Consider the following 40,444-nt stretch of genomic DNA (forward strand, 5'->3'; position numbering starts at 1 on the left):
CGAACGTCGCGCACCTCGAGATGGCGACCGTGCACTCGCTCGAGCACCTGTTCGCGGAGCACTCGCGCAACCATTCGGACCGCGTGGTCGACTTCTCGCCGATGGGCTGCCAGACCGGCTTCTACCTGATCCTGCAGGGCGTGTGGACGTACGACGAGGTCCTCGACCTCGTGCAGTCGACGCTCGAGGACATCCTGACGGCCACCGAGGTGCCCGCAGCCAACGAGGTCCAGTGCGGCTGGGGCGCCAACCACACGCTCGAAGGCGCCCAGGACGCCGCGCGGACGTTCCTCGCCGCACGGGACGAGTGGGCGCACGTGGAAGGCCCTGTGACGGCATGATCGCCGTCGACGCGGTCGTCATCACCGCGATGGCCGACGAGTCCGCACCGTTCATGGCGCGGGCCGACGTGGTCGGCGACCCCACGCAGATGGGCCACGCCGAGCACCGGCTCCTCACCATCGGCGGACGCCAGGTCCTGCTGGTGCAGTGCGGGATCGGGCTGGTCAACTCCGCCACCGCCGCCGCCGTCGCCATCCAGGGCACGCACCCGCGAGCCGTGATCAGCGCCGGCAGCGCGGGAGGGGTCGGTCTCGAGGTCCGGGTGGGCGATGTCGTCGTCGGCTCCGAGTACCTGTACTCCGGCGCCGACGCGCGCGCCTTCGGGTACGAGCTCGGCCAGGTGCCGGGCATGCCCGAGGTGTACGAGGCGGAGAAGGTGCTGCACGACGCCGCGGTCGGCGCCGCGGTCGACCTTCGCGTGCTCACCGGCACCGTCCTGTCGGGCGACGCGTTCATCGACGCCACTCGCGTCGAGCGGATCCGCGCCGCGTTCCCGACGGCCGTCGCGATCGACATGGAGTCTGCCGCGCTCGCCCACACGGCCCACCTGTACGGGGTGCCGTTCCTGTCCGTGCGCGGGATCTCGGACCTGTGCGGCCCCGTGGCCGGCAACGACTTCCTCACGCACGTGGACGACGCCGCCGACCGCTCGGCCGCCGTGGTCCTGGAGGTCCTCCGGCGGCTCGCGGTCGGCGACATGGCCCACGCGCGCTGAGGTCAGAGGGTCGTCGTGACGCCGTTGGTGACCGGGACGACCACGTGGGTCTCCGGCTCCTTGGTGGTGAGCTGGCTGATGATCTGGGTCAGGTCGAGGCCGGTGGTCGACTTGACCAGCTCCTGGAGCTGGACGAAGTTGCCCGCGACGGCCTTGGGCAGCGCTGACGCACCGTCGGTCGAGACGACCGTCAGCGTGTCGATGCTCGCCATCGGTGCGGCGAGCTGCCGCGCGATCTCCGGCAGCGTGTCCAGCAGCCGGTCGAACACGGCCGCCTGGTTGAACTCCTTGTACGCCTCGGCACGCTTCTGGAGCGCCTCGGCCTCCGCCTTGCCGCGCGCGAGCACTGCGGCAGCCTGAGCCTCGCCCTCGAGCGTGGTCGCCGTCGCCTGCGCCGACCGCAGCGCCAGCTCACCGGCGCCACGCAGCTCGTTCTCGGCCCGCGCCGCCTCGGCCGCCTTGACCGCGGTGACGCGCTGCGCCTCGGCCTGCTGCTCGAGCCGGTAGCGCTCGGCGTCGGCGGGGCGTCGCACCGTGGTGTCGAGCTGACGCTCGGTGAGGGCGGCCTGCCGCTGGGCGACGAGCTCCTCCTGCGCCAGGATCTCCTGCTGCCTGGCCGCCGCCTCGAGGGGGCCGGCCGACGCCGACAGCGCCTTGGCGCGGTCGGTCTCCGCGAGGATCTCCGCCTGGCGCAGGTCGAGCGCACGCTGGTAGTTGGCCACCTGCGTCTCGGAGTCGATCCGCTTCTCCTCGGACAGGCGACGCGCCTCGGCCTCGGCGATCTCCGCCTCGCGACGGATCGCGGCGGCGGAGGCACGGCCCATGTCCAGGATGTACGTGCCGCCACCGTGGTCGGTGACCTCCTGGATCGTGAACGCGTCGAGGCTCAGGCCCTGGGCGCTCAGCGAACCGGTGACGGACTCGAGCACCTGCTGGCTGAACGACTCCCGGTCCCGGATCACCTGCTCCACGGTGAGGTTGCCGACGATGGCGCGAAGGGCACCGGAGAGCTGGTTCGTCGTGAAGTTGTCCACCTCTTCCTGCTGGCTGCCGAAGCGCTGCGCGGCCGCCCGGATCGAGACGTCCTCGTTGTGCACCTTGACGATCGCGACGCCCGAGACGTTCAGTGCGATGCCCTGCGAGGACGGCGCACCGTTGACTTCGACCGTGATACGCCGCGACGACATGTCCAGCACCGAGAGCTGCTGGACGAACGGCAGGACGAACACGCCGCCACCCGTGACGACCTTCTGCCCGGACAGGTCGCCCGATCCCCTGCCCTTGCGTCCCGTGACGATGAACGCCTCGTTCGGCTTGGCGACGCGGTACCTGTTCGCGATGCCGATCCCGACCATGATCAAGACCACGACGAGCGCGACCACCCCGAGGATGGCCATCCAGTCAGCGTTCTCCAGCACGTGCACTCTCCTGTGTTCGATGTAGCGGTGGTGGACGAGGTGGTCGACTACTCGGGTGCGGCGACCTTCACCACGCCCGGTCCGACGTTGGAGACGATGGTGACCACGGACCCGGTCGGTACCGGGACGTCCGCCCGAGCCGCCAGGGCGGCGCTCTGGCCGGCGACGGTCAGCGCGACCTGACCGAGCCCGCCGGCCGGGATGGAGGTGGTCACGGTCGCCGCGAGCCCGACGTAGTCGCTGCTCGTGATCTGGTGCGCCGTCGGCCCGTGGGTCAGCGCCCGCGTGGCGTAGCCGGCCACGACCGCGACCACGAGACCGGCAACGAGCCCGAGTCCCGCAGCTGCGAGCGCACCAACGTCGGTCACGGTGGTGACGATGCCGCCGACGATGCCGAACGTGGCGACGAACGCGAGCACGACGGCGGACGACAGGTACCCGCCGGTGAAGTCGACCGCATCGACCACGCCGTCGAGGAGGTCGCCGGACACGACGGTGAGCACGAGCAGGAGCAGGGCGACAGCGGCGATCACCCAGAAGATCAGCATGCGGTGGGTCGTCCTTCAGTCGTGGGAGCCGAACATTCGGTTATACAGGTTCGGCACACCCTGGCGGGCCCGGTTGCGCACACGAGTTCTGGCTCGGCGAGCCGCTGACCTGGGACCACGCGCAATGTCAGTGGTGCGTGGCAGCGTGGACACCGTGGAGATCACCCGTTTGCAACCGGCCGGTCTCGTCGTGAGCCCGGCGTTCAGCCATGTCGCCGTCGTGCCCGCGGGCGCGACGACCCTCTACGTCGGCGGCCAGAACGGCGTCGACGACACGGGCGCGGTCGTGTCGCAGGACGCCGCCGCGCAGTCGGTGCGGGCCGTCGAGAACGTCCGGACCGCACTGGAGGCCGCCGGCGCGACGCTGGCGGACGTCGTGCAGTGGACCGTCTTCATCCACCAGGACGCAGATCTGCGCGCGGCCTACGGCGCGATCGCTCCGCTGCTCTCCGGACCGGGGGCGCCACCTCTGGTCACCGCCGCGGTGGTCGCCGGGCTCGGCGTGCCGGGCGCACTGATCGAGGTGAGCGTCATCGCCGCCGTCGCGGCGGACTGAGCACCGTGCGCGAGTCGATCCGCTACCGGCCGACCGCCGACGACCGTGCGCTGGAGCTGGTCGCTCGCCGCGAAAGACGCCAGCTGGTCGAGGATCTCGCCGGGCATCAGGGCGAGCCTGAGCCCGGCGCTCGCAACGATGAGCGCGTCATGGTCGGCGAGCAGAGTACGGAGCCCGGCCCAGCACCCGACGGCAGCCGCGTGCACCGGCTCGTCCCGGCCGCGCCGGCACGTGGTCCAGCGGCCCCTCCTTCGCAGGCATCTTCCGCGCGAGATCAGGCTCTAGCGTCAACCGCAGGTTGACGCTAGGTGCGGGGACTGATCACCCGGAGGCGTTGGAGTGCTCTGTGGTGGCGTGCTCTGCGGGCGCGAACACCACGACGATGTGCAGCTCCTCGACAACGTCGACGAAACGGTGCTCCTCCAGCGCGGGTACGAACGCAACCGACCCAGGTCCCACGTCGACCGTGAGGCCTGGCGTCCACAACGACGCCCGGCCTCGCAGCACGACGTAGATCTCGTCCTCGGTGTGCGGTTGCTGACCGTCGACGGCGCCGACACCGAGCACGGCGGTTCCGACGCTCATCGACGGAACACGCAGGACCTCGGCGTACGACCTCGAGCCGTCGGTGGCGGCGGTGTTCAGCAGATGCACGGACTCATCATCACCGAACCCGTCACACGTCGCGTGGCGTCCTTGCGAGCGTCGTGCGGACGGCTGGCTGCCCGACCGGGGATGATGTCGGGGTGAGCACATCGAGCACGACCTCCGCCGACCGCACCGAGACCGGTCGCCGGTTCCGCACCGCCCTGTTCGTCGACTTCGACAACGTCTACATCGGCCTGCAGCGGCTCGACCCGGTGGCGGCCGAGGCGTTCGCCACGGACCCGGCGCACTGGCTGAGTGAGCTCGAGACCGGCACCGACTCCGAGGGCGACTTCACGCGGAAGTTCCTGGTCCGCGCGTGCTACCTCAACCCGTCCCGGTTCGCGCAGTTCCGACCCAACTTCACGCGTGCCGGGTTCCAGGTGGTCGACTGCCCGTCGCTGACCCAGCAGGGCAAGAGCAGCGCCGACATCAACCTCGTGCTGGATGCCGTGGACGCGCTCGCCGCGCCGACGCGGTACGAAGAGTTCGTCATCGTGTCTGCCGACGCGGACTTCACTCCCCTGGCTCAGCGCTGCCGCGCCGCCGACCGTCGCGTGACCATCATGACTGCGAGCCCGGCCGCGGCCGCCTACCGGGCCGTCGCCGACCACGTGATCACCGCCGACGACCTGGCCGAGCTGGTGACCAGCACCGCGTCAACCCTCAACGTCGAGGCGCCGCGCGCTGCCGTGGTCGTTCCGCCGGCGAGAGGTCGCACCAAGACTGCGGGGAAGGCCGAGCAGCCCGAGAAGGCCATCGAGACGCCTCCTGCGACCCCCGTGGTCCCCGCGAGCGAGGCCGCCCGCAAGGCGATCCTGCAGCGGGTTCGCACCGCGGACCGGCCGGTCACGCTCGGCGCAGTCGCTGGCGCCGCCCAGAAGGCCGACCCCGCGTTGACCGGTTCCAGCTGGGGAGGCGCCGGCGGTTTCCTCCAGTGGCTCGCCCGGAACGTGCCCGAGGTCGCCTCGTCGCCGCGCCCGCCTGGCTACGTCTGGGACCCGAAGCGGTTCGGCGAGGCCGACCTGCCGGGAGCAGTCGCCGAGGCCGACACCGACCCGAGCGCGCTGCAGCGCCAGGTCACGGCCGTCACGGACACTCCCGGTCTGAGCAGGTCGAACTACCGGGTCCTGCTGACCGCGCTCGCTGCCGACATCGCCGCGCACCCGTTCGACCGGGCGGAGACCTCCCGACGCGTGCGCAACGCGTGCCAGGAGGCGGGCGCTGCGGTCGGCCGGTCGACCGTCAACTTCGTCATCTCCGGTGCGCTGTACGGGGGCGAGCAGCTGACGTCCAAGACCACGGCAAAGGACGTCGCGGCCGCGTGGGCCGACAACGTGGTGGGCCTGTGCCGGGGCGCCCGGATGGAGCTGAGCAACGGCGATGTCGCGGCCATCCGCGACTGGGTCGGCGGAGGCCTGCTGAAGTAGCAGCCTCGCGACGAGGCAGGTGCGCCGCTGACGCCGTGGCCCTTCCTCCCCTCGGCGGGAGGGTCACCCTTCCGGGTGGGAAGGGCCGCGGGCGACGTTTCCCTTACCGGTACACCTTGCGCGCCGATGTCCGGTTCGCCATGCTCGTGGAGACGCGTGGGAGCGCTCCCCGCGTCAGTCACGAGAACGGTCATCCGACAACGACGTAGGAGACTTCCGTGCCCCATCCCCCGGTAAGAACACGCCCGAGAGCACTAGCGGCCGGCGCCGTGGTAGCGCTCTCACTCGGTCTCGCACTCGGCACTGCCGCCCCCGCCAGCGCCCACGACCACCACCAGCCCGGCCCCGCGACCCGCCTGTTCACCCCGCCACCCGACTCGGGCGCGGTCCAGCAGATCGCCGAGCTGGCCAAGAGCCACCAGTGGTCCGACGCGCTCGCGATCACCAAGATGGTGGCGACACCTCAGGCGGTGTGGTTCACGCAGGGCACGCCCGCCGAGGTCAAGAAGTCGGTCCAGAAGACCATGCGCCAGGCCCGGCTCACGCACACGATCCCCGTGCTCGTCGCGTACAACCTGCCGTTCCGGGACTGCGCCCAGTACTCCGCGGGCGGTGCTGCGGACACCGCGAGCTACCTCGCCTGGATTGACGGGTTCACGGCCGGGATCGGCGACGGTCAGGCGATCGTCCTGGTCGAGCCCGACGGCCTCGGCATCATCCCCTGGAACATCCCGATCACGGACCCCGAACGGAAGTTCGAGTGGTGCCAACCGGCCGAGCTCGACCCGGCAACGGCTGCCCCCGACCGGTTCACGCAGCTCAACGGCGCGGTGGACCGCCTCACCGCTCTGCCGAACACGACGGTCTACCTCGACGGCACGCACAGCGGCTGGCTCGGCGCGGGTGACATCGCCGACCGCCTGCACCAGGCCGGCGTCGATAAGGCCGACGGGTTCTTCCTCAACGTGTCCAACTACGAGCTCACGGAACGCCAGGCCAAGTACGCGTCGTGGATCTCGCAGTGCCTCTGGTACGGCACCAACCCGGCCGAGGGCGGCTGGCGCGTCGGGCACTTCGACTACTGCGGGAGCCAGTACTACCCGGCGTCGCCCGGCGACTTCAGCACCTGGGGACTGACCGACCAGTGGTACGTCGACAACGTCACCAACGCCGCCAACCCGCCCAGCGGACCGGACGTGCTGGCGCACGCGGTGATCGACACGAGCCGTAACGGCCAGGGTCCCTGGACCGCCCCGGCGGGCAGCCCGTCCGGCGACCCGCAGGTGTGGTGCAACCCGCCTGACCGCCGGCTCGGTCCGAAGCCGACGCTCACCACCGGCAACCCGTACGTGGACGCGTACCTGTGGGTCAAGATCCCCGGCGAGTCCGACGGCGAGTGCACGCGGTGGGCGCCCGCCGGGGGCATCGACCCGGTCCGCGGGTACGCCGACCCGGCGGCGGGTGCCTGGTTCCCGCAGATGGCGCTCGAGCTCGTGCACAACGCGAACCCTGCTCAGTAGCAGGCCTCCGGACCGGGGCGGCACATCGGCCGCCCCGGTCCGCGCACCCCGGCCTCACGCCTCGGCGGTCTGGGCGGTCTCGAGCTTCGCGCTCGAAGCGGTCGCCTGCCTGGCCAGTGAACGCGTCGCGAGGGCGAAGGCCCACACCACCGGGAGCACAGCCGCACCGAGCGCGACGACCGTACTGAGCACGACGAGGCTCACCAGCCAGGTCGCGAGCAGCAGGCCCGTCGCGATCGGCCGGAACCGGCGGTACAGGAGGACGATCCCCAGCCAGGTCGAGCCGACGAGACCGATGACGATTCCGGGGAACGAGAGCAGGTTCGCCGAGGCATCGACGGCGGTCGGGGTGACCAGGGAGACGTAGTACGACCCGAACCCGCCGAGGGTCCCCAGAACGAGGCCGATGAGGAAGACGCGCCAGGCCCATCGCTCTGCCCGACCCGGAGTGCGAGCAGCGCGGACCACGAGTGCTGCGAGCACAGCGATGGCCATGATCGGGAACCACAGCTTGCCGTAGGTGACGTAGACCGTCTCCGGCGACGCCCAGTCGAGCAGCGGCGCCAGCACATCGGCTGCCGGGACGGCCCACGCACGGGTGATAGCGGTCTCGAGATCCGCCGCGCCGTCGACCGTCGCGAAACGGGCCAGCGCATGCAGGGGTGCAAGGACGACACCGGACCACGCCGCGACCCAGGAGGCGAATGCGGTCCGGCGGACCGTTGACGGGCTGGTGAACATGGCAGCTCCCGAGGTGAGGCACACGTGTAGCGGACCCTTCGGACGCTAGGGAGCGCCCCTCGCCGCGTCATCAACCGAAGGCTGGAACGTCCATCTCAACCCTCGGGTGGACGCGTCGCGCGAAAAGCAAGGCCTACGTTCTTTCCATGGGTCGCCACGCCCCGCCCCGGCCTCCACGGTGGGACATCGCTCTCGCCGGCGGGATCACGGTTCTCGCGGTCGGCGAGGTCGTGTTCAACCCGGCCATGGCTCCTTGGCCGGCCGCACTGGTCTGCGGGGTCGGGATGGCCGCCACCGTGGCCTACCGACGGATCGCACCGCTCGCCGCGGCCGTCGTCGCCACACTGCTCGGGATCCTGGTGGTGGCGGCGGGCGTGCCGCTCGACGAGCCGATCGTCGAGCTCCTCGTGGTGGTCGTGCTCGCATACTCCCTCGCGTCGTACGCGCCGCCTCGGCACGCCGTGGCCGGCCTGGTCACACTGGCCTGCGGCGGCGTGCTGCAGACCGTGGTGAGCGGAGAGGAGCTCGGGAACTTCCTGTTCGGGTTCATCTTCTTTGCGGCGATGGGCCTCATGGGCAACCAAGTGCGGCGCCGCACGGCCCGTGCCGTGGGGCTCGAGCGGCAGGCGATGCTCGCCGCACAGGAGCTCGACGAGTCCGACCGCCGGAGCCGGGCCGACGAACGCCTCCGGATCGCGCGCGAGGTCCACGACGTCGTCTCACACTCGATCAGCGTCATGGTCGTCCAGGCCGGTGCGGCCGAGCAGGTCGCCCCCACTGATCCGGAGCGCTCGGTCGAGGCGATGCGCACGATCCAGCGCACAGGACGCGAGGCGATGGCGGAGATGAGTCGGATGCTCGGCGTCCTGCGCGGGGGTGGTGAGGACCTGGGACTCGCGCCGCAGCCCGGCATCCGCGACCTGCCTGCCCTCCTCGACACCGGTCGCACCGTCGGCCTCGACGTCGCGCTCGAGGTCGGCGGCGAGCCTCGGACCATGGCTGCCGGGGTCGAGCTCGCGGTCTACCGGATCGTCCAGGAAGCTCTCACCAACACGCTCAAGCACAGCGGACCGGTGCACGTGACCGTCCGTCTGATCTACACCGCGACCGACCTGGAGGTCACCGTCGTCGACGACGGCACAGGTGGGCTCGCCGACGAGCTCTCGGGTGGACACGGACTGGTCGGCCTCTCCGAGCGGGTTGCCCTGTACACCGGAAGCCTGACCGCTGGCGCCTCCCCCGGCGGCGGCTACGGACTGCGTGCGACGTTCCCGCTGGTAGACCCGTGATTCGCGTGCTCCTCGCGGACGACCAGGACCTCGTCCGGGCGGGGCTGCGGATGATCCTCGAGAGCCAGGACGACCTCGAGGTGGTCGGTGAGGCGGGTACAGGCGAGGACGCGGTCCGACTCAGCGCGTCGGAACGACCCGATGTGGTCGTGATGGACATCCGGATGCCGGGGCTCGACGGCCTCGAAGCAACCCGGCGCATCCTGGCCGCCCCTGGGCCGTGGCCGCACGTCCTGATGCTCACGACCTTCGACAGCGACGAGTACCTGCGCGCTGCCCTGAGCGCCGGCGCTGCAGGCTTCCTGCTCAAGACAGCTCCGCCGAACCGCCTCATCGACGGCGTCCGGGTGGTAGCCGCAGGTGAGGCTCTGCTCGCTCCGGCCCTCACGCGTCGACTGATCGCTGACTACCTGGGCTACCCTGCGACGAACCACGCGGGTCGCCTCGCCGCACTGACGCCGCGGGAGGTCGAGGTCCTCGAGCTCATGGCCCGAGGGCTGTCCAACACGCAGATCGCGGCAGCGCTGCACGTCGGGGACGCGACCGTGAAGACGCACGTCAACCGGCTGTTCCAGAAGCTCGCGGTGCGCGACCGCGTGCAGGCGGTGATCGTCGCTTACGAATGCGGGCTAGCCGTTCGTCCGACCGCCTGAGATCCGGTCGACGACGAGCTCGGGGACCCCACCCGTGAGCAGGTCCGCGACCTGGGCGATGGCACTCGGGATCGCGGACGTCCGCACTTTCGCGAAACCGAGCACCAGCTGCGTCCATCGTCGCCCGATCGGCTGCGGTAGGAGTCGAGTTCGTGCAGCCCGATCCCTCGCCGAGCGGCGGCGATCGACCAGGCGCGGGGCCGCCGGAGACCGGGACGTCCCGGTGATGGGGGGCGCCTCGGTCCAGCAGCAGTACCTCGCCGCGGGTCTGGTGGACGAGGTCGTGCTCAACCTGGTCCCGGTGCTCCTGCACCGTGGGGTCCGCCTGTTCGACCACACGGATCCCGGCACGACCGAGCTGGTGCGCACGGGCCTCGTCGCCACCGACGAGGCCACGCACCTCACCTTCCAGGTCAGGAACGGCGCCTCGTGATGGCGCGCGCGATCTTGCGGGCGTCCAGACGAAGCTCGCGGAACATGCCGCTGATCGGGTTGGTGAACCCTGTGAAGTAGAGGCCGGGCAGCGAGCGCTCAGGGACGCCGCGGTCGTCGAGCACGCCCAGGTCCCCCACCAGCGGCTCGAGACCGCGCCGGTAGCCGGTTGCCAGCAGGACGACGTCGGGGGCCACGCGGGAGCCGTCGGCAAGCACGACGTCCTTGCCGTCGAACGACGTCACGGCCGCGACCGGCTCGATGCGCCCGGACTGCACGCCCGCGATGAGTCCCACGTCCTGGAGCGGCACCGAGCCCTCGCTGACGCGCGAGAGGAGACCCGTGGTGGGCCGGGGCAGCCCGTACGACGACAGGTCGGGAACCTCGACACGCGCGATCAGTGTGGCGACGGCGTCGATCGTCCGCACGGGCATCCGGCGGATCAGGATCCCGGTCGCCTGCGCGGGCCAGCCGAAGTTGGACCGACGGACGATGTGCGGCGCCGTCCGCACCGCGAGCCGCACGCGCGAGGCGCCACCCTCGGTCAGGTCGACCGCGATCTCGGCACCGGTGTTCCCGACACCGACCACCAGCACGTCCCGGCCCTCGTACGGCTCGGCGTTGCGGTAGGTCGACGCGTGCACCACCTCGCCGTCGAACCGGCCCGGCCAGGCGGGCGGGACGGGAGTGTGGTTGTACCCGGTGGCGACGACGACCTGGGGCGCGCTCATGGGGCCTGCACTCGTGTCGAGGTGCCACCGGCCGTCGTCGCCCTGGGAGATCCGGGTGACCTCGACGCCCGTCTGCACGCGCAGGTGGTGGTGCTCGGCGTACTGCTCGAGGTACTCCACCACGTCGGCACGCGCGACCCAGCGGCCGTAGCGCCGCGGGAACGGCATGCCACCGAGCCGCGAGAGGTGGCGCGTGGTGTGCAGGTGGAGCCGGTCGTAGTGCCGGCGCCACGAGGCGCCCACGGCGTCGGACTTCTCGAGCACCAGCGCAGGAACGCCACGGCGGTGCAGTGCGGCGGCGGCGGCCAGACCAGCCGGGCCGCCACCGACGACGAGGACAGGGTCGATGGCCATGCGCATTGATACCGCACGGGGCCACGGCGATCGAGGACGCCGCGCTCGCTACACCCGTTCGAGCAACGTGAGCACCTCGTAGTGCGTGGTCTGCGGGAACATGTCGAGCAGCTGCGCGTGGACAGGTCGCAGCGACGGCATGGCGTCGAGGTCCCGGGCGAGCGACTCGGCGTTGCAGCTGGAGTAGACGACGTGGTTCGCCGGGGACGCGTCGAGGTACCCCGCGAGCCGCGCACCGATCCCACGACGCGGCGGGTTCACGATGACGAGGTCGGGTGCGCCGTGCGCGAGCGCGAACGCGGTGGCGTCCCCCGCCTCGAAGCGGACGTGGTCCGCGTGGCGTTCCGCAGCACTGAGCTGCGCGCTCGCGATCGCCTCGACGCTGGTCTCGATCCCGACGACGTCGCGGTCGGGAGCGGCGACGTGCAGGGCGAACCCCCCGACCCCGCAGTACAGGTCCCACACGCTCGACGGCGCGACCCCGGACACCCACTGCGTCGCCTGCCGGTACAGCGCGGCGGCGACCGGCGTGTTCGTCTGGAAGAAGCTCTGCGGCCGCAGGTGCAGGTCGATGTCGTTGACCCGCATGCGCAGGGTCTCTGCGGGGGTCAGGAGGATCTCGCGCTCGCCCTCGAGCACGGCCTTGTGGTCGGGCAGCAGGTTCACCGACACCACGCGCAGCGACGGGAGCGCGTCGAGCAGGGCCGGCAGGTGCTTGCGGATCCGGGTCACCGGCTCCTGCGACCGCAGCACGAACCGCACCATGAGCTCGCCGTCCGGCGACTGCGTGACCAGCAGGTTCTTGAGCTCACCCGTGCGTGCGGCGATGTCGTAGGGCGCGATGTTCGCGTGAGCCACGAACGCCGCGAGCACCGGGAACGCGGCCTGGAGCGACGGCGGGTACAGCCCGCACTCACGCAGGTCCACCCCGTGCCCGGCGGCGTCGAGGATGCCCAGCATCGGCTCGGCGGCGGTCCCGGTGACCACCATCTTGGCCTTGTTCCGGTATCCCGACTCGGGACTCTCGAACGGCTCCAGCCACTGGGGTCCGGCACCGAGCAGCGCCTCGACGTGCGCCTGCTTGTCCGCCAGCTGGTCGCCGTACGGCCGCCCCATCCACGTGCACGAGCGGCACCGCTCGGCATCGAAGTAGGCGCAGCGCATGCGGCCGAGCCTACGTCGCGCGCTCCATCAGCCCTCGCACGTAGGACGCCTGCCCGGCGTGCTGGAGGCTGTCGTCGATGATGCTCACGAGCCGGACGCCGAGCGTGACGGGCGGGTCCCAGCCCTCGTCCACGACACGGTCGAGGTCGTCTGCGCGCAGCCCGCCGAGGAAGGCCTTGGTGGCCTCCGCGGTGGCGTCGTAGTAGCCGAGCAGCAGCTCCGCGGACACCCGGACCTGCCCCACCTCGTCGGAGCTCTGCCCGTACCCCGAGGCATGGTCGTCGAACGGCAGCGCGAACCGACCGGCCCAGCCGAGCGTCGTCCAGACCTGCTCCCGACCGGCGACGTCGGCGACCTGGGCGTCCTCGCCCCGCGCCGCATGCCACGCCAGCCACGCGATCGTGTTCGCGTCCGGGTCCGCACGCCACGTCAGCTGGGCGACGTCCAGGCCGCCGACGGCTCGGTGCAGCACGCCGCCGACGCGGCCGTGCGACTCGATCAGGAGCTCCGCGATGTCCACCTTCCGTTTTTACAGGAGGTCGGCCAGCATCGCTCCCGCTCGCGCCGCCCCGTCGGTCGCCACCGGGCGGTACCGCACGTCGCGGCCGGCCTCCTTGACGATCGCCTCCGCGAGGGCGTCCCGGTCGAGGGCCTCCTCGTACGCCAGGTGCCGGCCCGCCTCGTAGCGGTCGAGCCGATGCCGCACGTGGACGTTCTGCTCGAAGTGGTGCCGCAGCGGGACGTACACGAACGGCTTGTTCAGCGCGGTGAGCTCCATGGTCGTCGTGAGCCCGCCCTGCACGACCGCCACGTCGCACGCCGCGAGGTGACGGAACAGGTCGGGGACGTACCCGAGCACGGTGGAGCCGTCGTGGGCGGGCAGCGAGGACGGGTCGATCCGGGGCCCCGTGACGAACGCGAAGCGCAGCTCGGGCGCGACACGGCGGACCAGTGGCACGACGTCCATGACCCTCCGCAGGAGCGACGTCCCTACACCGGAACCGCCCACCGTGACCAGGCAGAGCTTCTCGTCCGGCCCGACACCGAGCGACGTGCGCACCCGCTCGGTGTCGTCGACCGCGGCAGGGTCGAAGCCCGTCACGTAACCGGCGAAGTCGAAGTTCTGCTCGGTCCAGCTGCGGACGCTCGGGAGCCCCGGACCGAAGTCGTCCTCGACCACGTCGTCCGGGTCGCCGACGAACACCGACCGGTCCCGGACGCGCGCGAACCGGGCGCGGTGCTCGATCATCTCCGCGTTGTAGTCCGCGGTCAGCGCGGCCTCGCGCGGGCCGCCATCCGGCATGGGGAGCCACCCGACGAAGTCGGTCATCCAGGCGAACGCGAACCGTTTGAGCTCAGGGTTCTCGTGCAGGAAGTAGTCGACGTCCCACGCCTCGTCGCCGACCACCAGGTCGTAGTCGCCGTCGGCCACCACCTCGTCGAAGACCATGAAGTTGTGCACCAGGATCTCGTCCATCCGGCGGATCGTCTGGAAGGCGTGCAGGTCGTGCTCGCCCGCCTCGTGCTCGATGTGGCCCGACTCGTTGCGCAGCCACGCGGACGCGGGATGCACCCGCTCACCGTGCTGGTCGAGCACGCGCGTCACCGGGTGCTGCGCGAGCCAGTCGATCTGCAGGTCGGGCCGTCGGGCTCTCAGCTCAGCCGCGATCGCGACGTCCCGCTGGGCGTGCCCCAGCCCGATCGGGGACGAGAGGTACAGCGCCCGCTTCGGGCGGGCCGCGGCACGTGCCCACGCTGTGCGCGGCGGTCGGGGATGGATCCTGTCGACGAACTGAGCGATCAGGTGGTTGACCTTCACGGGATCGCGCGCAGACGGCGCGTGGCCGGCGTCCCGCAGGAGAACGAGGTCACCACCCGTGAGCTCGGCCAGGCGCTCGCCGAACGCCTGGGGGCGGATCCGGTCGTCGGTGCCGTGCACGACGAGCACCGGGCAGGTCACCCGGCGGGCCAGCGGGACGAGCGGCTCGCACACGGCTCCGTCGCAGCCGAGCCGGCCGGACGTGCTGTCCGCGAGCGTCTGCGGGCTGAGCTGGTGCGCCCAGCCGATGCAGTCCTCGACCTGCTTGGTCGAGTGCGGCTCGGGGAACATGCGCCCGAAGAAGAAGTCGACGAAGTCGTCGTACCCACCGCCGAGCCAGTAGTGCTTGTTGTACTTGGCCCAGCCACGGGTCGAGTCCACCGCCTCGTCGAACGGGACGTGGTCCCGGCCGGGCGTCGGCACGTCCAGACCGCACGACGGTGCGATCGCGAGGAGGCCCGCGACGCGCTCCGGGTGCTTGACCGCGACGTGCAGCGCCCACGACGCCCCGCACGACTCGGTGACGAGCACGGCCCTGTCGGTACCCGTCGCGTCGAGCACCGCCACGATGTCGTCTCCGTACTCGACGTCCGTGTAGGCGGCCGCGCCAAGAGGCCGCCCGGACAGGCCGCTGCCGCGGCCGTCGAAGGTGACCACGCGGTAGTGGCGGGCCAGGAAGCCGATCTGCGCCTTCCAGAACCGCGAGGGGACGATCGCCCAGGTCGGCACGAGCATGACCGTCGGCGCGCCCGGCGCGGCGTCGTAGACCTCGTACGCGAGCTCCACCCCGCCGCGCACCGTGACACCGGCGACGGTGGGATCCGCGGACCTGCTCGGGTGCGTACGCACCCGAGCAGTGTCCGCCTGCACGCCGCTCACAGTCACGGACGGATCTCGAACACGTTGTTGAACGGGGTCGTGGCTGCCGTGCGGAAGGCGGTGAACCCGGCGGCGGTGGAGACGTCACGGATCTTGGCCGGTCCCGCCTGCGTCCCGAGCGCGAGGCCCACGTCCTGACTCAAGGACGCCGGCGTGCACAGGAGCGTCGAGAACCCGTAGAAGGCGCGTCCGACCGTGTTGAGGTTGTCCTCGACGTGGTCACCGGCCATCGGCTCGACCACCATCCACGTGCCGTCGTCCGCGATCGCGCCGCGCACCTGGCGTGCAGCACCCACGGGGTCCCCCATGTCGTGCAGGCAGTCGAACATCGCGACCAGGTCGTAGTCCGTACCCGAGAAGTCGCTCGCGGCGGCGACCTCGAACGTCACGCGGTCGTCCACGCCCGCAGCCGCGGCCCGCTCGCGCGCCACCTCGATCGACTCGGCGTGGTAGTCCGAGCCGACGAACGTCGCGTTCGGGAACGCCTGCGCGAGCAGGATCGTCGACGCACCGTGCCCGCAGCCCACGTCGGCCACGCGGCCGCCGGCCTGCAGCTTGGCGGCGACGCCCTCGAGCGCCGGGATCCACTCGGTGAGCAGGTGGGCGTTGTACATCGTCCGGAAGAACCGCTCCGTGCCGTGGTGCACGTCGCCGTTGTGGGCGTGCCACCCGATCCCGTCGCCGTCGCGAGCCGCGGCGAAGATCTCCGGGGCGTCGCGGACGGTGCCCAGCGCGATCTGGAAGAAGCCCGGCAGGTAGGCGGGACTCGTGGGGTCGGTGAGCGCAGCCGCCTGCTCGGCGGGCAGCGTGTACCGGCGCGTCTGCGGGTCGTAGGTGACGTAGCCGCCTGCGGCCTGGTTGTTCAGCCACTCACGGGCGTAGTGCTCGCTGGTCCGGGTCTGCTCGGCCAGCTCCGCCGGTGTGGTCGGCCGCCCGTCCGCCATCGCCGTGTAGTAGCCCAGCTTGTCGCCCATCACGACGAGTGCGGTGTTCAGGGTCGCGCCCACCTCGTCGACCGCCCTGAACACGAACGACATGAGCGCGTCGGGGTCGATGGTCCGCTGGGGAAGGGTCTCGGTCATGATCGTGCAGCTCCTTGTGTCGGGGTTGTCGTCTTCGACCTTCGTGGAGCAGGTGCACGCCTCACATCAGGGGACCCCCCTGGTCCGCTCCCTAGACTCGGGAGGTGCTGGTCGGCCGCGAGCGCGAGCGCCAGGTCATCGCGACGCTGGTGGCTGCCGCACGTGTGGGCGAGAGCGGCACGCTGGTGCTCGCGGGCGAGGCGGGGATCGGCAAGAGCGCGCTGCTCGAGGACGCGGCGGCGGCGGTTGCCGGCGCCGGGATGCGCGTTCTGCGCGCCACCGGCGTCGAGGCCGAGCAGGAGGTGCCGTTCGGCGGTCTGCTGCAGCTGCTGCGCCCCGTGCTCGAGCACCTCGACGCGATCCCCGCTCCTCAGGCCGACGCGCTCGGGTCGGCGCTCGCCCTGACGCCCGGGTCCGCCGGTGAGCGGTTCGCCGTGGGCGCCGCGGTGCTCAGCCTGCTGAGCCGGGCGGCCGAGGACGGCCCGGTGGCGGTGCTCGTCGACGACGCCCACCTCCTCGACCCGCCGTCCGCCCAGGCGCTGTGCTTCGCCGCGCGCCGGCTCACGGCCGACCCCGTGGTCGTCCTGCTGGCGGTCCGCGACGAGGCACCGTCGGTCGTCGGCTCCGCCGGCCTGCCGACGCTCGTGATCGCAGGACTGGGTGCCGCCGACGCGGCCGCGCTCGCGGCGCCGCGCAGCAGCCGGCTCTCCGACGACGCGCGGGCACGCCTGCTCGCGGCCACGGGGGGCAACCCGCTCGCACTGCTCGAGCTCACCGACGAGGGGGTCGAGGCCCTGCCGCCCGACGCGCCGGTGCCCGTGCCGGCGTCGCTCGCCCGCACCTTCGCCCGCCGCGCCGACGTGCTCTCCCCGCGGGCGCGGACCGCGGTGGTGGTCGCCGCAGCGGCCGGAGGTGACCTCGCGGTGATCGACCGGGCCTGCGCCTTGCTGGAGGTCAGCGTGGCCGACCTCGACGAGGCGGTGCAGGCCCAGCTGCTGACCATCGACGCGACGCAGGTGCGGTTCCGGCACGACCTGGTGCGGTCGGGCATCTACGCGGAGACGTGGCCCGCCACCAGACGGGCGGTCCACGCGGCGCTCGCGGCGGCCGTGCCGGAGCAGGACGTGGATCGGCGCGCCTGGCACCTCGGCGAGGCCACCGCGACACCCGATGCGGCGGTCGCGGCGGTGCTGGACGAGGCCGCGACGCGAGCTCGGGCCCGTGGAGCGCACGCCGTCGCGGCCGCACGGTTCGAGCGCGCCGCGCGCCTGTCGCCCGATCCGGCCGACCAGGCCGCACGGCTGGTGTCGGCCGCGGAGAGCTCGTGGCGCGCCGGCGCCCCCGACTCGACGACCGACCTGCTGCGCCGAGCCAGGGGACTATCGCAGGCGGCCGACCTGCGGGTCCGGTCCGCGGCGCTGGACGGTGCGGTCACGCTGCGCACCGGGTCCGTCGAGCGGGCGCGCGACGTGCTGGTGGCCGCGGGCACCGCCGTCGCCCACGAGGACCCCGATGCAGCAGTCCGGCTCCTCGCCGACAGCGTGCAGGCCAGCCTGTTCGCCGGGGACATCGCCACGACGGTCCGGGCGGCCGACCTGATCGAGCGGCTCGACCCGCAGACCGCGCGTGCACGGTGGGTGGGAACGATGGCGGTCGCCGTCGCCAGGATCCTCGCCGGCCGCAGCGGTGGGCCCGACCTCCTGCGCACGGCGATGACGGAGGCTGACGCCTACCTCACCGACCCGCAGCTGGCTCCCTGGCTGGTCTTCGGTCCCCTGTTCCTTCGCGAGAGCACGGCAGGGCGCGACGTCATTCCCGCGGTCGTCGCCCACACCCGAAGCAGGGCAGACATCGGCGGTCTGCCGCTGCTGCTGTTCTACGTGTCCCGCGACCAGTCCACCACCGACGCCCGGTGGGACGACGCCGTCGCCGGCTACACCGAGGGGGTCGCCCTCGCGCGCGAGGTGGGCCAGTCCACGGACGTCGCCGCCTGCCTCGCCGGGCTGGCCTGGGTCGAGGCTCGGCAGGGAGCCGCCGACGCGTGCGTCACGCACGCCACGGAGTGCCTCCAGATCGCCCGTGCCCACCACCTCGGCTTCTTCCAGGCGTGGGCGACGACCGCGCTCGCCGAGCTCGATCTCGGTCTCGGGCGCACCGAGAAGGCGCTGGAACGGCTACGGGAGCTCGACGCGCTCCTGGTCGATCTCGGGCTCCAGGACGTCGACGTGTCCGCGGCGCCGGAGACGGTGGAGGCGCTCGTCCAGCTGGGTCAGGTCGACGAGGCGGCGGAGCTGGCGGCGGCCGCGATGCAGCGTGCGGAGGTGAAGGGTCAGCCGTGGTCGCTCGCCCGGGCCGCCCGGGCCGCCGGCCTGACCTGCCCGGACGCCGACGTCGACGTCTGCTTCTCGGTCGCGCTCGCCTACCACGAGCACACCCCGGACCTGTTCGAGACGGCACGGACCCAGCTCGCGTACGGCTCCCGGCTGCGGCGGCTCAAGAAGCGGACCGACGCCCGTGCGCCCTTGCGCTCGGCGTTCACCACGTTCGAACGCCTCGGTGCCGTGCCCTGGGCGGACCGAGCCGCCGCCGAGCTCCGGGCGACGGGCGAGACGGCGCAGCGGCGCAGCACGACCGGCATCGACCACCTGACGCCGCAGGAGCTGCAGGTCGCCCGCATGCTCGGCGCAGGGCGCACGACCAGAGAGGCCGCCGCGGCGCTCTTCCTGAGCCCGAAGACCATCGAGTACCACCTGCGCAACGTCTACCTGAAGCTGGGCGTGCGGTCGCGCACCGAGCTCGCGGACGCTGTCGGCGGGCGCCTCTAGGGTGGCGCACGTGACGTACGAGTTCGACGCCCCGCTGTGGCGCTGGTCCGCGCGCACCGACGCATGGTTCTTCGTGAGCGTCCCGCCGGAGATCTCCGACGAGATCCTTGACGTGGCCGGTCCGGTGGCGCGGGGCTTCGGCTCCTTGCGGGTCGAGGTCGAGGTGGGTCCGACCGTCTGGCGCACGTCGATCTTCCCCGGCGACTCCGGGTACGCGCTCCCGGTGAAGAAGGCGGTCCGGACCGCGAACGACGCTGAGGTCGACGACGTGCTGCACGTCCGACTCACGGTGCTGGACGCCTGAAGGTTCGGTCCCGCGAGGCCGATGCACCTGAGGTGTTCCTCACCCTGGTGCTGATCGGGTTCCTCGTCGTCGCGGCGGGCACGTCCGTGCGCTGGGTGCTGACCCGGGTCGATGCGCTGGGACGCATCGCGCCCTTCCCGAAGATCAGCGTCGGCCTGTGCGTCGCCGTCGCCGTCGGGTGCGCCGTCCCGCTCGTGCTGCACGCTCGGCTCGAGGGGACGCTCGAGGACGCCGCGTCGCGCGTCGCCGGCGGACCCGTGGGCGTGCACTGCCAGACCGCAGGCGAGACCTGGACCGATGCGGGTGCGGAGCTGGGCTTCGTCCGCTGGGGAGCGGACGGCGTGCCCGAGCGCACGACCCTGATCAAGTACGGCGCCTGCGCCGACCTGCGCTCCTGGCTGTCGTCGGACAAGCAGGACCCGCGCGAGGACCAGGTCGTCGCCGTCCACGTCCTGACCCACGAGACCATGCACATGGTGGGCCTCACCAACGAGGCCCAGGCCGAGTGCGCAGCCGTGCAGCGCGACGCCCGCATGGCCGAGGCCCTCGGGGCGACGCCCGAGCAGGCGCAGGCACTGGCCCACAGGTACTGGCTCGACGTCTACCCCAGGATGCCCGAGGGCTACGTCGGAGGCTGCGGACCGGGCGCGCAGTGGGACGAGCACCTGGCCCTGGCCCCCTGGTAGGCACTCCCCTACCGTGGACGACGTGCGCGACGCCATCGCCCTGATTCCCGGCGCAGGCGGCCAGGCCTGGCTCTGGCACCTGGTCGTGGCGGACCTGCGCGCCCGCGGGTTCGACGCCTTCGCGATGGACCTGCCTGCGGCTGACCCGTCCTGCGGCCTGCCCGCGTACGCGGACACGGTCGTCGCGGCCATCGGCGACCGGACCGACGTCACGCTCGTCGCACAGTCGATGGGCGGGTTCACGGCACCACTGGTCTGGCAGCGCGTACCCACCCGCGCCGTGGTGCTCGTGAACGCGATGATCCCCGTGCCCGGCGAGACCGCCGGCGAATGGTGGGACGCCGTGGGCTCGCACGAGGCCCTGCTGAAGGCGGCCCGCGAGGGTGGCTACAGCACCGAGTTCGACGACGACGTGTACTTCAACCACGACGTCCCGGCCGACCTCGTCGCGTTCATGAACGAGCACCCGTCACCCCAGACCGACACGATCTTCGGCGACGCGTGCACGTTCGACGTGTGGCCCTCCGCGCTCACCGTGATCGCCGGCCGCGACGACCGGCTCTTCCCGCTCGAGCTGCAGCGCCGGGTCGCGCGCGAGCGCGTGGGGCGCGAGCCGGTCGTGGTCCCGGGTGGCCACCTCGCAGCCCTCAGCTACCCGAGGGAGCTCGCCGACGCGATCGCCGCCACGCTCTGAGGGCACGTAACGTCCGCGCAATCGAGGTAGGCAACACTCGGGAGCCACATGGACCTGACCTCACTCGACCACATCCGCACCCCGCGCACCCGCTCCGACCTGGTGCTCGGACCTCGCAGCGCGCCCCTCGCCGGAGGCACGTGGCTGTTCTCGGAGGCGCAGCCCGACCTGACGGAGCTGGTCGACCTCACGGGTCTGGGCTGGGCGCCGTTCGAGGTGGGCGACGGGCTCACGATCGGCGCCACGTGCACGCTGCGCCAGCTGGCGGACCTCCCGACCGCGCCCGGGCGGCGCTCGCAGGACCTCGTCCTGCAGTGCCTGCGGTCGCTCGTGATGTCGGAGAAGATCTGGGACCTCGCGACCGTGGGCGGCAACATCTGCCTCGCGCTCCCCGCGGGCGCGCTGATCACCCTGGCGGTCGCGCTCGATGCGACGGCCGTGGTCTGGACGCCGTCCGGCGGCTCCCGTGAGCTGCCCGTGCTCGACCTGGTGACCGGTGTCCGATCCACCGCGCTGGCGCCCGGGGAGGTCCTGCGCTCGATCGTCGTCGAGCCCGACGTGCTGGCCTCGCCGGCCGCGTTCGCACGCGTCGCCCTCACGCGGCACGGGCGGACCGGGGCGATCGTCGTCGGTCGTCGTGCAGGCGACGGGCTCGTCGCGACGGTCACCGGTGGCGTACCGCGGCCGCGCAGGTTCGCGTTCTCGTCGTACCCGTCGTCCGGTGCGCTGGCGGCGGCGATCGACACGGTCGACGACTGGTACGACGACCCGCACGGCGCGCCCGACTGGCGTCGGGCCCAGACGTTGCGCCTGGCCGAGCAGGTCCGGGTGGAGCTCGCATGAAGATCGAGGTGAACGGCGAGACGCTGGACGTCGAACCTGCTCCGGGACAGGTGCTGCGGACGCTGCTGCGCGAGCACGGGCACACCGAGGTCAAGAAGGGCTGCGACGCCGGCGACTGCGGCGCGTGCACGGTGCTGCTCGACGGGCGGCCGACGCACTCGTGCCTGGTGCCTGCGGTCCGCGCCGAGGGCCGCTCGGTCACCACCGCGTCCGGGCTCGGAACGGTGGAGGAGCCGCACCCGGTCCAGCAGGCGTTCGTCGACGCGGCCGCCTTCCAGTGCGGGTTCTGCACCGCGGGGTACGTGACCACGGTCGCGGGTCTCGGGGTCTCGGGCGAGGTCACCGAGGAGACCGCCCGCGCGCTCAAGGGGAACCTGTGCCGGTGCACCGGGTACCGGTCCATCTGCGACGCGATCCGCGGTGTCAGCAACACGGTCGACCCCGTGGCCGGGCAGGACGCAGGGCGCTCGGTGCGGGCGCCCGCTGCGCGACGGGTCGTCACCGGCAACGAGCGGTTCACGCTCGACGAGCCGGCAGCAGACCTCGCGCACCTCGCGGTGCTCGGCAGCCCGCACCCGCACGCGCGGATCGTGTCCATCTCCACTGAGGCCGCCTCGCAGGCGCCTGGCGTGCTCGCCGTCCTGACGTACCTGGACTCCCCCGTCCACAGGTTCTCGACCGCCCGGCACGAGAGCCGGCTCGACGACCCCGACGACACCCTCGTCCTGGACCGTGTGCTCCGTTTCCGCGGCCAGCGGGTGGCCGCCGTCGTCGCGTCGTCGCTGCGCGAGGCCGAGCGGGCTCTGGCGTTGATCCGGGTCGAGTACGAGGTGCTGCCCGCGGTCGTCGACCCTGAAGCGGCACGCCGACCCGGCGCTCCCCTGGTCCACGGCGACAAGGGCCCCGAGGCGCGCATCTCCGATCCGCTCCGCAACGTGGTCGCACAGCTGCACGACGAGATGGGATCCGTCTCCGCCGGCCTCGACGGTGCCGCGCACCGCGTGCACGGCACCTGGCGCACCAGCCGCGTCGCGCACGCCTCCCTGGAGACCCATGCCACGCGCGGCTGGCTGGATGAGGATGGCCGCCTGGTTCTGCGATCGAGCACCCAGGTGCCGTACCTGACCCGCAAGGAGATCGCGCACCTGTTCGACCTCGAGGAGTCCCGCGTCCGGGTGCTCACGGGGCGTGTGGGCGGCGGGTTCGGCGGCAAGCAGGAGCTGCTCACCGAGGACCTGGTCGCGCTCGCGGTGCTGCGGACCGGACGTCCCGTGCAGTACGAGATGACGCGGACCGACGAGTTCACGATCGTGCCCGGCCGGCACCCGTTCCGCGTGACGGTGGACCTGGGCGCGGACGAGGACGGCGTCCTCACCGCCCTGAAGATCGACGTCCTGGCGAACACCGGCGCGTACGGCAACCACGGGCCCGGCGTGATGTTCCACGGGGTGTCCGAGTCGGTCGCGGTGTACCGGTGCGCCAACAAGCGCGTCGACGCCGAGTCCGTCTACACGCACACCGTGCCGTCGGGGGCGTTCCGCGGGTACGGGCTGGGGCAGGTCCAGTTCGCGATCGAGTCCGCCATGGACGAGCTCGCGCGTCGCGTCGGGATCGACGCGTTCGAGCTGCGGCGGCGCAACGTCGTCGTGCCCGGGGACCACCTCCTGGTGACGGACCCCGACGAGGTCGGCGACCTCGACATGCACTCCTACGGGCTCGACCAGTGCCTCGACCTCACGCAGTCCGCGCTGGCCGACCGGTCGCTCGACCTGCCGGCCCCGCCCGGCTCGGTCGTCGGCTCGGGGATGGCGATCGCGATGATCGCGACGATCGCGCCGCGCGGACACTTCGCCGAGGCCTCGGTCCGGCTCCTCGAGGACGGCCGGTACGAGGCGCGGGTCGGCACCACCGAGTTCGGCAACGGCACGACGACCGTGCACGGGCAGCTCGTCGCGCAGGCACTCGGCACGACGGTCGACCGGGTGGTCGTCCGGCAGTCCGACACCGACGTCACCGGCTACGACACCGGCGCGTTCGCCTCCGCCGGAACGGTCGTCGCGGGTCTCGCGCTGCACCGCGCCGCCCTCCAGCTGCGCGGCAAGATCCTGTCCGCGGCTGCGGCCCTGCGCGACCACCCGTCCGACGAGCCGCGCACCTGGGACGGGTCGATGCTCGGCGTCGACTCCGCCGACGGCGTCCGCCTGGTCGACATCGCCGCCGCGGCACCCGGCCTCACCGGGCAAGGCACCCACGACGGCACGCCCAGGTCGGTCGCCTTCAACGTGCACGCGTTCCGGGTCGCGGTCTCACCGGACACGGGCGAGGTCACGATCCTGCGCTCGATCCAGGCCGTCGACGCCGGCACGGTGCTGCACCCCGAGCAGCTGCGCGGGCAGGTCGAGGGTGGGGTGGGTCAGGCGATCGGCACGGCACTGTTCGAGGAGGTCCGGCTCGACGACGAGGGCCGGGTCACCACAACCGCATTCCGGGCCTACCACGTGCCCCAGATGATCGACCTGCCGCGCACGGAGGTCCTGTTCGCGCAGACCACCGACGCGCTCGGTCCCCTGGGCGCCAAGTCCATGAGCGAGGCCCCGTACAACCCGGTGGCCCCCGCCCTGGCCAACGCGGTCCGCGACGCTCTCGACGTCCGTCCCTACGACCTGCCCATGAGCGCCGACCGCGTCTGGCGGCTCACCCAGGAGCGCTGAGCTCCTCCTCGAGCCTGGAGCGGTGGATGGGACCGGGCGTCGTGCTCAGCGGCCGACCGGAGGCGCCGGTGCGAGCCGCCAGAACCTCCGCGAGGACGGACACGGCGGTCTCGGCGGGGGTCGACGCGCCGAGGTCGAGACCGATCGGGGCGTGCAACGCGGCGAGCTCCTCGACGGAGGCACCGCGCCCGAGCAGCTCCTCGGTCCGGCGGTCCTGGGTCCTCCTCGACCCCATCGCCCCGACGTAGCCGGCGCCGCTGCGCAGGGCGGCCAGCACCAGCTCGGCGTCGTACCGGTCGTCGTGCGACATCACCGCGACGACGTCACGTGCTCCCAGGGACAGCGAGGCCAGGTGGCGGACGGGCCAGTCGACGACCACCTCGTCCGCCCCGGGGTGCCGACGGGGGGTGGCGAGCACGGCCCGCGCGTCGCACACGATGACGCGGTACCCGACGGCCCGAGCGGCTGACGCGAGGGCGGCGGAGAACTCGAGCGCGCCGTAGATCACCATGCGGGCCGGTGCGGCGGCGACCTCGACGAACACCTCGACACCTCCGTGCGGACCGGTGAACCGCACGATGCCGGTGCGGTCGGGCAGCTCGCGACCGGGGGCGAGCGTGCCGGTGAGCGCGGTCACCACCTGAGCGGGCTCGCCGCGCGCCGCAGCAGCGAGCGCGCGGACGTCCGGGGCCCCGAGCTCGCGCGCGTGCACCCGCAGCACACCACCGCAGGTCAGGCCGACCGCGAACGCGTCCTCGTCGGTGACGCCGTACTCCTGGATCCCCGGATCCGAACCCGCCAGGACCGACTCGCAGAGCTCGTACAGCGCACCCTCGACGCACCCGCCGGCGATGCTCCCGATGGCCGCCCCGGTGTCGTCGACGGCCATGGAGGTGCCGATGACCGTCGGTCCGCTGCCCGCCATGGAGACGACCGTCGCGACGGCGACGCGGTGCCCGTCGGTCAGCCGGGCCAGCAGCCGGTCAGCGAGCTCCAGCACCTCCGTCACCTCCCCGACACGTGCAGGTGCTAGCAAGTCCCCCATGCTGACACTGACGGGCGCCCGAGCGATCGTGATCGACGAACGGACCGAGACGTCGGGCGACCTCCAGGTCGTCGACGGCGTGGTGAGCGAGGTGCCCGCACCGGGAGCCGAACGCCTCGACGTCGACGGCTGCGTCGTCACCCCCGGTCTGGTGAACGCGCACCACCACCTGCTGCAGACGGCGTTCCGCACTCTGCCAGGCACCCGCGCGGTCCCCATGGCGACCTGGCTGCCCACGATGGCCGCCGCCTATGCGCAGGCAGGTGTGGACGGTGAGCTCAGCAGCGTCGCCGCGGCCGCCGGTCTCGCCGAGGCCCTCCTGTGCGGGGTCACCACGGTGGCTGACCACCACCTGACGTGGCCCTCGGACGCCGAACGGTCGCTCGACATCGCGCTCGGCACGGTGCGGGCCGCCGAGCTGCTGGGCGCGCGGCTCGTCTTCGTCCGGGGCAGCGCTCGCGACGACCCCCAGGTGGCGGCGACCTCCGCGGCCCTGCTCGCCGAGTCGATCGAGCAGAGCGCCATGCTCCAGCTCGCCGTCGGCCCAGCGGGGGTCCACAGCGACGGACCCGAGACGTTCCGGCTGCTCGGCGAGGTCGCGCAGCGGTACGGCCTGCGGCGCCGCACGCAGGCGAACGAGCAGGTCGACGTGGCCATCGCGCAGGAGCGTTACGGCCGGCGTCCGCTCGACCTGCTCGACGACTGGGGCTGGCTCGCCCCGGACGTGACGCTCGCGCACCTGTGCGGGGTCACCGACGACGAGATCGCCCGCATCGCGGCGTCGGGCGCGAGCGCGACCCACGCGCCCGGCTGCGACCTGCCGATGGGCTGGGGCGTCGCACCGGTCGCCCGGCTGCTCGACAGCGGTGTGCGCGTCGGTCTGGGGACCAGCGGCGGTGGCAGCAACGACGCAGGGCACCTGCTCGCGGACGCTCGTCTCGCGCTGCAGGTCGCCCCGCTGGTCGGGCGGCCGGTGAGCGCACGGGAGGCGCTGGCCCTGGCGACGAGCGGGTCCGCAGCCGGGCTCGGCCGGCCCGAGCTCGGGCACCTGCGGCCCGGGGCGTCCGCCGACCTGTGCGTGTGGGACGTGTCGGGCGTCGCCGATGCGGGTGTCGCAGACCCCGTCGCCGGCCTGCTGTGGGCATCGCCGGGACGCCGGCCACGGCACGTCGTCGTGGCCGGTCGCGTGGTGGTCCGCGACTATGTGCTGCAGACGGCCGACGAGTCGGCGGTCGTGCAGGACCTGCGACGCCGCGTCGGGCGCTGAGCCCGCTCTCACAGCTCGAGCACCAGGCCCGGTCCGGCGGCCCGGGAGACGCAGATCATCATGGTCTGGCTCGCGCCGCCCGGGCCGATGACCGAGTCCCGGTGCTCGACGGACCCCTGCAGCACGGGCGTCTCGCAGCTCCCGCACGTGCCCACCCGGCACGACGACACCACGACCGCCCCGCTCGCCTCCACCACGTCGAGGATGCTCTGGCCGGGGTCCACGGTCAGGGTCGTCCCGCTGAGCGCGAGCTCCACCTCGAACGGGTCAGGCCACACGGGCGGCCCGAACTCGCGCGCCTCGAACCGCTCGGTGTGCACGGACCACCCGTCGGTCCCGGCCTCCTCGACCGCGTCGAGCAGCCGGCGCGGCCCGCAGCAGAACACCCGCCCCGCCGGGCCGTCGGTGAGCGCGGAGACCGCGAGCCTCTCGCCTTCGTCCGCCGCGTACACGCGCACGCGCGACGGGTGGTCGGCGACGAGCTCCTCGACGAAGGCCATGGTCGCCCGCGAGCGCCCGGCGTAGTGCAGCGACCAGTCCGTCCCGGCGGCGTCTGCGGCGGCGATCATCGACAGCATCGGGGTGATCCCGATGCCACCGGCGACGAACACCGTGGACCGGTCCGCCGCCGGGGTGAACGCGAAGTGGTTGCGCGGCCCACGCAGGCGGAGCGTGTCGCCCACCGCGAGCGTGTCGTGCACGACCGCAGATCCCCCTGCGCCGTCCTGCGACAGGAGCACCGCCACGCGGTAGGTCATCCGGTCGGCGGGGTCACCGCACAGCGAGTACTGCCGCTCCCACCCGCCCGGCAACAGCAGGTCGACGTGTGATCCCGGCGTCCAGGCAGGCAGGGGACGGCCGTTGGTCGGGGCCAGGTCGAGGGCCAGGACACCGTCGGCGACGACCGTCCGGGCCTGCACCACGACCGGTCGCTGCATGTCGCTGAAGACGCTCACAAGACCTCCCGGGCCGACGACCAGAACTCGTTGCCGACACCGTACGAGGCTCGTGTTAACAGCAGCGCAAACACCGTGACGTGGAAGGACCACGCTCGTTACACACGGGAAACGGCGGCTGCCTAGCGTGCTTACCCAGCAGTAGATATAGACCCCGCGACGGCGCACCCGCCCGGGTGAGCCATGCGCTCCCCGGAGGAGGTCCACGATCGCCGCCCTGCCCCGCCCCATCGAGCGTCTGCTGCACGCGCGGCTCGCCGACGGCCACGTGGTCGACGTCCGGCTCGACAAGGGCAGGGTCGCCGAGGTGGTCCCGGGAGGAACCCTCGGCCTGGGTGACCCGGACACGACCCTCGAGCTCGACGACTTCCTGCTGCTGACCGCGCCCGCCGACCCGCACGCGCACCTGGACAAGGCGCTCTCCTGGGACGCGATCCGGCCTCCCATGGGCGACCTGCGGCTCGCGATCGAGTCGTGGCACGCCTACTCGGACCAGATGACCGTCGACGAGATCGCGGACCGCGCCCGGACCCAGGCCCTGACGATGCTCGCCCACGGCACCACCGCGATCCGCAGCCACGTCGACCTGCTTCCCGGCCCCGACCCGCTGCGCGGTGTGCACGCCCTCATCCGGGTCAGGCAGGAGCTGCGTGGCCTGCTCGACCTCCAGCTCGTGACTCTCGGCGGCTACCTGACCCCGACCGAGGACCACGAAGCGGCCCTGGCAGCAGGCGTCGACCTGGTCGGCGGCGCACCTCACCTTGCGCCCGACGCCCTCATCGAGCTCGCGCGGCTGCTCGAGACCGCTCGGACGCACGGCGTCGGTGTCGACGTCCACACCGACGAGAGCCTCGACTGCGAGGTGACGCTCGACGTGCTCGCCCGAGCGGTCGTCGGCTGGACCGCACCGGTCAGCGCCGGGCACTGCGTCCGGCTCGGGACCCTCGACGGACCGCGTCGAGACGAGGTCATCGCCGACGTGCTGGCGGCGGACCTCGGGGTCATCGCGAACCCGATCACCAACCTCTACCTGCAGGGCTGGGAGTCGGACGTGGCGACGCCCCGCGGCCTGACGGCGGTCCGCGCGCTCGTCGACGCCGGAGTCCGGTTCGCCGCGGGCGCCGACAACGTCCGCGACCCGTTCAACCCGCTGGGCCGCAGCGACGCGCTGGAGACCGCGATGCTCCTGGTCGTCGCCGGGCACCTCTCGGTCGACGAGGCCTACGCCGCGGTCAGCACCGGTGCACGTGACGTCATGGGCCTTGCACCGGCGGGCGTCGTGCCGGGAGCCCGTGCAGAGCTGCTGGCGGTGCGCGGCACCGACCTCGTCGGCGTCGTGGCCACCTCCTCGCTGGACCGCTACGTGATCCACGCAGGACGGCTCGTCGCGTTCAGCGAGACGCACACCCAGGTCGCCTCCCCGGTGCTCCTGCCCACCTACCCCGAAGCCAGGTGACCGTGTCCACGACGACCCCCACCCCCACCGTCGGCAGGCCGCACACCGAGGCCCTCCCCCTGCTCGGGTTCGAGGACGTCGCGATGACATTCCCCGGCGGCACGGTCGCCCTGTCCGGCGTGGACCTGACCGTCGGACGCGGCGAGTTCGTCTCGGTCGTCGGCCCGTCAGGCTGCGGCAAGTCCACGCTGCTGCGCATCGCCTCCGGTCTCGAGACGGCCTCCACGGGCACCGTCACGCTCGCGACCGACCACATCGCCTACGTGTTCCAGGACGCGACGCTCCTGCCGTGGCGCAACGTGCTCGGCAACGTCGAGCTGCTTGCGGAGCTCAAGGGCCGTGGACCCAAGATCCGCCGGGAGAAGGCACGCGAGGCGATCCGGCTCGTCGGTCTGGAGGGCTTCGAGAAGCACCTGCCCAAGCAGCTGTCCGGTGGCATGAAGATGCGCGCCTCGCTCGCGCGCTCGTTCACGCTCGACCCCGAGCTGTTCCTGTTCGACGAGCCCTTCGGCGCGCTCGACGAGATCACGCGCGGCCGCCTGCAGGACGAGCTGCTCAAGCTCTTCAGCGAGCAGCACTTCGCCGGTCTGTTCATCACGCACTCGGTGGCCGAGGCCGTGTACCTGTCCACCAAGGTCGTCGTCATGTCGGGCCGTCCCGGTCGGCTGGTCGAGTCCTTCGACATCCCGTTCCCGATGCCCCGAGACCCCGACATCCGGTACTCCCCCGAGTTCACCGAGGTCGTCGGCCAGGTCTCCCACGCCCTGAAGGAGGCGCACAGCTGATGGCTGCCACCACGATCGAGGGCGTCACGGCCGAGGCGCGCGCCGTCACGCCGGTCGCACCGCGCCGCCGCAAGCGCTCGACCATCTCCTGGCTGGGGCCGGTGGTCGTCTTCTTCCTGATGGTCGGCCTCTGGTACGCCCTCGCGTACTACTACGCGCAGCGCGGGCTGCCCTACTTCGTGCCGTACCCGCACCAGGTCGTCGAGGCCATGTTCTCCGAGGGCGAGTTCCAGGTCCTCATGACGGCGTTGCTGCACAGCACCGAGGTGGCGATGACCGGTCTGGCGATCGCGATCGTCATCGGGGTGACGTGGGCGGTCCTCATGGCGCAGGCGACCTGGATCGAGCGCTCGCTGTTCCCGTACGCGGTGGTCCTGCAGTGCATCCCGATCCTCGCGCTCGTGCCCCTGATCGGGATCCTGTTCGGCTACAACTTCCAGGCCCGCGTGATCGTGACGGTGCTCATCGCGCTCTTCCCCCTGGTCGCCATGACGTTGTTCGGCCTCCAGTCGGTGGCCAAGCAGCAGCGTGAGCTCTTCCAGCTCCAGGGCGTGTCCCGCGCGACGATGCTCGTCAAGCTCCAGTTCCCCGCCGCGCTGCCCTCGATCTTCGTCGGCCTGCGGACCTCGGCCGGGCTGGCCGTGGTCGGTGCCGTGGTCGGCGACCAGTTCTTCCAGCGCGGCAACCCGGGCCTCGGTGTCCTGATCCAGCTGTACGCCAACCGGCTGCAGGGGCCCGACCTCTACGCCGCGATCATCGTCGCGTCGCTGCTCGGCGTGACCGTGTTCGTGGTCTTCGGCCAGCTCGGCAAGCTCGCCGTGGGCCGTTGGTACGACTTCTCCTGACGCACCTGTCCACAAGGCTCACGGCCACCCCCGCGGCCGTCGGGATGACCCACCAACGAAAGAGAGCACCATGCGCACACGCAACCGCACCGTCGTCGCCGCAGCCGCTGGGATCGTCCTGACCGCCTTCGGGCTGTCGGCCTGCGCCGACGGTTCCGGCGACAGCGACGCCACCACCGCCGCCACCGCGGCTGCCGGCGGCGTCGACCTGTCCGACGTCTGTCCGGCCACGGTCGTGGTGCAGACCGACTGGAACCCCGAGGCGGACCACGGTCACCTGTACGAGCTGGTCGGGCCCGGCTACACGGTCGACGCGAACCAGAAGACGGTGACCGGGGACCTCGTGGCGGGCGGCAAGCCGACGGGCGTCAAGATCGAGGTCCGCGCGGGCGGCCCCGCGATCGGCTTCACGCAGGCCTCCGCCCAGCTCTACACGGACAAGGACATCACCCTCGGCTACGTGTCCACCGACGAGGCCGTCCAGCTCTCCGACAAGTTCCCGACGACGGCCGTGTTCGCGGAGAACGACAAGTCCCCGATGATGGTCATGTGGGACCCGGCCACGTACCCGGACGTGACCGACATCAAGAGCCTCGGCGCGGCGCTCAAGGACTCGGGCGGCGTCATCCGGTACTTCAACGGTGCCGCCTACATGAGCTACCTCATCGGGTCCGGCATCCTCGACGAGTCCGTCACGGACGGCAGCTACGACGGCACCCCGGCCAACTTCGTCGCCGCGGGGGGCAAGGACGCGCAGCAGGGCTTCGCGACCGCCGAGCCGTTCATCTACGAGAACGAGGTCCCGGCCTGGGGCAAGCCGGTCGAGCTCGAGACCATCCACGACACGGGGTTCCCGCTCTACCCCGAGGCCATGTCGGTGCGTTCGGGTGACCTGGAGACGCTGACGCCCTGCCTCAAGAAGCTCGTGCCCGTCATGCAGCAGGCGGACGTCGACTACATCACCGACCCGTCCACCACGAACGCCCTGATCCTCGACCTGGTCGACAAGTACAACAACGGCTGGGTCTACTCGCAGGGCGTCGCGGACTTCGCGGTCACGCAGATGAAGGATCTGGAGATCGCGTCCAACGGTGACAACGCCTACGTCGGCGACATGGACGAGGCTCGCATCCAGACGATCATCGACACGATGACGCCGATCTACACGGAGGCCGGCGCGCCCCCGAAGTCGGGCCTCGTCGCCACGGACCTGTTCACGAACGAGTTCCTGGACCAGTCGATCGGCTTCTGACCCCTCGGCCGCGGCACGCCGGCCTTGACCGGCGTGCCGCGGCCGCACATCGTCCCGCTGACTCGGAGGCACCCCATGCAGACCACGACCGCCCTGGACGCGCTGCTCGCCGACCTGCGGAGCATCCTGGGCGACGACGGGGTGAGCACCGACCTCCGCGTCCGGGAACGCGCGAGCGTCGACGGCGCCAAGATGTCTCCCGTCATCCTCGAGCTGCTCCCGCTGGGCCTCGCGGACGTCGTGGCCTTCCCGACGAACGCCGCACAGATCGCCGAGTGCGTCGCTGCCGCGGTGGCGCGCGGCGTGCCGGTCACCCCCCGCGGCAAGGGCACCGGCAACTACGGCCAGGCGATCCCGATGCCGGGCGGCCTGGTGCTGGACCTGACGCGCGCCCGCGCGGTCGTCGAGATCGGTGACGGATGGGTCACCGCCGAGGCCGGCGCCACGATGGTCGCCATCGAGGCCGCGGCCCGGGAGACCGGGCAAGAGCTGTGGATGTACCCCTCGACCGCGCAGTCGACGATCGGCGGCTTCCTGTCAGGCGGTTCCGGTGGGACCGGGACGATCGTCCACGGTGCCAACCACCAGGGGTTCGTCGTGGCACTGGACGTGGTGCACGCGCAGCCTGATGCGGCCGTGGTCCATGTCGAGGGCGAGGAGGCGCAGGCCTACGTCCACAACTACGGGACCGCCGGGATCCTCGCGCGCGCCACCGTGCGCCTCGAGCCGCTGCAGGACTGGCACGGGCTCTATGCGTCCTTCGCCGACCAGCACACGGCGTTCCGCGTGCTGCGCGAGATCGGCCGGCTCTCGCCCGCCCCGCGCCTCGTCTCCGCGGACCCCGCGTCGATCGCTGAGGCGTTGCCACCGGACGACGCCCTCCCGCCGGGCCGCGCGAGCCTGCGAGCGATCCTGGACCCCGCCGCGGTGCCGGCCGCTACCGCGCTGGTCGTCGGTGCCGGGGGCACCGTCGAGGACCTTCGCGACGGACCCCAGGCGTCGCTCAAGCTGTCCGTGCTCTCCTACAACCACCCCATCGAGTGGCTGCAGAAGTCCGACCCGGGGACGTACGTGCATCTCGAGGTGGGCGGAGACGCGCTCGTCGACCGGCTCGAGGAGGTCCAGGCCACGATCCCCGGAGGTCTGCTGCACCTCGAGGCAGGGCACACCGTTCCGATCGGAATGCTCGCGGGCGTCTACGAGGGACCCGAACGGCTGGCGGACGTGATCTCCGCTCTTGCGGACCTCGGCGTGGGCGTCCACAACCCGCACCAGTGGAACGTCGACTTCGAGGTCGAGCGCACGATCGCCCTCGCCGCGGTCACGGACCCGTCGGGGCTCCTCAACCCCGGGAAGCTGAACCCGGACTACGCCGGCCCGCGCAAGGGCGCGATCCGATGAGCCGCCTGCTCGCCGAGCTGTCCGGCCCTGCGACCGCCCGAGCCCTGGGCCCGGACTCCGTGCTGGTGGTCCCGACCGGTGCCATGGAGCACCACGGGCCACACCTTCCCCTGGTCACCGACTCCCTGATCGCGGAGAGCGTCGCAACCGCAGCCATCGAGCGGGCCGCGGCAGCAGGCCTCGACGTCTGGCAGCTCCCCACGCTCACCTACACCAAGTCCGACGAGCACTCGTGGGCGTCCGGGACCATGTGGGTCAGCGCGAGCACCCTCCTGGCCACGCTCGTGGACCTCGGCCGGTCCGTGGCCACGACCCCCGCCCGACGGCTCGTGTTCCTCAACGGGCACGGCGGCAACACCGCGCTCCTCGGGGTCGCGCTGCGCGAGATCCGTCGGCTCCACGGCCTCATGACCTTCTCGATGCCGGCCGGGGTGCAGATCGCCGGTGCGGGGCACGAGGACGAGCCCGACGAGCACGGTCTGGGCATTCACGCCGGGTACGGCGAGACCTCGCTCGTGATGCACCTGCGCCCGGACCTCGTCGACATGACCCGGGCCCGCCGGACCGTCCCCGAGCACATCGCAGCCATGACCCACCTCGGCTTCAACGGCACGACCGCCCAGTTCGGCTGGTTGAGCAACGACTTCGGCCCCGACGGCGTCATCGGCGACCCGACCGGAGCCACGGCCGCCGCCGGGGCGGTCCTCTTCGACGCCTCGGTCCGCCGGGCGGTCGACGTCCTCACCGAGATCGCCTCCTTCACCCACAGGACACCGTGACGGCCGCTCCCTGCGCACTCCTCGAGGTGCGCGCGCTCCCTCTCCCGAGCAAGGTGGCCGAGTGACGCAGCAGGTGCCCGACGAGGCGTGGCAGCTCCTCGAGGAGTGGTTGCCCGACAACGACGACCCCGACCGCCCCGTCATGACGCTCGCGACCGTCGACGAGGCCGGCCTCCCTGACGCCCGCTCCGTGCTGCTCAGCGAGTACGACCGCGACGGCTTCTCCCTCCACACCGACGCGACCTCCCGCAAGGTCGGCCAGCTCGACGCGCGTCCGGGCGCCGCACTCGTCCTGCGCTGGCCCGACGCGTTGCGCCAGCTCGTCGTGCGCGGGACCGCCGAGCGCGCCCACCGTGCGGAGACGGACCGCGCGTACGCGCTGAGGTCCCCGTACCTGCAACGCCTCGCCTGGGTGAACACCCCTGCCGTCGCGCAGTTGCCACCGCAGGAGCGGCGAGCGAAGTGGGCCGACTTCGCGGCCATCCACCCCGTGCCCGACCCTCCCGCGAGCTGGGTCGGCTTCCTGGTCCGTCCCACCAGCCTCACCTTCTGGACGGGTGAGCCGGACTCGGTGAGCCATCGTCGCGAGTACCGGCTCGGGGCGTCCGGGTGGCTGCGGACGGAGCTTCCCGGGTGAGCGCGCACGCCCGATTTCCTGCGGAAACGCGCGCGTCATCTGGCAGAGGCAGACTGCCCGCATGACGGCCCGACTGCAGTCCCACCAGTACGGCAAGGCCGAGACGCGCGTCGTCCGGATCGTTCGTGACACGGCTCGGCACGAGATCCGTGACCTCAACGTCACCTCGGCTCTGCGCGGCACCTTCGAGGACGCCTACCTGACCGGCGACCAGTCTGCGGTCCTTCCGACGGACACCCAGAAGAACATGGTCTTCGCGTATGCCAAGCAGCACGGGGTCGAGTCGCCCGAGCGGTTCGGCATCCTGCTCGCGGAGCACTTCGTGGACGACATCGCGCCCGTCACGGGCGCACGCGTCGACGTCCAGGAGTACACGTGGGTGCGCGCTGTCGTCGACGGCGCCGAGCACGACCACACCTGGCTCCGCAGCGGCCAAGAGGTCCGGACCGCTTCGGTCACGGTCGACCAGGGCACGACGACCGTCATCGCCGGTCTCAAGGACCTGACCGTCCTGAAGTCGACCGGATCGGAGTTCACGGGCTTCCTCAAGGACGAGTACACGACCCTGCAGGAGACCGACGACCGAGTCCTCGCGACGTCGCTGATCGCCCAGTGGCGCTACGCCGGGACCGACGTCGACTTCGACGCCACGTACGCCACGGTCCGCGAGACCCTCATCTCCACGTTCGCGACGCTGCACTCCCTCGCCCTGCAGCAGACCCTCTGGCACATGGGCGCGCAGGTCATCGAGCGGGTCCCCGAGGTGGTCGAGATCAGGTTCGCCGCACCCAACAAGCACCACTTCCTCTCGGACCTCAGCCCGTTCGGCCTCGAGAACCCCGGCGAGGTGTTCTGGGCTGCCGACCGGCCCTACGGCCTCATCGAGGCGGTGATCGTCCGCGAGGGCGCTGCCCCGGTGGACGCCGCCTGGACTCGATCGGTCGGTGCGCCATGAGCCCCGTCCCGACGCCGCCACGACCCGACCGGGTGGCTCACCCACCCGCCACGTCCATCAGGGAGCCTCGATGACCCGGTCCGACGGCGCGCACCGGCTCGACGACGACGACGAGCGCTGGCTCACCGAGGCGGTCGCCCTTGCCACGTCCAACGTCGCCGAAGGCGGTGGGCCGTTCGGGGCCGTCGTCGTCCTCGACGGCGTCGTCATCGGCACCGGCCAGAACCGCGTCACGCGTGACAACGACCCCACAGCCCACGCCGAGGTGCAGGCGATCCGCGCCGCGTGCCGGGCGATCGGCGGCTTCTCGCTCGACCGCGCCACCCTGTACACGTCCTGCGAGCCGTGCCCGCTGTGCCTCGCCGCGTGCCTGTGGTCCCGGGCGCGCCGGGTCGTCTACGCCGCCAACCGCGACGATGCTGCCCGTGCAGGCTTCGACGACTCGCTCTTCTACGACCTGTTCGCGGCCGACCGAGGCACGTGGCCGATGCCTGTCGTCGGGCACCGCGTCCCCGCCACCTCCGAACCGATGGACGCCTGGCTGGCCCGCCCGACCAAGGTCGAGTACTGACCGCAGCCCTGAACGGGCCCTCAGCTCCCCCGGTACGTCGAGTAGGCGAACGGGCTGAGCAGCACGGGCACGTGGTAGTGGCTGGAGTCCACGACGTCGAAGACGACGACCACCTCCGGCAGGAACGATGCCTGCCCGGTCGAGGCGAAGTACGCCGCGGTGTCGAACACGAACCGGTAGGTCCCCACCGGCACGGACTTCGGCGCGAGGGACCGTGCACGCCCGTCGTCATCGGTGGTCCCGGATCCCACGAGAACCCACTCACCAGCGACCCGGGATGACAGGACGACCGGCACGCCGACGGCTGGCCGGCCGTGAGCGACGTCCAGGACGTGAGTGGTCAGCTGGCTCATGAACGCTCCTCGTCGGACGACGACGCCGGCGGCGGTACGGAAGGCACCGCCGGTCGCGCAGTCGTCGGCACGGCAGAGAGCGCGGAGACGACGAACAGCGCCTGCAAACGCAGGAGCGCGATCTCGCGCAGCTGGTCGGCCACCTCCCGCTCCTCCTCGGCCGGCGCCAGGGCCAGCCGACGATTCAGCTCGGCGAGGATCTCGGGCCGCGACCGCCCGGCGGCCCGGATCAGGAAGATGCGCCCGAAGCGCTCCTCATAGGCGCGGTTTCCGGCAGTCATCGCCGCGACGAGCGCGGGGTCGTCGGTCGAGGACGCCGCCTGCTCGGAACGGCTGAGCGACGCCGACGACCCGGAACCCGCCGCACCGATGCGCGGGTGCGACGCGAGCGCCTCGTCGATCTCCGCGGAGGACAACGACCGTGCGGCCAGGTCCGCGGCACCGAGCAGGTCACCGACAGACGCGTACGGGCAGCCTGACGCGACCTGCGACACCCAGCGCGACACGTGCAGCGCGGTGTCGAGGAGGGTCCGGGTCTCGGGGGTGTCCTGGATCATGAGCTCACCTTCGTGGCACGGTACGGGGCGTGCCAATGATCAGCGGGATCGTTCTCGCAGCCGGCTCGGGTTCCCGTCACGGCGGCCCGAAGGCACTCGTGCCGGGCTGGCTCGACGCCGCCACGCGACTCCTGCTCGACGCGGGCTGCTCGCGTGTGGTCGTCGTGCTGGGTGCGGGTGCCGACCAGGCGCGTGACCTGCTTGCACCCGACCCACGCATCGTCATCCAGACCGCGAAGGACTGGGCCGACGGCATGGCCGCCTCGCTGCGCGCAGGACTCGCGAGCGCCACCGGCGACGCGGTGCTGATCACGCTCGTCGACCTCCCGGGCACCCCGGGCACCGTCGCGGCTCGCGTGCTGACGACGACCACCAACCACGACGACACCGCCGGAACCGAGCTCACAGACACCCTCCGGCAGGCCACCTACGGCGGCCGCCCCGGGCACCCGGTTCTCGTCGGCGCGAACCACTGGCACGCCCTGAGCGCGACCCTCCGCGCAGACCGAGGCGCCCGTGCCTACCTGGTGGCGCACGGCGTGACGGAGGTCGAGTGCGGCGACCTGCACCACGGTCGCGACGAGGACACCTGACACACCGATCACTCTAGGCGTGCCTCGATCGTCGTCAGCGGAAGCTCGCGACCCCATCGTGACGCGGCAGCGGTCATCCGCGTACGCAGCTCGCCTCCGGCCACCGCAGCCAGCGGCGACGTCGACCGCCCGTCCTCGCTGACCAGCACGCCCCCGACATACACCTGCTTCAGGTTCCGCAGCCCGCATGCCAGGACGTACGTGGCAAGCACGTCCCACACGGGCCCGGTGTCCGGCGCGCGATGGTCGACGACGACGAAGTCCGCCATCTTGCCCACCTCGAGCGACCCGACGCGGTCGGCGACGCCGAGCACCTCGGCGGACCCCAGCGTGTGCAGGCGCAGGACGTCAGCGGGCATCATCACGGAGGCGTCCGTGTACATCGCGCGAGTCGTGTAGAGACCGATCCGCATGTTGCCCCAGGGGTCGGAGATGTCGGTGCAGGACTGGTCGTCGAGTCCCATCCCGACCTGGATCCCCGCCCTCTGGAACCGCACCACGTCCGCGAACCCGGACCCGAGCCGCCCATTCGACGTCGCCTGCCAGACGACGCCGCACCCCGTGGAGGCAACCCGCGCAACCATCTCGTCCGTCGGGTGCACGAAGTGCCCGAAGAGGAAGTCGGGCCCGAACGCCCCGGCGTCGTCGTACCACGCGAACTTCTCGCGCTGGGTCTCGATGCCTTCGGCCGTCTCGACGAAGTGCGCCTGGTTGCTGACGCCGTGCGTCCGCATCATCGCGACCTCGAGCTCCGCGGACCGCGGCGTCGACGCCCACTGCACGGCCCCCATCACGGACGCCCCGAGATGCTGGTCGGTGGGCGTCCTCAACGACGACTCGGCCACCATGTCCGCGAACACGCCCACGACCTCGTCCTCGGGACCCGCCTCGTCGTTCAGCCGGATCGCGTTCATCACGCGCAGCCCCGCGTCGGCAGCACCGTCCATCTGCCTCGTCGCGAACTCCACGGGGGCGATCCGCCCGAGCACGGGCGACGCGGTCACCGGGTCGTAGCGCCACGTCACGCGCGGGTGCATGAAGTTGTAGGCGCTGGTCACGCCGTTCGCGAGGAAGTCCAAGGCCCCGTGCAGGGTCGACCAGTAGACATCGTCCGGCTCGCACCGGTCGAGCACCTCGACCATCGACATGACCCACGGGTAGAGCGTCGAGCCGGGCGAGATCCCGCGCATGCCCGACGTGAACAGGTGCGAGTGCGCGGACACAAAGCCGGGCGCGACGAGCGCGCCTCCGACATCGAGGACTCGCAAGTGCGTCTGCGCGAGCAGCGAGGCGTCAGCAGGGCCCTCACCGATCGCCGCGATCCGTCCGTCGTCGCCCACGAGGAACCAGCCGGCGAACCACGCCGGGCCGGCGTCGGACACCGGGATGATCAGCGCGTTGTGCACGAGGAGCCGCATGGCTGCCATGGTGCATCGCGCGTATGACGCGCCCGTTTCCGACATGGGGCGAAGTATGTCGAACGAGTGCCGGCCCGTTCGTCACGGGCCACCGGTCCGACGCCGAGCCGATCGGCGCCCGGCGCCCGCCGCCCCGTCGCGGTCGACGACGTTCCGCTGGCGGCCAGCGGCGGCGGAGGCCCTGTCGGCCCGCCGGCGAGGTGCGCCCATCGATATTGCGCCGGGCTGCGTCGCATGGAGGGAGATGGCTCTGCGGGGCCGGGCTTTCGTCCGACCCCGCAGAGCCGTCACACAGCCAGGCCGAGCGAGAAGATGTACGCCCCGACCACTTCGTTCTGCACGGTGTAGCGCAGGCGGTACGTACCCTCGGGGAGGACCTGGTCGAACCGTCGTCCAGGCGTGTCGTTGGTCGTGGCGGATCGCACCACGGTTCCGGCCGAGTTGACCACCGACCAGTTCGCGTACCAGGTACTCGCCCCGGACAGATCGGCGACGACACGGGACCCACCGGTCGGGACCGTGAAGGTGTACTCGTCGACCGACGCCTTGGTCTCCAGATTCCCCGCGCCAGCAGATGGCACCCCGTTGGAGACGGTCAGAGCCGTCCCCACCGAAGGCAACGTGAGCGCGAACGTCTGCACCGGCGGCACCTTCTGCAATCCCACTCGATACGTCGCACTGCTCACCCCCGTGGAGGCGGGGTCGATGAACAGTCGCAGCTTGTACGTCCCGGCCACCAAACCTGTGTACGTGGTGTCCGCACCCGAGTACGCGTTCTCTGCCAAGACGGTCCCCGACGGGGTGAGCAGTTGCCAACGCAGGTAGGAGTTCCCACCCATCTGGTCGAACAGGAGCGCATCCCCCGCAGCAGCGGTGAAGGTGTACTCATCGACCGCGACGAACGTCTCGAGGTTGCCGGCCCCGGCCGTGGCGACACCGTTGATCGTGCCGTTGTTGATGTCCACCGGACCCGTCGCCGAGATCGTCACCGGGAACACCTGCGCGGCCGCCGGGAAGTAGATCGAGAACGTGTACCCACCCACGATCTCGCTCTGCGGGGTATACCGCAGCGTGTAGTTCCCCGCAGGCAACACCTGGTCGAACCGGCGACCCGCGGTGTCATTCGCCGTACCCGAGCGCACCACGGTCCCGGCCGAGTTGATCACCGACCAGTTCGCATACCAGGTACTCGC

40 protein-coding genes (1 of these 40 running past the window's edge) are annotated in these 40,444 nt (G+C 71.8%); 25 read left to right on the top strand and 15 right to left on the bottom strand.

The window, feature by feature from the left end:
* On the top strand, positions 1 to 341 hold the 3' portion of the coding sequence (locus N553_RS0114975; protein WP_028047207.1) for an S-ribosylhomocysteine lyase. Its footprint begins 124 nt before the window's first position; only the last 341 of its 465 coding nucleotides appear in the window; its start codon lies off the left edge, out of view; the stop codon is at positions 339 to 341.
* Positions 338 to 1,057 (top strand): 5'-methylthioadenosine/adenosylhomocysteine nucleosidase, encoded by a 720-nt coding sequence (locus N553_RS0114980; RefSeq protein ID WP_028047208.1) that lies wholly within the window; start codon positions 338 to 340, stop codon positions 1,055 to 1,057. The genes N553_RS0114975 and N553_RS0114980 overlap by 4 nt, the downstream gene beginning before the upstream one ends.
* 2 nt (positions 1,058 to 1,059) lie before the next feature.
* On the opposite strand, the gene N553_RS22930 is transcribed toward N553_RS0114980, so the two are convergent.
* Positions 1,060 to 2,475 (bottom strand): flotillin family protein, encoded by a 1,416-nt coding sequence (locus N553_RS22930; protein WP_197030093.1) that lies wholly within the window; start codon positions 2,473 to 2,475, stop codon positions 1,060 to 1,062.
* Positions 2,476 to 2,522: 47 nt separating this feature from the next.
* The gene (locus tag N553_RS24380) at positions 2,523 to 3,023 is read right to left on the bottom strand and encodes a hypothetical protein (RefSeq protein WP_051640200.1); all 501 of its coding nucleotides are present in this window, start codon (positions 3,021 to 3,023) and stop codon (positions 2,523 to 2,525) included.
* A gap of 124 nt (positions 3,024 to 3,147) precedes the next feature.
* Between N553_RS24380 and N553_RS0115000 the strand changes: the two genes are divergently transcribed.
* Positions 3,148 to 3,579 carry a RidA family protein gene (locus N553_RS0115000; protein WP_051640201.1) on the top strand — a complete coding sequence of 144 codons (432 nt, stop codon included), beginning with the start codon at positions 3,148 to 3,150 and terminating at the stop codon, positions 3,577 to 3,579.
* A 321-nt stretch (positions 3,580 to 3,900) separates the two neighbouring features.
* Here the strand turns inward: N553_RS0115000 and N553_RS0115005 are convergent, their stop codons facing one another.
* Positions 3,901 to 4,233, bottom strand: coding sequence for a cupin domain-containing protein (locus N553_RS0115005; protein WP_051640202.1), 333 nt, complete (start codon positions 4,231 to 4,233; stop codon positions 3,901 to 3,903).
* Between the two features lie 92 nt (positions 4,234 to 4,325).
* Between N553_RS0115005 and N553_RS22945 the strand changes: the two genes are divergently transcribed.
* On the top strand, positions 4,326 to 5,654 hold the full coding sequence (locus tag N553_RS22945) for an NYN domain-containing protein (protein ID WP_051640203.1): 1,329 nt from the start codon (positions 4,326 to 4,328) through the stop codon (positions 5,652 to 5,654).
* 269 nt (positions 5,655 to 5,923) lie between these two features.
* Positions 5,924 to 7,174, top strand: a complete 1,251-nt coding sequence (locus N553_RS0115015; RefSeq protein ID WP_051640204.1) for a glycoside hydrolase family 6 protein — start codon at positions 5,924 to 5,926, stop codon at positions 7,172 to 7,174.
* A gap of 54 nt (positions 7,175 to 7,228) precedes the next feature.
* On the opposite strand, the gene N553_RS0115020 is transcribed toward N553_RS0115015, so the two are convergent.
* Positions 7,229 to 7,915, bottom strand: coding sequence for a hypothetical protein (locus N553_RS0115020; protein ID WP_028047212.1), 687 nt, complete (start codon positions 7,913 to 7,915; stop codon positions 7,229 to 7,231).
* A 146-nt stretch (positions 7,916 to 8,061) separates the two neighbouring features.
* On the opposite strand from N553_RS0115020, the gene N553_RS24385 reads away from it, so the two are divergent.
* From N553_RS24385 to N553_RS25790, 3 genes are read left to right on the top strand one after another with little or no spacing between them, the layout of a single operon-like run.
* The gene (locus N553_RS24385) at positions 8,062 to 9,204 is read left to right on the top strand and encodes a sensor histidine kinase (protein ID WP_051640205.1); all 1,143 of its coding nucleotides are present in this window, start codon (positions 8,062 to 8,064) and stop codon (positions 9,202 to 9,204) included.
* Positions 9,201 to 9,857 (top strand): response regulator transcription factor, encoded by a 657-nt coding sequence (locus tag N553_RS0115030; RefSeq protein ID WP_028047213.1) that lies wholly within the window; start codon positions 9,201 to 9,203, stop codon positions 9,855 to 9,857. The genes N553_RS24385 and N553_RS0115030 overlap by 4 nt, the downstream gene beginning before the upstream one ends.
* A gap of 58 nt (positions 9,858 to 9,915) precedes the next feature.
* Positions 9,916 to 10,290, top strand: coding sequence for a dihydrofolate reductase family protein (locus N553_RS25790; RefSeq protein ID WP_081844664.1), 375 nt, complete (start codon positions 9,916 to 9,918; stop codon positions 10,288 to 10,290).
* Here the strand turns inward: N553_RS25790 and N553_RS0115045 are convergent.
* The 5 genes from N553_RS0115045 to N553_RS0115065 are packed head-to-tail and all read right to left on the bottom strand — an operon-like array spanning position 10,271 to position 16,318.
* Complete coding sequence (locus tag N553_RS0115045) at positions 10,271 to 11,374, bottom strand: NAD(P)/FAD-dependent oxidoreductase (RefSeq protein ID WP_197030094.1); 1,104 nt, start codon at positions 11,372 to 11,374, stop codon at positions 10,271 to 10,273. The two genes, N553_RS25790 and N553_RS0115045, sit on opposite strands and share 20 nt — an antisense overlap.
* Before the next feature lie 48 nt (positions 11,375 to 11,422).
* The gene (gene rlmC, locus N553_RS0115050; RefSeq protein WP_028047216.1) at positions 11,423 to 12,538 is read right to left on the bottom strand and encodes a 23S rRNA (uracil(747)-C(5))-methyltransferase RlmC; all 1,116 of its coding nucleotides are present in this window, start codon (positions 12,536 to 12,538) and stop codon (positions 11,423 to 11,425) included.
* Positions 12,539 to 12,548: 10 nt separating this feature from the next.
* Positions 12,549 to 13,058 carry a DUF664 domain-containing protein gene (locus N553_RS0115055; RefSeq protein WP_028047217.1) on the bottom strand — a complete coding sequence of 170 codons (510 nt, stop codon included), beginning with the start codon at positions 13,056 to 13,058 and terminating at the stop codon, positions 12,549 to 12,551.
* A 9-nt stretch (positions 13,059 to 13,067) separates the two neighbouring features.
* The gene (locus N553_RS0115060; RefSeq protein ID WP_051640230.1) at positions 13,068 to 15,206 is read right to left on the bottom strand and encodes an alpha/beta fold hydrolase; all 2,139 of its coding nucleotides are present in this window, start codon (positions 15,204 to 15,206) and stop codon (positions 13,068 to 13,070) included.
* A 32-nt stretch (positions 15,207 to 15,238) separates the two neighbouring features.
* Positions 15,239 to 16,318, bottom strand: a complete 1,080-nt coding sequence (locus N553_RS0115065; RefSeq protein ID WP_028047219.1) for a trans-aconitate 2-methyltransferase — start codon at positions 16,316 to 16,318, stop codon at positions 15,239 to 15,241.
* Positions 16,319 to 16,422: 104 nt separating this feature from the next.
* Here N553_RS0115065 and N553_RS0115070 point away from each other — a divergent pair, with 104 nt between their 5' ends.
* Genes N553_RS0115070 through N553_RS0115095 form a run of 6 tightly spaced genes read left to right on the top strand, consistent with a single transcriptional unit; the run spans position 16,423 to position 24,381 of the window.
* Complete coding sequence (locus N553_RS0115070) at positions 16,423 to 19,143, top strand: LuxR family transcriptional regulator (protein ID WP_028047220.1); 2,721 nt, start codon at positions 16,423 to 16,425, stop codon at positions 19,141 to 19,143.
* Positions 19,144 to 19,153: 10 nt separating this feature from the next.
* Complete coding sequence (locus N553_RS0115075) at positions 19,154 to 19,447, top strand: DUF1905 domain-containing protein (protein WP_034622768.1); 294 nt, start codon at positions 19,154 to 19,156, stop codon at positions 19,445 to 19,447.
* A 32-nt stretch (positions 19,448 to 19,479) separates the two neighbouring features.
* Positions 19,480 to 20,133, top strand: coding sequence for a hypothetical protein (locus tag N553_RS24390; RefSeq protein ID WP_028047222.1), 654 nt, complete (start codon positions 19,480 to 19,482; stop codon positions 20,131 to 20,133).
* A gap of 22 nt (positions 20,134 to 20,155) precedes the next feature.
* Positions 20,156 to 20,827 (top strand): alpha/beta fold hydrolase, encoded by a 672-nt coding sequence (locus N553_RS0115085; protein WP_156043856.1) that lies wholly within the window; start codon positions 20,156 to 20,158, stop codon positions 20,825 to 20,827.
* 48 nt (positions 20,828 to 20,875) lie between these two features.
* Positions 20,876 to 21,670 carry a xanthine dehydrogenase family protein subunit M gene (locus N553_RS0115090; protein WP_028047224.1) on the top strand — a complete coding sequence of 265 codons (795 nt, stop codon included), beginning with the start codon at positions 20,876 to 20,878 and terminating at the stop codon, positions 21,668 to 21,670.
* The gene (locus N553_RS0115095) at positions 21,667 to 24,381 is read left to right on the top strand and encodes a molybdopterin-dependent oxidoreductase (RefSeq protein WP_028047225.1); all 2,715 of its coding nucleotides are present in this window, start codon (positions 21,667 to 21,669) and stop codon (positions 24,379 to 24,381) included. Before N553_RS0115090 ends, N553_RS0115095 begins: the two co-directional genes overlap by 4 nt.
* Here the strand turns inward: N553_RS0115095 and N553_RS0115100 are convergent.
* Entirely contained in the window at positions 24,365 to 25,381 is a 1,017-nt protein-coding gene (locus tag N553_RS0115100; RefSeq protein WP_028047226.1) for an XdhC family protein, read from the bottom strand. The genes N553_RS0115095 and N553_RS0115100 overlap by 17 nt on opposite strands.
* Positions 25,382 to 25,424: 43 nt before the next feature.
* On the opposite strand from N553_RS0115100, the gene N553_RS0115105 reads away from it, so the two are divergent.
* A complete protein-coding gene (locus N553_RS0115105; RefSeq protein WP_028047227.1) occupies positions 25,425 to 26,693 on the top strand; it encodes an amidohydrolase family protein in 1,269 nt (422 codons plus the stop codon).
* Positions 26,694 to 26,701: 8 nt separating this feature from the next.
* Here the strand turns inward: N553_RS0115105 and N553_RS0115110 are convergent, their stop codons facing one another.
* Positions 26,702 to 27,649 carry a PDR/VanB family oxidoreductase gene (locus tag N553_RS0115110; protein WP_028047228.1) on the bottom strand — a complete coding sequence of 316 codons (948 nt, stop codon included), beginning with the start codon at positions 27,647 to 27,649 and terminating at the stop codon, positions 26,702 to 26,704.
* A gap of 268 nt (positions 27,650 to 27,917) precedes the next feature.
* Between N553_RS0115110 and N553_RS0115115 the strand changes: the two genes are divergently transcribed.
* The 9 genes from N553_RS0115115 to N553_RS0115155 all read left to right on the top strand — a co-directional run bounded on the left by N553_RS0115115 (position 27,918) and on the right by N553_RS0115155 (position 36,330).
* On the top strand, positions 27,918 to 29,105 hold the full coding sequence (locus tag N553_RS0115115; protein WP_231505289.1) for an amidohydrolase family protein: 1,188 nt from the start codon (positions 27,918 to 27,920) through the stop codon (positions 29,103 to 29,105).
* A gap of 2 nt (positions 29,106 to 29,107) precedes the next feature.
* Positions 29,108 to 29,890 carry an ABC transporter ATP-binding protein gene (locus N553_RS0115120; RefSeq protein WP_051640232.1) on the top strand — a complete coding sequence of 261 codons (783 nt, stop codon included), beginning with the start codon at positions 29,108 to 29,110 and terminating at the stop codon, positions 29,888 to 29,890.
* On the top strand, positions 29,890 to 30,735 hold the full coding sequence (locus N553_RS22960; protein ID WP_051640207.1) for an ABC transporter permease: 846 nt from the start codon (positions 29,890 to 29,892) through the stop codon (positions 30,733 to 30,735). Before N553_RS0115120 ends, N553_RS22960 begins: the two co-directional genes overlap by 1 nt.
* 70 nt (positions 30,736 to 30,805) lie before the next feature.
* Positions 30,806 to 31,987, top strand: coding sequence for a hypothetical protein (locus N553_RS0115130; RefSeq protein WP_028047231.1), 1,182 nt, complete (start codon positions 30,806 to 30,808; stop codon positions 31,985 to 31,987).
* 75 nt (positions 31,988 to 32,062) lie between these two features.
* Positions 32,063 to 33,388: an FAD-binding oxidoreductase gene (locus N553_RS0115135; protein WP_028047232.1), complete on the top strand. Its 1,326-nt coding sequence runs from the start codon at positions 32,063 to 32,065 to the stop codon at positions 33,386 to 33,388.
* A complete protein-coding gene (locus N553_RS0115140; RefSeq protein WP_028047233.1) occupies positions 33,385 to 34,167 on the top strand; it encodes a creatininase family protein in 783 nt (260 codons plus the stop codon). The genes N553_RS0115135 and N553_RS0115140 overlap by 4 nt, the downstream gene beginning before the upstream one ends.
* Positions 34,168 to 34,228: 61 nt before the next feature.
* Positions 34,229 to 34,804, top strand: a complete 576-nt coding sequence (locus N553_RS22965; protein ID WP_051640208.1) for a pyridoxal 5'-phosphate synthase — start codon at positions 34,229 to 34,231, stop codon at positions 34,802 to 34,804.
* Between the two features lie 61 nt (positions 34,805 to 34,865).
* Entirely contained in the window at positions 34,866 to 35,759 is an 894-nt protein-coding gene (gene pucL / locus N553_RS0115150) for a factor-independent urate hydroxylase (protein WP_028047234.1), read from the top strand.
* A gap of 70 nt (positions 35,760 to 35,829) precedes the next feature.
* Positions 35,830 to 36,330, top strand: coding sequence for a nucleoside deaminase (locus N553_RS0115155; RefSeq protein WP_028047235.1), 501 nt, complete (start codon positions 35,830 to 35,832; stop codon positions 36,328 to 36,330).
* 20 nt (positions 36,331 to 36,350) lie between these two features.
* Here N553_RS0115155 and uraH read toward each other — a convergent pair whose 3' ends face one another.
* Together uraH and uraD are read right to left on the bottom strand one after the other, a co-directional pair.
* A complete protein-coding gene (uraH, locus tag N553_RS0115160) occupies positions 36,351 to 36,683 on the bottom strand; it encodes a hydroxyisourate hydrolase (RefSeq protein ID WP_028047236.1) in 333 nt (110 codons plus the stop codon).
* Positions 36,680 to 37,240 (bottom strand): 2-oxo-4-hydroxy-4-carboxy-5-ureidoimidazoline decarboxylase, encoded by a 561-nt coding sequence (gene uraD / locus N553_RS22970; RefSeq protein WP_081844633.1) that lies wholly within the window; start codon positions 37,238 to 37,240, stop codon positions 36,680 to 36,682. The genes uraH and uraD overlap by 4 nt, the downstream gene beginning before the upstream one ends.
* Before the next feature lie 35 nt (positions 37,241 to 37,275).
* On the opposite strand from uraD, the gene N553_RS0115170 reads away from it, so the two are divergent.
* Positions 37,276 to 37,833: an NTP transferase domain-containing protein gene (locus N553_RS0115170; protein ID WP_034622584.1), complete on the top strand. Its 558-nt coding sequence runs from the start codon at positions 37,276 to 37,278 to the stop codon at positions 37,831 to 37,833.
* Positions 37,834 to 37,841: 8 nt separating this feature from the next.
* Here the strand turns inward: N553_RS0115170 and N553_RS0115175 are convergent, their stop codons facing one another.
* Both N553_RS0115175 and N553_RS25430 read right to left on the bottom strand, forming a co-directional pair.
* Positions 37,842 to 39,251 (bottom strand): amidohydrolase family protein, encoded by a 1,410-nt coding sequence (locus tag N553_RS0115175; RefSeq protein WP_028047238.1) that lies wholly within the window; start codon positions 39,249 to 39,251, stop codon positions 37,842 to 37,844.
* Between the two features lie 287 nt (positions 39,252 to 39,538).
* A partial coding sequence (locus tag N553_RS25430) for a hypothetical protein (protein WP_197030096.1) occupies positions 39,539 to 40,444 on the bottom strand: 906 nt, incomplete at its 5' end.

It is taken from the genome of Cellulomonas sp. URHE0023 (assembly GCF_000688475.1).
In the GTDB taxonomy this organism is placed as follows: Bacteria; Actinomycetota; Actinomycetes; order Actinomycetales; family Cellulomonadaceae; genus Cellulomonas.

Coding starts and splice junctions, on each gene's coding strand:
- N553_RS24380 (WP_051640200.1), bottom strand. CDS start 3,023: ATGCTGATCTTCTGGGTGATCGCCGCTGTCGCCCTGCTCCTGCTCGTG.
- N553_RS0115090 (WP_028047224.1), top strand. CDS start 20,876: ATGGACCTGACCTCACTCGACCACATCCGCACCCCGCGCACCCGCTCC.
- N553_RS0115155 (WP_028047235.1), top strand. CDS start 35,830: ATGACCCGGTCCGACGGCGCGCACCGGCTCGACGACGACGACGAGCGC.
- pucL (WP_028047234.1), top strand. CDS start 34,866: ATGACGGCCCGACTGCAGTCCCACCAGTACGGCAAGGCCGAGACGCGC.
- N553_RS0114980 (WP_028047208.1), top strand. CDS start 338: ATGATCGCCGTCGACGCGGTCGTCATCACCGCGATGGCCGACGAGTCC.
- N553_RS24385 (WP_051640205.1), top strand. CDS start 8,062: ATGGGTCGCCACGCCCCGCCCCGGCCTCCACGGTGGGACATCGCTCTC.
- N553_RS0115095 (WP_028047225.1), top strand. CDS start 21,667: ATGAAGATCGAGGTGAACGGCGAGACGCTGGACGTCGAACCTGCTCCG.
- N553_RS0115140 (WP_028047233.1), top strand. CDS start 33,385: ATGAGCCGCCTGCTCGCCGAGCTGTCCGGCCCTGCGACCGCCCGAGCC.
- N553_RS0115175 (WP_028047238.1), bottom strand. CDS start 39,251: ATGCGGCTCCTCGTGCACAACGCGCTGATCATCCCGGTGTCCGACGCC.
- uraH (WP_028047236.1), bottom strand. CDS start 36,683: ATGAGCCAGCTGACCACTCACGTCCTGGACGTCGCTCACGGCCGGCCA.
- N553_RS0115065 (WP_028047219.1), bottom strand. CDS start 16,318: ATGACCGAGACCCTTCCCCAGCGGACCATCGACCCCGACGCGCTCATG.
- N553_RS0115170 (WP_034622584.1), top strand. CDS start 37,276: ATGATCAGCGGGATCGTTCTCGCAGCCGGCTCGGGTTCCCGTCACGGC.
- N553_RS0115130 (WP_028047231.1), top strand. CDS start 30,806: ATGCGCACACGCAACCGCACCGTCGTCGCCGCAGCCGCTGGGATCGTC.
- N553_RS0115105 (WP_028047227.1), top strand. CDS start 25,425: ATGCTGACACTGACGGGCGCCCGAGCGATCGTGATCGACGAACGGACC.
- rlmC (WP_028047216.1), bottom strand. CDS start 12,538: ATGCGCTGCGCCTACTTCGATGCCGAGCGGTGCCGCTCGTGCACGTGG.
- N553_RS25790 (WP_081844664.1), top strand. CDS start 9,916: ATGGCACTCGGGATCGCGGACGTCCGCACTTTCGCGAAACCGAGCACC.
- N553_RS0115045 (WP_197030094.1), bottom strand. CDS start 11,374: ATGGCCATCGACCCTGTCCTCGTCGTCGGTGGCGGCCCGGCTGGTCTG.
- N553_RS0115135 (WP_028047232.1), top strand. CDS start 32,063: ATGCAGACCACGACCGCCCTGGACGCGCTGCTCGCCGACCTGCGGAGC.
- uraD (WP_081844633.1), bottom strand. CDS start 37,240: ATGATCCAGGACACCCCCGAGACCCGGACCCTCCTCGACACCGCGCTG.
- N553_RS22960 (WP_051640207.1), top strand. CDS start 29,890: ATGGCTGCCACCACGATCGAGGGCGTCACGGCCGAGGCGCGCGCCGTC.
- N553_RS0115000 (WP_051640201.1), top strand. CDS start 3,148: ATGTCAGTGGTGCGTGGCAGCGTGGACACCGTGGAGATCACCCGTTTG.
- N553_RS0115020 (WP_028047212.1), bottom strand. CDS start 7,915: ATGTTCACCAGCCCGTCAACGGTCCGCCGGACCGCATTCGCCTCCTGG.